The organism is Pantoea sp. Ep11b (genome assembly GCF_040783975.1).
Lineage (GTDB): Bacteria > Pseudomonadota > Gammaproteobacteria > Enterobacterales > Enterobacteriaceae > Pantoea.
This window is the reverse complement of the sequence record NZ_CP160632.1, coordinates 57,672-115,342: the sequence shown is the minus strand read 5'-3', so window position 1 is coordinate 115,342 and position 57,671 is coordinate 57,672. Positions and strand designations below refer to the sequence as shown.

The 57,671-nt window shown below is 56.6% G+C and carries 44 protein-coding genes (2 of these 44 cut by a window edge); 16 read left to right on the top strand and 28 right to left on the bottom strand.

The window, feature by feature from the left end:
• From budA to AB1748_RS18745, 6 genes are all read left to right on the top strand, one after another.
• A protein-coding gene (gene budA / locus AB1748_RS18770) for an acetolactate decarboxylase (RefSeq protein ID WP_367396374.1) crosses the window boundary here: on the top strand, nucleotides 1-596 show its 3' portion. Its footprint begins 187 nt before the window's first position; the window shows 596 of its 783 coding nt (coding positions 188-783); the start codon falls outside the window, past its left edge; the stop codon is at nucleotides 594-596.
• Nucleotides 597-610: 14 nt separating this feature from the next.
• On the top strand, nucleotides 611-2,290 hold the full coding sequence (alsS, locus tag AB1748_RS18765; RefSeq protein ID WP_367396373.1) for an acetolactate synthase AlsS: 1,680 nt from the start codon (nucleotides 611-613) through the stop codon (nucleotides 2,288-2,290).
• Nucleotides 2,291-2,314: 24 nt separating this feature from the next.
• Nucleotides 2,315-3,088 (top strand): (S)-acetoin forming diacetyl reductase, encoded by a 774-nt coding sequence (locus AB1748_RS18760; protein ID WP_367396372.1) that lies wholly within the window; start codon nucleotides 2,315-2,317, stop codon nucleotides 3,086-3,088.
• A gap of 192 nt (nucleotides 3,089-3,280) precedes the next feature.
• Nucleotides 3,281-4,732 (top strand): flagellin, encoded by a 1,452-nt coding sequence (locus AB1748_RS18755; RefSeq protein WP_367396371.1) that lies wholly within the window; start codon nucleotides 3,281-3,283, stop codon nucleotides 4,730-4,732.
• Between the two features lie 335 nt (nucleotides 4,733-5,067).
• The gene (locus AB1748_RS18750) at nucleotides 5,068-6,381 is read left to right on the top strand and encodes a CitMHS family transporter (protein ID WP_367396370.1); all 1,314 of its coding nucleotides are present in this window, start codon (nucleotides 5,068-5,070) and stop codon (nucleotides 6,379-6,381) included.
• Nucleotides 6,382-6,541: 160 nt separating this feature from the next.
• Entirely contained in the window at nucleotides 6,542-7,381 is an 840-nt protein-coding gene (locus tag AB1748_RS18745; RefSeq protein WP_111138358.1) for an MBL fold metallo-hydrolase, read from the top strand.
• Nucleotides 7,382-7,553: 172 nt separating this feature from the next.
• Here AB1748_RS18745 and AB1748_RS18740 read toward each other — a convergent pair whose 3' ends face one another.
• Together AB1748_RS18740 and AB1748_RS18735 are read right to left on the bottom strand one after the other, a co-directional pair.
• The gene (locus AB1748_RS18740) at nucleotides 7,554-10,091 is read right to left on the bottom strand and encodes an excinuclease ABC subunit A (protein ID WP_367396369.1); all 2,538 of its coding nucleotides are present in this window, start codon (nucleotides 10,089-10,091) and stop codon (nucleotides 7,554-7,556) included.
• 494 nt (nucleotides 10,092-10,585) lie between these two features.
• Nucleotides 10,586-11,155: a pyridoxamine 5'-phosphate oxidase family protein gene (locus tag AB1748_RS18735; protein WP_367396368.1), complete on the bottom strand. Its 570-nt coding sequence runs from the start codon at nucleotides 11,153-11,155 to the stop codon at nucleotides 10,586-10,588.
• 252 nt (nucleotides 11,156-11,407) lie between these two features.
• Between AB1748_RS18735 and AB1748_RS18730 the strand changes: the two genes are divergently transcribed.
• A complete protein-coding gene (locus tag AB1748_RS18730; protein ID WP_111138355.1) occupies nucleotides 11,408-11,974 on the top strand; it encodes a GNAT family N-acetyltransferase in 567 nt (188 codons plus the stop codon).
• Between the two features lie 36 nt (nucleotides 11,975-12,010).
• Here the strand turns inward: AB1748_RS18730 and AB1748_RS18725 are convergent, their stop codons facing one another.
• The 3 genes from AB1748_RS18725 to AB1748_RS18715 form a co-directional block, all read right to left on the bottom strand.
• Entirely contained in the window at nucleotides 12,011-14,137 is a 2,127-nt protein-coding gene (locus AB1748_RS18725) for an EAL domain-containing protein (RefSeq protein WP_111138354.1), read from the bottom strand.
• Nucleotides 14,138-14,561: 424 nt separating this feature from the next.
• Complete coding sequence (locus AB1748_RS18720; protein WP_111138353.1) at nucleotides 14,562-14,801, bottom strand: transcriptional regulator; 240 nt, start codon at nucleotides 14,799-14,801, stop codon at nucleotides 14,562-14,564.
• Nucleotides 14,802-15,157: 356 nt separating this feature from the next.
• Complete coding sequence (locus AB1748_RS18715; protein WP_048783329.1) at nucleotides 15,158-16,594, bottom strand: methyl-accepting chemotaxis protein; 1,437 nt, start codon at nucleotides 16,592-16,594, stop codon at nucleotides 15,158-15,160.
• 346 nt (nucleotides 16,595-16,940) lie between these two features.
• Between AB1748_RS18715 and AB1748_RS18710 the strand changes: the two genes are divergently transcribed.
• Complete coding sequence (locus AB1748_RS18710; RefSeq protein ID WP_367396367.1) at nucleotides 16,941-18,722, top strand: EAL domain-containing protein; 1,782 nt, start codon at nucleotides 16,941-16,943, stop codon at nucleotides 18,720-18,722.
• A 24-nt stretch (nucleotides 18,723-18,746) separates the two neighbouring features.
• On the opposite strand, the gene AB1748_RS18705 is transcribed toward AB1748_RS18710, so the two are convergent.
• Both AB1748_RS18705 and AB1748_RS18700 read right to left on the bottom strand, forming a co-directional pair.
• Complete coding sequence (locus AB1748_RS18705) at nucleotides 18,747-20,327, bottom strand: diguanylate cyclase (protein WP_367396366.1); 1,581 nt, start codon at nucleotides 20,325-20,327, stop codon at nucleotides 18,747-18,749.
• Between the two features lie 380 nt (nucleotides 20,328-20,707).
• Nucleotides 20,708-21,208 (bottom strand): hypothetical protein, encoded by a 501-nt coding sequence (locus AB1748_RS18700; protein ID WP_367396365.1) that lies wholly within the window; start codon nucleotides 21,206-21,208, stop codon nucleotides 20,708-20,710.
• Between the two features lie 184 nt (nucleotides 21,209-21,392).
• Between AB1748_RS18700 and AB1748_RS18695 the strand changes: the two genes are divergently transcribed.
• Nucleotides 21,393-22,304 (top strand): N-acetyltransferase, encoded by a 912-nt coding sequence (locus tag AB1748_RS18695; protein ID WP_111138350.1) that lies wholly within the window; start codon nucleotides 21,393-21,395, stop codon nucleotides 22,302-22,304.
• Between the two features lie 264 nt (nucleotides 22,305-22,568).
• The gene (locus AB1748_RS18690; RefSeq protein ID WP_111138349.1) at nucleotides 22,569-23,108 is read left to right on the top strand and encodes a chorismate mutase; all 540 of its coding nucleotides are present in this window, start codon (nucleotides 22,569-22,571) and stop codon (nucleotides 23,106-23,108) included.
• A gap of 28 nt (nucleotides 23,109-23,136) precedes the next feature.
• On the opposite strand, the gene AB1748_RS18685 is transcribed toward AB1748_RS18690, so the two are convergent.
• From AB1748_RS18685 to AB1748_RS18655, 7 genes are all read right to left on the bottom strand, one after another.
• Nucleotides 23,137-24,141, bottom strand: coding sequence for a substrate-binding domain-containing protein (locus tag AB1748_RS18685; protein WP_367396364.1), 1,005 nt, complete (start codon nucleotides 24,139-24,141; stop codon nucleotides 23,137-23,139).
• 29 nt (nucleotides 24,142-24,170) lie between these two features.
• Nucleotides 24,171-25,580 (bottom strand): sucrose-6-phosphate hydrolase, encoded by a 1,410-nt coding sequence (locus AB1748_RS18680; protein WP_111138347.1) that lies wholly within the window; start codon nucleotides 25,578-25,580, stop codon nucleotides 24,171-24,173.
• Nucleotides 25,580-26,950 carry a sucrose-specific PTS transporter subunit IIBC gene (locus AB1748_RS18675; RefSeq protein WP_367396363.1) on the bottom strand — a complete coding sequence of 457 codons (1,371 nt, stop codon included), beginning with the start codon at nucleotides 26,948-26,950 and terminating at the stop codon, nucleotides 25,580-25,582. The genes AB1748_RS18680 and AB1748_RS18675 overlap by 1 nt, the downstream gene beginning before the upstream one ends.
• A gap of 67 nt (nucleotides 26,951-27,017) precedes the next feature.
• The gene (locus AB1748_RS18670; protein ID WP_367396362.1) at nucleotides 27,018-28,532 is read right to left on the bottom strand and encodes a carbohydrate porin; all 1,515 of its coding nucleotides are present in this window, start codon (nucleotides 28,530-28,532) and stop codon (nucleotides 27,018-27,020) included.
• Between the two features lie 157 nt (nucleotides 28,533-28,689).
• Complete coding sequence (locus AB1748_RS18665; RefSeq protein WP_111138344.1) at nucleotides 28,690-29,616, bottom strand: aminoimidazole riboside kinase; 927 nt, start codon at nucleotides 29,614-29,616, stop codon at nucleotides 28,690-28,692.
• A gap of 215 nt (nucleotides 29,617-29,831) precedes the next feature.
• Complete coding sequence (locus AB1748_RS18660; RefSeq protein WP_367396361.1) at nucleotides 29,832-30,803, bottom strand: ParB family protein; 972 nt, start codon at nucleotides 30,801-30,803, stop codon at nucleotides 29,832-29,834.
• Entirely contained in the window at nucleotides 30,800-32,002 is a 1,203-nt protein-coding gene (locus AB1748_RS18655; protein WP_111138342.1) for an AAA family ATPase, read from the bottom strand. Before AB1748_RS18655 ends, AB1748_RS18660 begins: the two co-directional genes overlap by 4 nt.
• A 2,090-nt stretch (nucleotides 32,003-34,092) precedes the next feature.
• Between AB1748_RS18655 and AB1748_RS18650 the strand changes: the two genes are divergently transcribed.
• Nucleotides 34,093-35,166: a RepB family plasmid replication initiator protein gene (locus AB1748_RS18650; RefSeq protein WP_111138340.1), complete on the top strand. Its 1,074-nt coding sequence runs from the start codon at nucleotides 34,093-34,095 to the stop codon at nucleotides 35,164-35,166.
• A 1,253-nt stretch (nucleotides 35,167-36,419) separates the two neighbouring features.
• Here the strand turns inward: AB1748_RS18650 and AB1748_RS18645 are convergent.
• The 3 genes from AB1748_RS18645 to AB1748_RS18635 form a co-directional block, all read right to left on the bottom strand.
• Entirely contained in the window at nucleotides 36,420-37,607 is a 1,188-nt protein-coding gene (locus tag AB1748_RS18645; RefSeq protein ID WP_111138339.1) for a diguanylate phosphodiesterase, read from the bottom strand.
• Between the two features lie 203 nt (nucleotides 37,608-37,810).
• Nucleotides 37,811-39,595, bottom strand: coding sequence for a GGDEF domain-containing phosphodiesterase (locus tag AB1748_RS18640; protein WP_111138338.1), 1,785 nt, complete (start codon nucleotides 39,593-39,595; stop codon nucleotides 37,811-37,813).
• Nucleotides 39,596-40,113: 518 nt separating this feature from the next.
• A complete protein-coding gene (locus AB1748_RS18635; protein ID WP_111138337.1) occupies nucleotides 40,114-40,338 on the bottom strand; it encodes a DUF3606 domain-containing protein in 225 nt (74 codons plus the stop codon).
• Between the two features lie 366 nt (nucleotides 40,339-40,704).
• Between AB1748_RS18635 and AB1748_RS18630 the strand changes: the two genes are divergently transcribed.
• Both AB1748_RS18630 and AB1748_RS18625 read left to right on the top strand, forming a co-directional pair.
• Nucleotides 40,705-40,944 carry a transcriptional regulator gene (locus tag AB1748_RS18630; protein ID WP_111138336.1) on the top strand — a complete coding sequence of 80 codons (240 nt, stop codon included), beginning with the start codon at nucleotides 40,705-40,707 and terminating at the stop codon, nucleotides 40,942-40,944.
• Between the two features lie 175 nt (nucleotides 40,945-41,119).
• Entirely contained in the window at nucleotides 41,120-41,608 is a 489-nt protein-coding gene (locus AB1748_RS18625) for an Hsp20 family protein (protein ID WP_111138335.1), read from the top strand.
• Nucleotides 41,609-41,681: 73 nt separating this feature from the next.
• Here the strand turns inward: AB1748_RS18625 and AB1748_RS18620 are convergent, their stop codons facing one another.
• From AB1748_RS18620 to AB1748_RS18605, 4 genes are all read right to left on the bottom strand, one after another.
• Entirely contained in the window at nucleotides 41,682-42,446 is a 765-nt protein-coding gene (locus AB1748_RS18620; protein WP_111138334.1) for a MerR family transcriptional regulator, read from the bottom strand.
• 207 nt (nucleotides 42,447-42,653) lie between these two features.
• A complete protein-coding gene (locus AB1748_RS18615) occupies nucleotides 42,654-42,863 on the bottom strand; it encodes a CsbD family protein (protein WP_111138333.1) in 210 nt (69 codons plus the stop codon).
• A 171-nt stretch (nucleotides 42,864-43,034) separates the two neighbouring features.
• Nucleotides 43,035-44,252, bottom strand: a complete 1,218-nt coding sequence (locus AB1748_RS18610) for a diguanylate phosphodiesterase (RefSeq protein WP_367396360.1) — start codon at nucleotides 44,250-44,252, stop codon at nucleotides 43,035-43,037.
• Nucleotides 44,253-45,437: 1,185 nt separating this feature from the next.
• Nucleotides 45,438-45,722 carry a hypothetical protein gene (locus AB1748_RS18605; protein ID WP_367396359.1) on the bottom strand — a complete coding sequence of 95 codons (285 nt, stop codon included), beginning with the start codon at nucleotides 45,720-45,722 and terminating at the stop codon, nucleotides 45,438-45,440.
• Nucleotides 45,723-46,356: 634 nt separating this feature from the next.
• Here AB1748_RS18605 and AB1748_RS18600 point away from each other — a divergent pair.
• From AB1748_RS18600 to AB1748_RS18590, 3 genes are all read left to right on the top strand, one after another.
• The gene (locus tag AB1748_RS18600; RefSeq protein WP_367396358.1) at nucleotides 46,357-48,015 is read left to right on the top strand and encodes a methyl-accepting chemotaxis protein; all 1,659 of its coding nucleotides are present in this window, start codon (nucleotides 46,357-46,359) and stop codon (nucleotides 48,013-48,015) included.
• An 18-nt stretch (nucleotides 48,016-48,033) separates the two neighbouring features.
• Nucleotides 48,034-48,204, top strand: a complete 171-nt coding sequence (locus AB1748_RS18595; RefSeq protein WP_367396357.1) for a hypothetical protein — start codon at nucleotides 48,034-48,036, stop codon at nucleotides 48,202-48,204.
• A 419-nt stretch (nucleotides 48,205-48,623) separates the two neighbouring features.
• On the top strand, nucleotides 48,624-50,549 hold the full coding sequence (locus AB1748_RS18590) for a methyl-accepting chemotaxis protein (RefSeq protein WP_367396399.1): 1,926 nt from the start codon (nucleotides 48,624-48,626) through the stop codon (nucleotides 50,547-50,549).
• Nucleotides 50,550-50,603: 54 nt separating this feature from the next.
• Here the strand turns inward: AB1748_RS18590 and AB1748_RS18585 are convergent, their stop codons facing one another.
• From AB1748_RS18585 to AB1748_RS18555, 7 genes are all read right to left on the bottom strand, one after another.
• Nucleotides 50,604-51,404 (bottom strand): MBL fold metallo-hydrolase, encoded by an 801-nt coding sequence (locus tag AB1748_RS18585; RefSeq protein ID WP_367396398.1) that lies wholly within the window; start codon nucleotides 51,402-51,404, stop codon nucleotides 50,604-50,606.
• A gap of 71 nt (nucleotides 51,405-51,475) precedes the next feature.
• Nucleotides 51,476-52,594, bottom strand: coding sequence for a metallophosphoesterase (locus tag AB1748_RS18580; protein WP_111138327.1), 1,119 nt, complete (start codon nucleotides 52,592-52,594; stop codon nucleotides 51,476-51,478).
• A 209-nt stretch (nucleotides 52,595-52,803) separates the two neighbouring features.
• A complete protein-coding gene (locus tag AB1748_RS18575; RefSeq protein ID WP_367396397.1) occupies nucleotides 52,804-55,131 on the bottom strand; it encodes an FdhF/YdeP family oxidoreductase in 2,328 nt (775 codons plus the stop codon).
• A gap of 642 nt (nucleotides 55,132-55,773) precedes the next feature.
• Nucleotides 55,774-56,112, bottom strand: a complete 339-nt coding sequence (locus AB1748_RS18570) for a cupin domain-containing protein (RefSeq protein ID WP_111138325.1) — start codon at nucleotides 56,110-56,112, stop codon at nucleotides 55,774-55,776.
• A gap of 192 nt (nucleotides 56,113-56,304) precedes the next feature.
• The gene (gene yajD, locus AB1748_RS18565; RefSeq protein WP_111138324.1) at nucleotides 56,305-56,652 is read right to left on the bottom strand and encodes an HNH nuclease YajD; all 348 of its coding nucleotides are present in this window, start codon (nucleotides 56,650-56,652) and stop codon (nucleotides 56,305-56,307) included.
• Nucleotides 56,653-56,909: 257 nt separating this feature from the next.
• A complete protein-coding gene (locus AB1748_RS18560) occupies nucleotides 56,910-57,080 on the bottom strand; it encodes a hypothetical protein (protein WP_158527479.1) in 171 nt (56 codons plus the stop codon).
• A gap of 171 nt (nucleotides 57,081-57,251) precedes the next feature.
• On the bottom strand, nucleotides 57,252-57,671 hold the end of the coding sequence (locus AB1748_RS18555; RefSeq protein ID WP_111138323.1) for an alpha/beta hydrolase. It continues 606 nt past the right edge of the window; the window shows 420 of its 1,026 coding nt (coding positions 607-1,026); the start codon falls outside the window, past its right edge; the stop codon is at nucleotides 57,252-57,254.

Here is a 57,671-nt window from a genome sequence, read left to right as displayed (position 1 = left end):
CCTTTAACCGGCTGGATGGCGAGATGATCGCGTTCGACAGCAAGGTCTATCAGCTGCATGCCGACGGCAGCGCCCATCCGGCCGACCCGGCACAGAAAACCCCGTTTGCGGTGATGACCTTTTTCCGACCGCAGCACCGCTATGAGTTTGACCAGCCGCTGTCACGTGAGGCGATTCATCAGGTGATCGATCGCCAGATCACCTCTGATAACCAGTTCTGCGCGCTGCGTATCAGCGGTCATTTCAGCCGCGTCGACACCCGCACCGTGCCGTGCCAGTGCCGTCCCTATCGCTCAATGCCGGAAGTCCTGGGCGACCAGCCCACCTTTGCTTTTCGCCAGCGCGCGGGCGAGCTGATTGGTTTCCGCACGCCGCAGTATATGCAGGGGATCAACGTCGCGGGCTATCATGAACATTTCATTACCGACGACCGCCAGGGAGGGGGTCACATTCTCGACTACGCGCTGGAGCGGGGCACCCTCACCTTCGGTGCCATCAGCAAGCTGGTCGTGGATTTACCGCAGGACAGCGACTTTCTGAATGCCGACCTGAACCCCGCCAATCTTGACGCCGCGATTCGCGCGGTAGAAAGCTAATCAGAGGAAAGACGATGAAAACTCCAACCGATACCACGCTCTGGACCTGCGGCGCTGACCTGGTGGTTGCGCAGCTGGAAGCGCAGGGCGTGCAGCATGTCTTTGGTATTCCTGGCGCAAAAATCGACAAGGTTTTTGATTCGCTGCTGGACTCCTCTATCCGGACCATTCCGGTTCGCCATGAAGCTAACGCCGCGTTTATGGCCGCTGCGGTAGGCCGTCTCACCGGTAATGCGGGCGTGGCACTGGTCACTTCCGGGCCGGGCTGCTCCAACCTGATCACCGGTATGGCCACCGCCACCAGCGAAGGGGATCCGGTGGTCGCCCTCGGCGGCCAGGTCAAACGCTCCGACAGTGCCAAGCAGGTCCATCAGAGCATGGACACGGTGGCGATGTTTCGCCCGGTCACCAAATATGCCGTTGAGGTCACCGATCCCGCGGCGCTTTCTGAATGTCTGTCGAACGCCTTTCGTCACGCCGAACATGGCCGGGGCGGCGGTGCCTTTATCAGCCTGCCGCAGGATATTGTCGACCAGCCGGTGACCGGCAAGGCGCTGAGCAGCAAAGGCCGCCCGGTGCTGGGTGCCGCGCCCGATGCGATGATCGACGCGGTCAGCCGGGCGATTGCCGGGGCAAAAAATCCGGTCATCCTGCTGGGCCTGATGGCGAGTCAGCCAGAGAACAGCGAGGCGATCCACGACCTGCAGACCCGCAGTCATATTCCGGTGACCAGCACCTATCAGGCAGCAGGGGCGGTCAGACAGGAGCACTTCTCACGTTTCGCCGGACGCGTCGGCCTGTTTAACAACCAGGCGGGCGATCGGCTGCTGCAACAGGCTGACCTCGTCATCACCATCGGCTACAGCCCGGTGGAATATGAACCGGCGATGTGGAACAGCGGCAGCGCCACCCTGATCCATATCGACGTTATCCCGGCTGAGGCCGACAACCGTTATCTGCCGGATGCCGAACTGGTGGGCGACATCGCCGCCACGGTGCGCAAACTGGCGGCACGGATCACCACCCCGCTGCAGCTGACCCCGGAAGCGGCCAGCATCCTGGAGGATCGGCAGCAGCAGCGTAAATTACTGGCGATGCAGGGGGCCAGCCTCAACCAGTTCGCCCTGCATCCCCTGCGCATCGTGCGCGCCATGCAGGACATCATCAACAGCGACGTGAGCCTGACGGTCGATATGGGCAGCTTCCACATCTGGATCGCCCGCTACCTCTACAGCTTCCGTGCCCGTCAGATCATGATCTCGAACGGTCAGCAGACGATGGGCGTGGCACTGCCGTGGGCGATTGGGGCCTGGCTGGTCGATCCGCAGCGCAAGGTGGTGTCGGTCTCCGGCGACGGCGGCTTCCTGCAGTCCAGCATGGAGCTGGAAACGGCCGTGCGCCTGAAAGCCAATATTCTGCATATCGTCTGGGTGGATAACGCTTACAACATGGTGGCGATGCAGGAGGAGAAAAAGTATCAGCGCGTCTCAGGCGTCAACTTTGGCCCGATCGATTTCAAAGCCTACGCCGAAGCGTTTGGCGCGGCGGGCTTTGCCGTAACCCGGGCAGCCGAACTGGAACCGATGCTGCGTCAGGCGATGGATGTTCAGGGTCCAGCGGTCGTGGCCGTGCCGGTCGATTACGCCGACAACCCGCTCCTGATGGGTCAGCTGCATCTGAGCCAGATTCTTTAATTTTACGTGAATAAGGAAAGGACGATGAAAAACAGAGTGGCACTGGTGACTGGCGCAGGCCAGGGGATTGGCGAAGCGATCGCCCTGCGCCTGGCCAGAGATGGCCTGGCCGTGGCGGTGGCCGATTTTAACGAGGAGACCGCCCACCAGGTGGCGGAGAAGATCAACCAGCAGGGCGGCAAAGCGATCGCCCTGAAGGTGGATGTCTCGCAGCGTGATCAGGTTATGGCCGCGGTTGAAGAGGCGCGTCTCGCCCTGGGCGGGTTTGATGTTATCGTCAACAACGCCGGTATCGCCCCCTCCACGCCCATTGCGGAGATCACCGAAGCGGTGGTCGACAAAGTCTATAACGTCAATGTCAAAGGGGTGATCTGGGGTATGCAGGCGGCGATTCAGGCTTTCGCCGCAGAGGGGCACGGCGGCAAAATCATCAACGCCTGTTCCCAGGCGGGTCACGTCGGCAACCCGGATCTGGCGGTTTACAGCTCCAGTAAGTTTGCAGTACGCGGCCTGACACAGACCGCTGCCCGCGATTTGGCCCCGGCCGGTATCACGGTCAATGCCTTCTGTCCGGGTATTGTCAGAACGCCGATGTGGGAAGAGATAGACCGGCAGATCTCCGAAGCGGCCGGGAAACCGGCCGGTTATGGCACCGAGTCCTTTGCGAAACGCATTACGCTGGGTCGCCTCTCTGAGCCGGAGGATGTGGCCGCCTGCGTAGCCTATCTCGCCAGCTCCGACTCCGACTATATGACCGGTCAGTCGCTGCTGATCGACGGCGGCATGGTGTTTAACTGATGCTCATCGCCTGTTGCACCTTGACGCAACAGGCGCCCTTTCCGTTCAGGTAAACGTTAATTTTTTTTTATTTGAAAAGCGGTTAATCATCAGCGTGTTGCCCTTTTTCTGCGCATTCTGCTGCCTCAGCGATTAAAGCTGCTTATCACCCTGCCGATAAATCAGAGACTCCTCTCCCTGTCCGAAGCGACTATGTTAACCATCAATCATAACGAAGCCGCCGCTAACCTGAACAATGCGCGGTACAGCACTGAGTCGATTCTTGGACGAACGATTGAACGCTTATCATCAGGGATGCGGATTAACAGTGCAAAAGATGACGCGGCGGGTCAGGCGATTGCCAACCGCATGACGGCCAACATCAACGCCGATGCGGTGGTGGCGCGTGGCCTTAATGACGCGATCAGCTACTCCCAGACCGCCGATGGCGGCCTGAGCAGTATCGTCAATATGCTGGTCCAGGCTCGCGCACTTTCCGTTCAGGCCGCGAACGGTACACTGTCCGACGCCGACAGGCAAAGCGTCAACGACCAGTATCAGCAGATCCTGGCTGGCATCAACGACATCGCCGATCAGACCGAAATTTTTGGCCGCTACCCGCTGGCGACCAATAATCCCGATCTGCCACCCGCTAAACTGGGTAACGTCGACCCGATAAACACAAAATTCCCGGTGGCGGGCAAAAGCTACTCGTTTACCTCCGGCGTTATTCCGCTGGCCTATATTCCGGCAGGATCGACGGGCATATCCATCACCATCGACTCTCTGGGACAGGATGATGACCTTCAGCTGTTTACCCGTGATGGAAAGCATCTGGCCGGAACGCCGCTTGATGGTTCCGCGCCCGACTACACCTGGAGCAGCAAAGGCATAAACGATGCAGCAACCGCGGACGCCCGGCTGCTGACCAGCAAGAACGGTTTCACCCCCGGCGCGACCTATGACAGCTCGCAGCTGCTGGAAGGGGGGACGAGCTGGGCGCTGGCGGGCAGTAACAGCAGCAGCTACAACGGCATGAATATCACCTACAGCGGTGACGGCGATCGCTATGAAGATGTCGCCAGCGGCGATTTCAATAACGGCACCAACACCGGTACCCGGCTGGAGCGTATTTCGCTGGATACCGTCACTGAAGATCTGATTGTGGTTGTTGTGGGCAACGGCTCCTTCACCGCGAACCTGACCTGGGGAAACCTGCCGGAGCCCAAAGGCGTGCCCGGCACTCCGCCCCATGAGAGCCGCCCGCTGGAAGTTATCACCAGCGCCGATTATGGTCAGCCGGTGCAGTCGGATAGCATTCCCGCAACGCCGTCAGACACCAAAGCACTGGGGCTGAACAACACGACGCTGCTGACCAGTGGTGATATCACTGTCACGATGACGGCGCTGGATGGCGCGCTGGCGAAGGTCAGCGGCTATCAGTCCCTCTATGGCGCTAAGATCAATCGCTACGAGTCGAACCGTAACGTGTTAGCGCAGCAGGGTGTGGATACCGCCGCCGCACGCAGCCGTATTCAGGATGCCGATTATGCTGAAGAAGCAAGCCAGCTGGCGCGCAGCCAGATCATCCAGCAGGGTCAGACGGCCGTCAGTAAGATGACCAGTAAAACGCCGGAGATGATTATCCAGTTGTTAGGCAGCTAACCTTCTGAAAGGGCTGAGCATTCCGCTTCAGCCTTTTTTCCCGCACCCGCATCACCACTTCTGATCCCACGCTGTGCTGGCCCTGGAGGCCGGATAACGCTGTCGTTCCCTTTGATCCCGATCACACATTCTCGTTTAAGATTCGTTTAAGAATGATGGCGATCACCTTTTTTTGTTAAATAAATGCTAAATCCTGATAACTCTTTACTATCAGCTTTCTGTGCAGGGTTAACTAAAACAATAGCTTAATCGTTATCAGGCTAAGTAATTACCTGAATTCTCCTGCCTGAAGATAACTTTTCTATAACTTTTACACCATTGTGAGGGCTGTTACTTTGCTGACGATACTGGGTTTTTCCATGGTGGTCTGCTTCATGTACCTGATCATGACCAGGCGCATGTCCGCCCTGATTGCGCTGATCCTGATCCCCACCCTGTTTGCGCTGATAGGCGGTTTTCACGCGGGCCTGGGTGCCATGATGCTGGATGGCGTCAAAAAACTGGCCCCCACCGGCGTGATGCTGACCTTCTCCATACTCTATTTCGGTCTGATGATCGATGCCGGACTGTTTGATCCGCTGGTGCGTTTTATTCTCCGGCTGGTGCGCGGAGACCCGCTCAAAGTGCTGGTGGGAACGGCGATTTTAACCCTGCTGGTCTCGCTGGATGGTGACAGTTCGACCACCTATATGATCGCCATTGCCGCTTTCCTGCCGCTCTATCACCGGCTGGGTATGAACGTACTGATGATGACCTGCCTGGTCAATCTCGCCAGCGGTATCATGAACCTCTCACCCTGGGGCGGACCGACGGCCCGTGCTGCCGCGGCGCTGCGCATCGACGCTCTCGACATCTTTATTCCAATGCTGCCTGCCATGCTGCTGGCGTGCGCCAGTCTGGTGGCGATGGCGGTGCTGTTTGGTCTGCGTGAGCGTAAGCGTTTAGGCGTGATGAGCATGAAAGAGCATCATCTGGACAACATTGAGCTGGGGCTGGGCGACGCCGAAGAGTGCGCCGCCAACCGCCGTCCAAAGATGTTCTGGCCGAACTTCATTCTGACCACCGTGCTGCTGGTGCTGCTGGTCATCGGCTTAATGCCGATTCAGATCCTGTTTATGCTGGCGTTTGCGATTGCCGTCATGCTCAACTATCCGACGCTGGAGGAGCAGAAAGCCCGCATCAGCGCGCACGCCGGAAACGTGCTGGCAGTGACCTCGCTGATTTTTGCCGCGGGCATTTTCACCGGGATCCTCTCCGGGACCGGCATGGTCGATGCGATGGCGAAGAGCCTGCTGGCGGTGATCCCACACAGCTTCGGGCCTTACCTGGCGCTCTTTACCGCGCTGGTCAGCCTGCCTTTCACCTTCTTTATGTCGAATGACGCCTTTTACTTCGGCATTCTCCCGGTGATCGCCCAGACGGCGGCCAGCTACGGCATTACCGCAGAAGAGATCGCCCGCGCATCTATCGTCGGTCAGCCATTCCACCTGCTGAGCCCGCTGGTGCCATCCGTTTACCTGCTGGTTGGCCTGGCGAAGGTTGATATCGGTGACCACCAGCGTTTTGCCATCAAGTGGGGAATTCTGGTCAGTCTCGTCCTGATGGCGGGCGGCCTGATCACCGGCGCTTTCCCGCTGTTCCACCGTTAATCTTCCGTTTTCTGGCGGATAACCGACAATCCTGACCGGTTATCCGCTTCACCGCTCCGCCTACTGCTCCAACCCTCTCTACACTCTATAGCCAGGCTGAGATCTGTGTGCCGGACGGCACCCGCCTCGGATCATTTCCCGTTAACGCAATGGAGCTTCGATGAAAATTCACCATCTTAACTGCGGCTGTATGTGCCCGCTGGGCGGCGCGTTCTACGATGGATTCAGCAAAGGCCTCAGGGCGCATCTGGTCTGCCACTGTCTGCTAATCGAGACCGACCGCGATGGGCTGGTGCTGGTGGATACCGGATTCGGACGGCAGGATGTCCATGCGCCCGGCAGCCGTCTGTCCGGCTTTTTTCGTGCGCTGAACAATATTCAGCGACGCGACGATCTCACTGCGCTGTCCCAGATCACGGCGCGGGGATTCCGGGCGGAAGATGTACGCCATATCATCCTGACCCATCTCGATTTTGACCATGCCGGCGGGCTGACCGATTTTCCGCAGGCGCGCCTCCATCTGTTGCAGCAGGAGGTTGATACCGCCCATCGCCGTCATAGCTGGCTGTCGCGTGAACGTTACCGTCCAGGACAATGGGGCGGGATCAGCCAGTGGGAAACCTATCAGCCGCAGGGAGAAACCTGGTTTGGTTTTGAGGCCGTCAATCGCCTGCGTGACCTGCCGCCAGAGATTCTGCTGGTGCCGCTGGCAGGCCATACACCCGGTCACGCGGGTATCGCCATCCGGCAGCCCGATGGCTGGCTGTTGCACGGCGGCGATGCCTGGTTTTATCGCGGTGAGATGCGCCAGCAGACGCGCCACTGCACGCCGGGGCTGCGCTTTTACCAGTGGATGATGGGAATGGATAACCGGGCCAGGCGGCATAATCAGCAGCGACTGCGGGATCTCTCCTGCCAGCATGGAGGTGAGATTACCTTTTTCTGCAGTCATGACGTCCGCGAACTGGATGGATTGCAGGCTAATGCACCACTGCGCTGATAAAATCCCGGTCTCCACTGATCAGGGCAGCAGGATGAACGGGGCAGACAGGCCGTCAGTGCGAACGCGCTGTTAACCGCCTCCTGCCGGGATCATTACTGACGGGCTCAGAAGCTGACTTCCGGGCTCTTCTGCTACTGCCGTTTCAGCCGCGGCGTCCGGTGCTGTCAGCTTATGCCGGATCGCCCGTCCGCTTTTTCAGCTGCGCAGCCAGCCAGGGGGCGGTAAGACTCTGTTTCGCGCGGCTGACCGCCTCCGGTGACCCGGCTGAGACAACCCGCCCGCCCTTCAGCCCGGAACCGGGCCCCAGATCGATGACCCAGTCCGCCTCGGCCACAATCCGCATCGTGTGTTCCGCCATCACCACGGTATGGCCGCGCATCACCAGCTCATCCAGCACGACCAGCAGTTTATCCATGTCCGACGGATGCAGACCTGTCGAAGGCTCATCCAGCAGATAGAGCGTGGCGGTGCGCTGCACGCGCTGCAGTTCCCAGGCGAGCTTGATGCGCTGACACTCGCCACCGGAGAGTTCCGTGGCGGGCTGCCCCAGCGTCAGATAGCCCAGGCCCAGGGACGTCAGCGCCGTCAGGGAACGCTGGATCCCGTCATATTCCCGGAACAGTTCGCTGGCCTCATCGACGGTAAGATCGAGCACGTCGGCGATCGTGAGGTTATTCCATGTCACCTCAAGCGTTTCAGGATTATAACGGCGTCCCTCACAGACCGAGCAGGTTGCCGTCGCGCTCGGCATAAAGAGCAGCTCAATGGAAATCTGCCCCTGCCCTTCACACGCCGGACAGCGCCCGGCGGGCAGGTTGAATGAAAAGCGGCTGGCGCTGAACCCTCTGGCTTTCGCGGCGGGCGTGTCGGCAAAGAGCCGGCGGATGATGTCGAAAAATCCGGTGTAGGTGGCAAGATTCGAGCGTGGCGTCCGACCGATCGGACGCTGATCGATCCTGACCAGCCGGCCGATGGCATCACCGCCACTGGTTATCTGGCCTGTCACATCAGGCACCGGCTCCTCTTCCTCGCCCTCCTGACTGTCAGGTGGCGTATCAAAACGTCCGAGCAATTCCGGCAGTACGCGATTCAGCAGGGTGGATTTGCCCGATCCCGAAATCCCGGTGACAGCGGTCATTCTCGCCAGCGGGATAGCAATATCGACGCCGACGATATTGTTGCAGACGATCTGCGCCAGCCTGAGCCAGTGCTCAGCAGGCCGACGCTGACGCAGCCCGCTGTAGCTGCGGGCAAAGAGATATTCCGCGGTCGGCGAGGCGCTGACCGCTTCCAGTCCGGCTGGCACCCCGTTATAGACGATCGCGCCGCCGTGACTGCCCGGACCCGGCCCGACCTCCACCAGCCAGTCCGCCCCGGCAATCAGGTCCGTATTATGCTCGACGACAACCAGTGAGTTGCCTGCCCGGACCAGGTTTTTCAGTGAGACCTGCAGCGATCGGACATCGTCGGGATGCAGCCCCGCTGAAGGCTCATCCAGCACGTAGAGTACGCCGAACAGATGGGAAATCAGCTGGGTGGCCAGACGTACGCGCTGCAGCTCACCAGAGGAAAGCTGCGTGGTACGGCGTCCCGGCGCGAGATGTCCCAGCCCCAGCGTCTCCAGCTGACCAAGCCGCGTGCAGATATCGGCGGTCATGCGGAGCACCGCCTCGCGCAGCGCCGCTTCGGCGGGCATATCCGGCGAGACGCCCTGTGCATAGGGTTTCAGCCGCTCACGCAGTTCAGAGACCGGAAGCTCACTCAGGCTGGCGATATCCTCTCCGGCAAAAGTGACGGAGAGCGCATCCCGGTTAAGCCTTTTGCCGTGGCATTCCGGACAGGGCGCGACCGTCACAAAGCGCGCCAGCCGTTTCTTCGTGGTTTCGCTGCCACCCGCATAGCCCTGCAGCACAATTTTTGCCGCACTGGTGTAGGTGCCGGTATAGGCGGGCTCTTCGCCCGCCGCCAGCGCTTTTTCCCGCTGCGCCGCGTTCAGCCCGACAAAAATCGGCACGGAGGGTTGTTCATCGGTCAGCAGTATCCACTGCCGATCGCGGGATGAAAGCGTGTGCCAGGGCGCATCGACGTCATAGCCGAGCGTCTCCAGAATGCTGCGCAGATTCTTGTTGTGCCAGCCTCTGGGCCATGAGGCAATCGCGCCTTCGCGGATGCTGAGTGATTCATCCGGCACCATCGCTTCGGTTCTGACGGTATGCACCCGGCCAAGTCCCTGACAATGCGGACAGGCGCCTTTGGGATGGTTGGGGGAAAAATAGTCGGCCGTCATGAAGGGCACGCCCTCTGGCCTTACGCCCGCACGTGAAAACAGCAGGCGCAGCGTGACGGAAATGCGGGTCAGGCTGCCCACCGTTGAGCGTTCCTGGGCACCCGTCCGGCTCTGCTGAAGCGCCACGGCAGGCGGAAGCCCGTCGATATTGTCCACATCCGGCGCAGCGGCCTGATCGATGAGACGGCGGGCGTGAGGCGAAACCGACTCAATAAACCGGCGCTGCGCTTCCGCATAGAGGGTGTCAAAAGCGAGTGAGGACTTGCCGGAGCCGGAGACCCCGGTAAAGACCACCAGCGCATTCCGGGGGAACCGCAGCGACACATCTTTAAGATTGTGTGTTCTGGCACCCTGAACCGAGACATAAGGATCAATGTGCTCATCAGCGCGGTAAGGATCGGTGGAGCTTTTTTCTTTCATGATGTCCCTGTTTGATCATCTCTGGCAGGCTAAGGCTCGCCTGCCGGTAGTCGCTGAAAGTGGTGATGGCCGATTGGGTGTTCAGGCGATGCGGCCCGCTCCGGCCCCGGCACCCAGGCAAGGGTAGTCAGGGATCCTGGGATGTACAACGCAATGGGGAGGTATTTGATGCGGGAGGAGAGGTGCCGCATTAACCGGCTCTCATCTCAGGAGGCGGGGGGATTTCCTGAACGGACCCGGAACCGGTATTCTGGCTGGCTCTTCTTCCGCACCTGACACAAGGGGGGGCGGATCATCGGAAGCGGCAGCTCGCGCCTGTTGTTCAGCCCTTCATGAACGCAATCAGGGTGCCCGGTTGCCGGTAACAGATCTCATACGATCAGTCTCAGCTGCTCCCTGCAAATTTTAATCGCGTCTGCCGGATCGGATGTCCTGATGAGAAAAGGTTTCTGCGCATAGTGTTCGATAAGCAGAATCATCACTGTCAGCTCCCCTTACGGATTAATCCACTCGCTTGCCAGTAATGCCCCCTCAGCGGCATAGCGAAACAGCGCGCGCTGGTTGTCATTTCGCTGAAGCTGATAAGCGTCAAGCCTGCTGGTGTGAAGGATCACCACGCCGAAGCGGGATTCTCCGGCTTCCGGGTCCGTTAATTCATCTGGCTGATGCGCTGTTACCCGCACCCCGCCAGGCGCTCCACCGCTGTATGTCTGCCGGGTATGCGACGGCAGCGCACGCCAGGTATTGCGGGCGATCTCACTGCCTGCCGCATAAAGGTGAACCTGCCCGGCCAGGCGCAGTTGCAGGCGGCGCTCATGGCAATATCCCAGTACGGTGACCTGCGGGTTCGCCGCCATCTCCTGCCATTTCGGGCTGCGGACATCGGTATGAAATGTCAGCCTCCGGCGCGCATCATCGCATTCGCGCAGTACCACGATGCGCGCCTGAGGCCGCTGCGCGGTATCGGCCGTGCAGAGCGTCACATAGCGGAATCCGGCGTGCGGATCGGCGGCCGCGTCCATCAGTCCCGTCCAGGCGTCAGCTTCAAACGTTTTCAGATCCATAGGGCTACTCTCATCAGCGTCAACATTCAGCTATCGGACTAAGCGTAGCAATGAAGCGTGAAGATGACCTGCCAGCACAGTTATGAATAACTCCTGTGAGCAGTCGCCAGCAGAGGCGAATGCGAAAAACAGGAAAATATCCCGACCTTGCGTGGCGCTTCGCATCGTGACGCGATCGCCTGCCGTTCGTCTTTAATAGTGTGGTATTTTTGCTCCATCACCTCACTAATCCGATTCCCAGGAAGTGACCGCATGTCAACGGACGCGTCTGAAACCCCGCCACAGGTAATCTCGCCCCGCCTCACCTACCGTCCGCTGCGTCAGCAGGACTGGCCTTTCTATCTGGCAGTCAGTCAGGACCGATCGGTGATGCAATACATCAGCGACCCGCGCAGCGCCGAAGAGATCAGAACACACTCTTTTGATGTGCGGCTGCCCGCCTGGTACAGGGGCTGTCCGCACTGGCTGTGTCTGGTGATTGAGGAGAAAACCTCCGGGCTTCCGGTGGGCCTGTGCGGGTTTATCGATCGCGGAGACGGGATAGCTGAGGCGGGTTTTCTGCTGGCCGCAGAGGCGCAGGGTAAAGGCTACGGCAGCGAGTCGCTGCGGGCCACGATCGCCTTCTGCTTTGAGCAGCAGAATTACCGTAAAATGGTCGCCACCGTCACGGCGGGTAACGCGGCATCATGCCGGACCCTGCTGTCGGCCGGTTTTATTCAGGAAGGCACCTTACGGCAGAACTTCTTTCTCGACGGCAGATGGCAGGATGACTGGATCTTCGGCTTGCTGAAAGAGGAATACCGGCCAGCAGCACGCTGATGAGTGGCCAGCGCGCCGCCGTACAGGACGAACCGGTCAGCGTGGCGTGACGCCGTAACCGCTGACAGCAGGCAGCACAGGGGCTTCCTGATCCAGCATCGCCTCAAAGTCCTCTGGCGTCAGTGGCTGACATAACCCATTTCCCTGCATCACGTTGCATCCGGCTGTCGTGACAAAAGCGATCTGATCTTTCTCCTCCACGCCTTCTGCCGCGACCTGAATACCCAGGCTTTTCCCCAGCGCGGTCATGGCGCGAAACATCATCCGCACCCGCATACTGGAATCCAGTTCCAGCGTCAGCGACTTATCGATCTTGAAGCCCGACACAAAGCTGTAGCGCAGCAGATTAAGCGCCCCCAGCGTCCGACCGTAGTGATCGATAACAAAGGAGGCGCCCGTCCGGCGCACGGCCTCCACCTGCGCGGGCATATCCTGCACCAGCACCGCCAGCAGCGGCTCATCCACCTCCAGCTCGACGAAACCGGCATCGCCTCCGGCGCTTTCACGGATCACCGCTTCCAGCGTCTGTCCGGTCAGCTGACGCGGAAACAGGTTGATGCTGACGCGAAGCGCGGGAAAACGCACCTGCCACTGCCGGACCTGAGCCAGCGCACTGCGGATAATCCACTCCCCGAGCGTGACGGAAAGCGGACTCTTCACCAGCATACCGATGAACTCCGCGGGCAACAGCAAGCCGCGCGTCGGATGCTGCCAGCGCACCAGGGTCTCGCAGCCCACGAGTCTGCCGCTTTCCACGTCGTAGCGGGGCTGATAATAAAGCGTGAACTGCTGCTGCCGTACCGCCGTTTCCAGTTCGCGCTCAAAGCGACGACGCTGCTGTTCGGCATCCCGGAATGCGGGCATAAACAGAATGCTGCACCCTTTGCCCGAGGCCTTGGCGCGATAGAGCGCCAGGTCCGCGGCAGACATCACCGAAGAGGGATCGCGGCCATGCTCAGGATAAGAGGCGATGCCAGTGCTGGCTCCCACCACAACGGGTGAGTCGTGGTAACGGAACGGCGTCTGCACGGCCGCAATCAGTTTTTCCGCCATGATTGCCGCTTCGGCGCTGCCACCCGCCAGCAGGATCACAAATTCATCACCGCCCAGACGCGCAGCCGTTACGGCGCTGGTACAGACCGCCCGAATCTGTTCGGCGACGTGACACAGCAGCGCATCCCCGGCGGCATGTCCCAGCGTGTCATTGACCTCCTTGAAGCCATCGAGGTCGGTCATCAGTAGCGTATAGGGCACGCCCGCTTTGGTCAGCTGAGCCACCTGCTCCATAAAGGCGCTGCGGCTGGCGAGTCGCGTCAGCATATCCAGAGAGGCCAGTTCACAGAGTCGCGCTTCACTCTCATAGCGGGCCGTGACATCACGGATAATCATTCCCACCAGCCGCTCGCCCTCTTCATACCAGCCGGAAAAAGAGACCTCGGCCGGAAATTCGCGACCATTCCGGGTCACGCCCCAGATCTGTAACGAGCGCGGCAGAGAGATCGCCGCATCATCCGCGGTGATACGAGCCAGTTCGGTGCGATAATCGGTCTGGCAGCGCGCCGGAATCAGCTCGCTGACGTACTGGCCCCGCATCTCTTCGGCGGTGTAGCCAAACAGCGCCGTCGCGGCCGGATTCCAGAAGATGATGCCGCGCCGCAGGTCGGTGCAGACAATGGCGTCAGGCGAGGTCGATGAGATCGCCTGAAGCCGCTGCTGGCTGGTGTAACGCAGCAATTCCAGACGGTGCATCTCCATGCGATCCATCACCAGGGCGGCGATGTCGGCCAGATGCTGCCGATCCTCCGCCGTCAGCGGCTCACGCGGATGGCTGTCGGTCAGGCAGACGGTGCCAATGTGATGACCATCGGGGGTTGAGAGCGGGATCCCGGCGTAAAAGCGGATAAAGGGATAGCCATGCACCAGCGGACTGTCGCAAAAGCGCGGATCCTTCAGCGTATCGGGCACACAGAGGATGTCGCCTTTCGCCAGCGTATGATTGCAGAAAGCGACGTTACGCGCGGTGCCGGAGATATTCAGACCGTAGCGGGAGGCGAAGAATTGCCGCTTCTCATCAATCAGCGACACAAAGGCGACCGGCACCTTAAACAGGCGCGCGGCCAGCGTGGTGAGGCGGTCCAGCGCATCGGTCGGCGGTGTATCCATCAGATGATACTGTTTGAGTGCGTCGAGGCGAGCGGCCTCGGCATCATGATAAACGGGACGTTTCAACGTCATCTCCCCTCTGATGTTATCTGCTGTGGCCGGCATGACACAGCATAAAGAGGACACGTTCAATCAGACAGGACGGACAGATTGCGCTGCCGACCCGCTGCCGGAAGAAAGGCCCGTCAGTGAGCCCGGCAGCAACAGATTGCCGCACAGAGCCCGATAAAGCTGGTGCCGCCAGAAGCGGACGCCAGTTAACACGTTCTGCCCGGCTGAGAGGTCGCGACGCAGCAGCGCCTGTTTGCGGACCGCGCCAGCCAGAACCGGCCGGGGCATATCAGACGAGCGGGATAATGCGCTTCGTTTAGCTATATATCGGCCTGACATAACTTTACTTCAGCGAAAACAGAGGCTGACGATCCTACTTTTTCGGTTTCGGGACCAGCTCATAGTAGGGATGCTCTCCGGCCAGCAGCATCAGCAGCTCATATTCCCCCTGGCTGAGCAGCGCAGGATTTTTCGATGCTTCTTTGGTCTGCCAGACCCGCTGGCTGAGATCAAACCGCTCTGCCGCAATCTCCTGTGAGAGTCCGGCTGCCTTACGCAGTTCACGCACGTTGTGCTGCACAACGACGGGCTGCTGAAAAATCTGATTTCTCATATGAACGCTCCGCATACGGTGCCCCGATCCGATGGCCGGACAGAAGGATCTGCCTGCAGCCAACATATAAATTTGAGTTAAGTTTTAAATCCCGGGTATTTTTCGTGTCAGGAAAGCGTAAAAAATCAGCAAACGTGCTGGAATTAAGTGAAATTATATTTTCCGTTCTCATCGGACAATTCCTGCCCGGCTTGAATCATTATTTTCATTCTGAATCGCAAAAATGGCTTTGCGATGATCGGCGTCAATAACACTTAAAATAAATGACGCATTTATTCATCTTTAAAATAAGCCGGAAAGCTGGCCGCGATTAATACACGTACGGCCAGCCCGGACTTAATGAGAGGGCGTTCAGGCTAGGCCTGACTGAAGGCGGCCCAGCCACCCGGCTGCTCCACGGGCGCTGCGGGCCTGCTGACCGCAGAAGCAGGCTGTTGTGGCAGGGTAAAACGCGTAATCACGCTTCCCAGCGTTTCGGTCTGTCCACTGAGGCTGCCAGCCGTTGCAGAAACCTGCTGAACCAGCGTCGCATTCTGCTGGGTCACGCGGTCCAGTTCAGCCACGGCCACCGTCACCTGGGCAATCCCCTTACTCTGCTCATCCGATGCCAGCGCAATCTGTCCGATGCGCTCGTTAACACCGCCGACGCCACGCAGCACCGCTTCCATCGTGGTCCCTGCGCTCTCGGCCGCACGCCTGCCGTCATCGACACGCGCGACCGTTTCGGTAATCAGCTCTTCAATCTCTTTAGAGGCGGCCGCGCTGCGCTGCGCCAGTGAACGGACCTCGCTGGCAACCACCGCAAAACCGCGGCCCTGCTCACCCGCACGGGCCGCTTCGACGGCGGCGTTCAGCGCCAGGATATTGGTCTGAAACGCAATGCCGTTGATAGTGGCAGTGAACTGGCGGATTTTTTCTGAGCCCTGCGCAATGCTGGCAATAGCCGTCGCGACTGTCCGGACCAGCGCCACGCCCTCGCGGGTGGTATCCGTGGTGCTGACGGCCAGTTCCCGCGCCTCGCGGGCGTTCTGCGCGTTGTTGCGTACGGTGACGGTGATCTCCTCCATGCTGGCCGCCGTCTGCTCCAGCGCCGCAGCCTGGGTCGAAGTCCGGTCAGAGAGGTCCGCATTGCCTGCAGCAATGTCACCCGCTTCGCGATGAAGGATCGCCGCGTTATCGTGAATGGCACTGACCGTTTCCAGCAGACTGTGCTGCATCTCTTTCACCAGCGGCACCAGCTGACCAACGCAGTTGCGCCCCAGATCTTCAGGTTCACGGGTCAGATCGCCGTCCGCGATTACTTTCAGGTGCGCGCGGATCTTACCTACCGGACGCACCAGATGAACCACCAGATAGCGGTCACAGAACAGCAGCAATGCCACGGACATCAGCAGCGCGGCCAGCAGTGCGCCTTCCAGCTTACGGCGGTCAGCCCTGAGCGGAGCCTGACTTTGTGCCAGCTGCTGCGTCAGCTGATTAAGCTGTTCGCGGGCAGCGGACGGGAAGTCTGCAGGGGCGGCCAGGAGGGTTGTACGCAGACCATCCCATTCAGGGCCAGCCGGCATCGCGGCAATGAGCGCATCTTTCTCGGCCGGGCGGCCGCTCTGCATAACGAGAGCACTCTGCGCCAGCACGCTCAGCTGCTGCGACAGGAGGTCGGCGCGTTCCGTCTGGCGAAAGATATCGCGCACGACCTGGTTGCTGTAACCGCCCGCCAGCGCAATCACGCCGACGGATACGATCATCATCCACAGCACAACGCGGCGAATGGTGAAATGCCTGAGTGAATTCATGAGGGTTTCCCTGATGTTGTTTTGGTGTAGTTAAAAAAGGCAATAATGAGTTTTGTCATCTACTTTAATGCGTTATTATATAGCGCACTATTTTTATGCCTTCTATCCTGGCAGGGTATTTCAGAAATTAAAAGTTTCTGACGACAAAATAATAGAATCGTGATTAGTAAAATATTTCGTTAAAGAAAAAAGCCCTGCTATCCTGGTCAGGAGTGGCGCACAGTGAACTAAAAAAATAAACTGTCAGGGCTATTCCCTTTTTAAGAAATTGCCTGTAGTGATCACGCCATATCATTAAATTTATCTGTTTAATTTCGCTCCGTAACCAGACGGTGCGGAGGGATCCATGCTTACATGTTCAGGCGGCGACGACGATTGCCGCGCGCGCACGCTGAATGCGCTGTTGAGTTACGACGAAAGTCGTGACCAGGTTTTGCGGCAGTTTGTCCGGCTGGCCAGCCAGGCGCTCGGTATTCCGGGGAGTTTTATCTCCGTGCTGGATGATGAGATGCAGTACGTCAGGGCAGCGCATAATTTCACGCTGACGCACTCTTCCCGCCAGGATTCGCTCTGCCGTTACGCCGTAGACAGTGACAGTATCGTGGTGGTGCCTGATACGCTGCTCGACGCACGCTTTGCGGAACATCCGCTGATCCTGGGCGCGCCGTTTATTCGCTTCTATGCCGGCGTGCCGCTGAAGAGCAGCACCGGCCTCATTCTGGGAACGTTGTGCGTCACCGACGTGGCACCTCATCGCTTCGGTAGCGAGCAGGTGGCGATGCTCACCATGCTGGCGGCGCTGGTAATGTCTTTTCTGGAAGCCTGGTATTCGGCGGGCTTTGCCGATCCGGTTACGGGCCTGCCTAACCGTCAGCGTCTGATCCGCGATCTGCAGTTTCTGGCCGCCTCCGGCGACACCACGCCACGGCGGCTGGTTCTGATTGACTGCATCGATATGCCGCGCGCCTATGAGCTTGCGCGCTCAATGGGAATGGGCCCGGTTGAAAGCCTGCTGAAAGATGTTGCCACCCTGCTGCCGCTGCGTCTGCGGCCCGCGCCGGGTGAAATGCTCTACACGGTGGCAACCGGGCGTTTTGCGCTGCTGACACGTCAGGAGAGCAGGATGACGGCCAACTGGGTGGCAGATAAGCTGACGGGGATCAGCGCCGATCTCGGCGACGGACTGTCGGTAGCGCTGGTGACTCACACCGGGGAAGCCGGGTTCAACACCGGGGAACTGCCGCCGCAGGAGATCCTGCGACGTGCCGTCAGCGCCCTGCATGAGGCGATTACCCGTGACGTTCCCTCCATGCTTTTCAGCAAGGATACCGATACCCGCCATACCCAGGATTTCACCCTGATGCATGATCTGGCCGCAGCCATCCGCCAGAATAAAGGGCTATGGCTCGCCTATCAGCCTAAAATCTGTCTGCACAGCGGCAAGCCCATCGGCCTGGAAGCGCTTATCCGCTGGAAACATCCCCAGCACGGCGAACTCTCACCGGCGCAGTTTCTGCCTTTTGCCGGACAAACCGAACTGCTCAGCGAGCTGACAGCCTGGGTGACCGATCAGGCTATCACCCGCCTCGCACGGCTGCGCGACAGTTATATTCAGCTGCCGGTCACCATTAACGTCAGCAGCAGCGATTTTTCCCGCGACGGTTTTGCCGACCAACTGGAGGATCAGATGATCAGAGCGAAGCTGCCGGTTTCGCTGCTGGGCATTGAGTGTCTGGAGACCGAACGGATCCTGGAAAGCCCGGCCGCGATGCAGGGGCTTGAGATGCTGAAACTGCGTGGCTTCGGAATTTCGCTGGATGATTTCGGTACGGGCTACAGTAACATCAGCTATCTGCGACGCATGCCGCTGGACGTGATCAAGCTCGACCGCTCGCTGATCAGCGAGATTTCATCGGATACCGCTTCGCGCGTTATTGCCCGCAGCATAATCGCTATGCTCAAGGATCTGGATTACACAGTGCTGGCCGAAGGCGTGGAGAGTGCGGAAACCGAAACGGCACTGACCGAGTTTGGCTGCGATCAGGCGCAGGGCTTTTTCTATGCCCGACCGTTGCCGGAAATGGCGCTGGATGAGTGGCTCGGCTGGCGACTTCGCAGCAAGTGCTGAGCCCCCTCATCCCCTGAAGCGTTATCAGGCCGGGGCAAAGGCGATGAACCCTTCAGGCCTCGCCATTATCACCCTGTTACGTCCGGCGGCTTTGGCCTTGTAGAGTGCTTCATCGGCACGCCGTATCAGAGACTCACGGTCACTCCCCTCCTCTGTCAGCGAGGCGACCCCAGCAGAGATCGTCATCGTGCCGGCAAACGGAAAGGTCGTGGCGCTGACGGTTTCACGGATACGCTCCGCGATACCGGCGGCGTCAGCCAGGGTGGTGTGTGGCAGCAAAAGAATAAACTCCTCGCCGCCGAACCGGCTGACAACATCGCCTGTGCGACAGGCCTGACGCAGTAACGAAGCCAGCCTGACCAGTGCCGCATCGCCGGCATCATGCCCGTAGAGATCGTTAATCTTTTTAAAATGGTCAATATCAATCGCGATCACGCACTGCTCATGCTGGCTGTCTGAGGCTGTCGCCAGCGCCGTAAAACCGCGCCGGTTGCACAAGCCCGTCAGCGGATCGGTCATCGCCTCGTTATTCAGCGCCGCCAGACGCCGGGCAACGATATAGCGGTACTCCTGCGCGGCCTCTTTCAGCCGATCGGCCTCGTAATACCAGGTTTTCACCGCCGAAAGAGATCCGCTCTGCGGGTCGTTGCCCTCGTTGCGAACCTGGTCCGCCAGCTTTTCGAGGGGCGAGGCGATTCGCCCGGCCAGTGACGCAATAATCGCTGCTGTCAGGGCGATGATGATCAGAATGAACCAGAGGGCATTCTCGGCTGACTTGATCTGAATCGTTCTGACCGTTTCAAAGGAGCCGGTGACAAAGATGTTCCAGCCCGTGCTGCGCAGCGTTCCGTAACCGGTCAGAAAGTCCCGTCCGTCTCGTTCCAGCGTGAAATGGCCGTTCTCGGTCGATGCGAGCTGCTTCTGAAGCGCCGGGCTGAGGGGCATCTTTGTGCCCACGCGCGCCGGATCGTGACTGAAAATAACCAGCCCGTCATTGCTGACCACGCTGACTGTCGACCCTTTGGTATAGAAATGCTGGCTCAGGATGTCACTCAGTATGCTGTGTTTTTTGAGGTAGATCGTCCCGCCCACATAGCCGAGATAATGCCCTTCCGGGCTGAAGAGCGGCTGAGACAGGAACACCACATAATTTCCGGAGGCCGAGGTAAAAGGATTAGAGATAAAGGGCTTTTGCGTCGTAATGGCCTGCTGACTGGCGGGTGAGTCGAGTCTGACCCCCTTCAGATTCAGGCTTTCGGGGGAGATGGCGGTCACGATGGCATGACTGTTAACCACCAGCACCGAGTTGAAAATGCCCGACTGCATCCGCAGCCGCTCGGTTTCCGCTTTCAGCAGTTGCGTGTCGCTGAGCCCCGTGATCTGGGTGGCGCTCCACGCCAGTTCACGCTGTGCTGTCGCCAGATAGCGATCGGTGGTGTCTGCCAGTTTACTGGCATACGCAATGTTGCCTTCCAGCAGGCTCTCTTCGATGTTGGCCTTCTGAAACAGCAGCAGCGCGCCCAGCAGCAGACCCGAGGTCAGTATAACCCCGCCAATTGAAAGTAAAGTCAGCAGTGAGCGAAGACGGATTTTTTCTTGATGCATCAGAGTCGGGGTCCGCATTGAGATTAATCTGAGTGTATCAGCCGCAACCCGATTCAAAGAAGGGAACAGAAGACGATTTACCCCTGATAACGATTTATTGCCCGGTGTTGTCTGCAACCCCGCAGTCCGGCTGAATCAATGGATGACAATGTGCTGAACGCGATAAAACTTAGCCGTGAATAATGAGGGCGAGTTGCGGCGGAATCCGTGGCCTTGTCCACCGCTATTATCAGGGGTACCGATGACAGTACCGGTTTAAGGGGAAAATAGCGGGGCAGCGTTTGCCCCGCTGAACAGACCAGATGAATCAGCTTCAGGAGAGTAAAAGCAGAGATCGCGATAAACGTTCAGATGAGCCTCTGCTAAATACATTACGATAATTAACGCCAGAATGATCGGATATAAGATCGGCTGCTGAGTCTTTTAATAAAATGATAGGGGCAGGTAAATCTTTGTCCATCCCACTCCAGATTAAACCACTGAAACTCATCATCTTTAATTGTATCCAACAGTGTCATTGCCTGCATGGGCGTCTGAAAAGCATAAGCTTTCATTACGCCCTCTTTGGTACATAAATCAATATGAACCATATAACCCCCGGGTGGTAAAAGAACTGAATATTTTATAATTATCTGACGACCCCTAAAGCATAAGCTATTTATTGCCGGCTGATTATCTGATTCCGTCATATTTTCGTAAAAGTTATGCTGACCCGGCATTCTTAATATTTTTGTGCAACTATGCCTTATATCATCAATTAATTTGACCATGCGGAAATAATCCGGCCTGAATCTCAGGAAATAAATCCTGAGTTTATGATCAGCACCATCATCGGGGAGGACTAATCCGCGCGCAGAGCGATATGCTGCCGGGATTTTCATCAGGGCCTGACAGATCGTGCGTCACCGGCACGGGCACGGGCATGAAAGACGCTACCGATGCGTTAGTGATGGTCATAAAGCGCGCACTTCGTTTACACTCTCAGCAGCCACATCTGCCTCTCTGCGCTCCGGCAGAGCCACAGAGAAGCGGGCGATCGCTGACGGCGGCCAAATAAGGACTCGTATGCTGAATTATATGGTGTCGCTTTATCGTACCGTTCCGGTCTCTTCTGCCTGCCTCAGCGACTGGCTGACCCGCTGGCTGGCACAGGAGGCGTTAAGATGTCACGATCATCATTTCTCGGCCGCTTTTCCCTGGCGTGAAACCGGCCTGCCTCAGCACACCTTTCTGCAGCGTGAACTGACGATCAACGGTCAGCGTTATCTCACCGGTCCCCGTTATCTGGGTGGCGACCTCGCCCAGCCTTTTATTGAAGTCGTGGCGCGGGACGGAGAGCTGGATCATACCGTTGCCAGCGCCATCATGCAGGCCTGGCAGCCGCTGAAGCCTCTGAAACTGCGTATTCTGTTACCTGCTTCCATGCCTGATATCGGCATCACAGACCAGCTGATCTTCGGCAGCGAGCCGGCATCATCCTGCGCACCCGGCGATCCGGCACTTTCGCTGGTCAGAGCCAGCCACAGGGATTATCCCGTTTGTATGACGGCGATTAACCGCGCCTACCGCGCCAGCTGGCAGACATTGCCCCATCTGCGCGGACAGCTGCTGGCTACCAGCAGTCAGGAGCTGCGTGACGATATCGCCGGGGGGCATGTCTGTCTGATCGTCTGGCAGGGTAGCGTGGCCGGGCTGATAATCTGTGTGCCGCGGCGGCTGGCATTTATGGAGGGATTCCAGATTATGGATGAGGTGATTACGCCTGCGTATCAGGGCCGCGGGCTGGCCGCGCGTGCTCAGCGCTGCCTGCAGCAGCAGCTTAATCAGTGCTATGACCCGGCGGCACTGCTGACCGGTACGATTCTGCCGGGTAATACCCCTTCTCTGCGCAGCGCGCAGAATGCCGGGCGGCGCTGCCTGCTGAAATATCACTTTTTTACGCCCGCCGATCTGCGCACCGCCCGGCGCGCAATTTAATTGCACGGCGCTTCTGCCCGTGACAGATCAGACGGCCCGGAAAGCCCCTCCGGCAGAATCGGATATGGCATCGGGTTACGCTGGAAACAGCCTGCCAGCATGGCATTCAGAGATGAATTTTTTATGAAAAAACGCAATCTGATTAACGATATAGTGCGATCGTCTGCATCAACGCACTCATTCACATTTTGAAAACAAAATAATCACACTAAGTTATTTTTTCATGCATAAATCAGTGCCAGTTTTCATTAACGGAGCAGGCAGATGACACAATTTGTGGCTGTTTTTCTCTCTTCACTGTTTTTATGCAGCAACGCTTTCGCGGGATCGGTTTCATCCGACGCCATCTCAGCAGCACTGAATGAACGCATGCAGATTATGAAAGCCGTTGCCGGTTATAAAGCCCGGCACCATTTGCCTGTAGAAGATCTGCCTCGTGAGCAGGTTGTGCTGGATAAGATGCTGAGCAACGCGCAGCAGACAGGGCTTGAACCGCAGTCGGTGGCCCCCTTTATTCATGCCCTGATGAACGCCGGTAAAGCGATACAGTACCGCTATCTGGCAGACTGGCTCTCCACGCCTGAAAACGCCCGCGCACCCGCAGACCTGGCGGAAACACGGCAACAGATAGAACGGCTGGATAGAGAACTGCTTAATGCGATCAGCCAGCGTCTGAAGGCGGGCCCGCTGACGGAGCCGGATCGACGCGGGCTGATGGCGGCGCTTGCAGCGCCTCATCTCAGTGAGGCCGATAAAACCAGCCTTGTGACCTCTCTTTCGCGCATCCGGCGCAAAACGGAGTGACGCCATTGACCGGAAAAGCATCTGCCTGCTATCCGCGCAGTCGCAGCGTGGCGGGCAGGACCAGCTGACGCCGGAGGGGTTCCTCACCCGCAATCATCGTGGTCAGCAGAGAAAAACTGGCCTGCGCCAGCTCAGGGACATTCTGCTCTACCGTATCAATCGGGATCGAGAGCGAATCATAGAGATAGTGATCGTCAAAACTGGCAATACGGATGTCGCTGTTCAGCAGGTTATGCTCGCTCATGTAGCGCAGCACCCCCTCAAGCAGGCCACAGGCGGCGGTGAACATCGCTTTCGGCGGGCGTCCCAGCTGGCTGCAGAGCGTGGCAAACATCTCATAGCCGCTGCCGGGATGATAGTTACCCTGGATTATCCACTCCGGCTGCGCTGTCACCCCTGCCCGCGCCAGACCCTGCCTGAATCCGGCCAGACGATCCTGTGTCGGCGAGAGTGCGGACTGACCGCCCAGAAAGTAGATCTCTTCCGGGCAGGCACGAGCCAGCTTTTCAACCAGTTCAGCCGTTGGCGTAACCGAGTCGGTAATGACCCAGGGCAGCTTCGTATTGTTCATATGGCGGTCAAACAGCAGCACCGGCAGCTGTTCGCTGAGGCTGAGATAGTCGCTGTCGCTCAGCATACTGGAGGCGACGATCAGCCCATCAACCTGACGCGACACCAGGTTACTGACCACAACGCGCTCCTGGATGGCATTTTCGTCGGTACAGGCGATCAGCAGCTGCAGGCCCGCCGCGCGGCAGAGATTTTCCAGCGCGTGAGAAAAAGCGGCGAAACCGTGGTTCGTGATCTCCGGCACGACCAGCCCCAGCGTATGACTGCGGGCATCATGCAGCATCCGGGCGTGAATGCTGGGCTGATAGTGATGCTCCCTGGCCAGAGCCAGAACCCGTTCGCGCGTCTCCTTCGCGACCCGTAACTCTTCACCACGGCCGTTGAGCACCAGGCTGGCCGTGGCTTTTGAAACCCCGGCCAGTCCGGCGATGTCACTGATGGTAACGCGTTTTGTTTTTCTCACGACAAGGCATCGGTTAATGAAACAGGCGCTTATTCTACCATGCAGCGACGTAACGACCAGTAGCGCACCTGCAGTTCTGCGTCTCCGTGCAGGGTCAGCCTCGCCGGATGCTCAGGGAAATAGCGGCTGCTCATCACCCCTTCGCCATCATTGATGAAGATCTCAACGCTGGAGTGGTCGCACAGGATCTGCAACCGGCGGGCGGCTCCGGTCCAGTAACGGGTCATCCACTCTCCCGTCACCAGGCTGCGGCGCGTCAGCCGCAGTTCCTCCTGCTGCCACGTCAGGATCAACGTATCCGCGAAGCGGAGTTCGATGCCGCCCTCGCTCTCCAGCATCAGCTCCAGTCGCCGCGCGGCGATCGCGGGCGCGTCACTGGCACGGCCCAGATAGTGCTGCTCCTTTTCCCGCAGCGCCTGCAGCTCGGCGATCGGTTGCTGGCAGAGCCGGCCGTTACGCGAACTCAGCTCGCGTATACAGGTCATCTGATGGATCCACCCCTGCGCAATCGTGGGCTGGGCCATCTCTTCACCATCCGGCGTGCCCATCCAGCCCACCAGCAGACGCCGGCCGTCCGCCGTCAGCGTGGTCTGCGGGGCATAAAATTCAAACCCGGCATCCATCTCATTCAGCGATCCATGCACAAAGGCTGGCTGCGCATAATCCAGCGATCCGCTCAGCCAGGCGCAGGCGTGGCTGTTCAGATAGCGCTTCTCTTCGCGCGCCACGCCCTGCGGGCAGCAGATCAGATAGGTGCTGTCGCCCAGCCTGAACATATCAGGACACTCCCACATGTAGCCCGCGGCTGCCAGCCCGCCCCGTTCGCTGCCCGCAATCTCACCGAGATTCTGCCACGTTCGCAAATCGTCAGAACGCAGCAGCAGCACCCTGCCCTGTCGCTCTGTCGTCTGCGCGGCCAGCACCATGTACCAGCGATCTTCATGCCGCCACACTTTGGGATCGCGAACGTGGCCGGTGTAGCCCTCGGGCACCGCGATGACCGGCCCTAGCTTATCAAAGCCGCCTGCGCTGTTCTGCTGCGCCAGGCACTGCCACGCGGTACGCGAGCCATCCTCAAATTTCACATTACCGGTGTAGATCAGCGTCAGGACACCTTCATCCTCCACTGCGCTGCCGGAGTAGCAGCCGCTGCGGTCATACGCCTCATCCGGCATCAGGGCAAGGGGCTGATGCACCCAGTGCAGCAGATCGGCTGATCGCCAGTGTCCCCAGCATTTGTGCTGATGGGCGCAGCCCAGCGCATTCCACTGGTAAAAGAGATGATACTCACCCCCGGACTGGATAAAGCCATTGGGATCGTTCAGCAGGCCCGTAACCGGTGCCAGATGCCAGCCGGGATAGTGGCTGTCGCTGAGCGCCTTTGGCATCCCCTGCATGACCGCCTGCAGAATGGCGGCCAGACGTGTTGATGAAACCATTATTCTGCATCCGTTTTGTATTTAAGCAGATAAGAGATCACGAACGCGGCCGTGAACGCGATGACGATACCGATAATATAGTTCAGCAGCGATCCGGCCTGGACAATCGCCATACCCGGCAGACCGGTCAGCCCTACCGCCGTCATATAAACATGCACCGAGACGACCCAGGCACCGCCCAGCGCACCGCCCACTAATCCGGCGATAAAGGGTTTCATAAAGCGCAGGTTGATACCAAAAATGGCTGCCTCGGTGATCCCCAGCAGCGCGGAAAATGCCGAGGGCAGTGAGATCGCTTTAATTTTTGCATCGCGGGTTTTAAACCAGACCGCCAGACAGGCACCGCCCTGCGCGACGTTCGCCATCGCCCAGATGGGCAGCAGGAAATTCACCCCAATTGAAGGGTTGCCCAGCAGTCCTGCTTCGATAGCGTGAAAGCTGTGATGCACACCGGTAATCACAATTACCGAGTAAAGTCCGCCAAACACCAGTCCGGCCAGCCAGCCAGCATGCGCAATCAGCGTGCTGAGGACAAACGAGATCCCATCGCCCAGCATCCGGCCGGCCGGGCCGATAATCAGCAGCGCGATAAAGCCGGAGATGATGACCGTCAGGAACGGCGTGAGGATCAGATCCAGCGCATCCGGGATAATCCGGCGCAGCTGCTTTTCCAGCAGGCTCATAAACCACACTGCCAGCAGCACCGGGAACACCGTGCCCTGATAGCCAATCATCGCCACTTCGATGCCGAAGAAGTTCATGGTGTGGAAACCGGCGGCGACACCCCAGGCGTTGGTCAGTGCCGGATGCGTGAGGATCCCGCCCAGGGTCGCGCCCAGAAACGGATTGCCGCCAAACTCACGGGCAGCCGTGAAGCCAATCAGGATCGGCAGGATGATAAAGGCCGCCGAACTGCACATGTCCAGCATGATGTAGAGCGCATTTTCTGGATTGACCCAGCCGTAGGTTTTGACCATTCCCAGCAGGCCCATCAGCAGACCTGACGCCACAATCGCCGGGATAATGGGCACGAAAATATTGGATAACAGGCGGGCGATGCGCTGGAAAGGGTTGAGCTTGCGGGCGGCAATGTCGGCGGCTTCAGATTTGCTCGACTCACTGATGCCTGCCTCGGCAATAAAGGCCGCGTAGACTTTGTTCACCACGCCGGTGCCGAAGATCACCTGCAGCTGTCCGGCGTTGCGGAAACAGCCTTTAACGCCCTCAACGCGGCCAATGGCGGCAGTGTCCGCTTTCTCATCGTCTGCCAGCACCAGCCGCAGGCGCGTGGCACAGTGGGCGGCGCTGGCGATGTTCTCTTTGCCTCCCATCAGCGGCAGGAGTGCCCGGGCGATTTTTACGTAATCCATAGATACCTCAGTCTTGTTATGTTTTTATCCGCATGGCGTAATGGCCCCGGCTGCCGGGGCCGCCTGTTCAGAACCAGGTTTCCATCTGTACGCCGAAGTTCCATTCGCCGCCGGCATCGAAGCCTTTGCTGCCGAATGCATCGTCACTGGCGTAGTTATCCAGCCGGTGATCCCAGTCCATCCAGGTGGCGAAGAGACGGATTTCCGGCCGTTTAAGGAAGTCACCGACATCCCCGGCTTTCAGGGTCGGGGCGACGGTCAGTTTGGTAAAGCTGCCGCTGACCGCGTTGCGGTTGTTGTAACCGGCCGGACGCAGATCCATGTACTGATATGAACCCTCATACTGCATCTCAAAGTTCTGCGTGATCTCCTGAATCAGGCGCAGGTTGACTGTTGCCCAGTCATAACTGTCACCTTTGACATAACGATCGTCACTGCGCTGTGCCAGCAGCGCAGGCGCAATGTGCCAGCCGCCACCCAGCGGCGTGATGCCATAACTCGCCAGACGCCAGGTGTTTGCCTCCGGCAGCAGCGCCCCGTCGGAGCCAATGGATTTCACTTCCGCACCCAGTCCGTGACCATAAAGCAGCGCGGTTTTTGCGGTACCTTCTGTCAGCCCGTAAAAGCTGTCGTTGTGGAGCCCCAGCAGAGCATGGACGCCGGTTTCTGCCGCGTCGCTTTTCACCCTAAGACCGTCAATGTCGCGGCGATCGTCATTATCTTTCGCCCGCATGCCGCTGACCATCAGCTGCACCGGCCCGACAAAGTTATTCAGCGACAGGATGTAGTTCTGCGCGGTGTTCTCATTGTTCTCAATATCACCGAAGGTACGGCCATACAGCGAGAGGTTACTTCGCGCCTGCTCGCCCCATTTCATGTCGTAAATACCGGCGCCGGTTCCGGCCAGGAACACGACATCGGAGTCAATCCAGTGGATATCGAAGTTATCCCGGTCAAAACGCTTACCGGCCCAGACTGTGGCGTTATCGAACGCGCCGCTGAAGGTAGGAAGCTGACCGAGTTCGACAAACGCCTGGCGCAGATTGAGATCGCTGCTGGCAGCGGTCCAGTCATTGTAGGTGCGCTGCCCGTCCGCCAGCATCGCTTTGAAGCGGGTAGTCGCTCCATTGTCCAGCGTCTGTTTATGCTCCAGGTTAAGTTCAACGTAGGTGTCCGGTTCGTTACCCAGCCGTCCTACATGACCGCCGGTTTCCCCGGCAGGGGTAACGGTTGGCCCGCCCTGTGTCCGGGCAGCCGAGCTGTTCATCAGCAGACCAGAACGGGCATAGCCGTGAAATTCGAAGCCCCCGTTATCCGCAGGCGTCGGTTCCGGTTTCGCGCTGTTCTTTGCGACCTGAGCGGCAGCCGCCTGATTCTGCTGCTGTACTGCCGCCAGCTGCTGAGCCTGCTTTTCAGCATTCTCAGCACGGGTTTCTGCGGCACTCGCCCGCTGCTCGGCAGCCTGGAGTCGCTGCTCCATGGCCGCCAGGCGAGCTTCAATGCTGCTCATGCTGGGATCGGCCCAGACAGATGTGGAAAGGAGAAGGGCAGAGAGGGTCACTGCCAGCGTGCTTTTTTTCATTTTTATGTCCCCGAGGAGAGTGGCTATCATCACCAGCTTTTGCTAAACCGGTTTAGGCGCAAATCATAGCCACGGGTAATTTCCCTTCGCAACGAAAATAGCTAAACCGGTTTAGTGATTGTGAGACAGCTCGCAAAACAGGGGCAATAAATGACCGTCAGCCAGCCAGATCGTCCAATTGGTGAAGCCAGGGAAGCGCCGTCATCGCCCCTTTAGCCGTGGTCGCCAGGGCACCACAGTGCTGTGCGCTGGCAAGACAGCGCGCTAACTGCGATTCGTCGGCTGGCAGCCCGTGCTGCGCCAGCTTCCAGAGCAGCCCCGCGACAAAAGCATCCCCAGCACCTGTGGTATCAACGCTGGTAACCGGCGAAGTCGTGTAATGCTTTATCTGGTCCTGAAAACAGGCGATGACCCCTTCCCTGCCCCGGGTGACCAGCAGCAATTTAAGGCCAAACTGCGCCGCCAGCTGCGGCATGCTGACTGACGGCTCCCGATCCGGGCAGAGAAACGCCAGCTCATCGTCCGACAGCTTCACGACGTCGGCAAAGCTCAGCGCCTCACTGACCACCGCACGCAGCTGCGCCGGATCGGGCCAGAGATCCTGGCGCAGATTTAAATCGAAGCTGACATGACCGCCTGCTGACCGGATCTGCTGCATCGCCGTCAGGGTTGTGCTGCGCGAAGGCTCAGCGGCCAGGGCGATCGAACAGCAGTGCAGCCACTCGCCGGAACGGAAAGCAGGCAAATCCGCAGCCGCGAGGAACAGATCGGCACTGGGCCGGACCATAAAGGTAAAGGAGCGTTCACCCTGCTCATCCAGACCGACCACGACCGTTGAGGTACGGTGCTCCGGATCGGCCACCATATAGCGGGTATCGACCTGCTCTTCACGGAGCGTCTGCCGCATGAACTCACCAAAGGGATCGGCCCCTACCCGGCCGATGAAACCGCTGTTTCCCTGAAGACGGGCGATCCCCACCGCCACATTGGCGGGCGCACCGCCCGGACACTGCATCAGGCGACCCGGCGTTTCGGGCAGTAAATCCACCACGGCATCACCGAGGCACCATACGCGAACGGACATAACACACTCCTCTGATTAAACCTGAAAGCTAAACCGTTTTAGCTATAGCGTCAAACGGCGGTAACTTCAAGTTAAACCCCACTGATCTGGAGCCTGGTTAACAGAGTTTTGCAGGAATAATAAGGGAGAAGGCAGACGCGGGATGGCCGGAATGATTTGCCGGAAATAAAAAACCGGCGCAGGGCCGGTTCTGTTATCCGTGAGCTGATATGAGATTATTTGACAGTGGAGAGTATCTGTCTGATCGAGGCATCGATCTGCTCGGCTATCTCTTTTGGCAGGCGGCTGAATTCATACTGTATGGTGCGCTTTTCGTCATTGGTTTTGCGACGCGCATAGGTATTGGCCGTGCTGAACGTGGCCAGTTTTTCCGTCACCGTTTTGCTGGCGGGAGCCGGCTTCTTTAACTGACGGCGGGCCGTTTTGAATCCGTTCAGAATAACGCCTTTCTTCTCATCCAGACTGGCCCTTTGCAGGGCCGCATCATCATCCAGCCTGTGACGGATCTGATCGACCAGTTCGCTGATGTCCATCGCCTCCGCTTTCGCCTCTTCCGATACGTCAAGCAGCAGCTGATAGTCCTGCAGGGTCAGTTCAGAGACGACCGGGAACAGCTCAATAAATTCGGCGGGAACGGCGGCGGCCTGGAACGCGCGGGAAACTTTGGCATTGGAGATCCCCTCTGCTTTGGCGATCTCGCTTTTGCTCATGCCATTATCGTACATCAGCTTGAAGCGCAGCCCCAGCTCGCGCAGGTTGTGCTCTTTTGCCGTCTGAATATCAGCGGCCAGCTGACGCGCATCGCTGAGACTCAGCGCATCCGCCGTCACCAGCACTTCCAGACTGGCGCCGGAAAGCATACAGGCGGCGCGGCGGCGTGAGCCATCCATGATCTCAATCTGGTTTCCGTTGACGCGACCGATAGCCGGGAAAAACTGCTGCAGCGTAATGGTACGGGTGATCTCCTGCAGCGACTCTGGCGTCAGCGTGCGCTGGTCGCGTCCGTTGATACCGGGATCAACGCTGGTTCGGGTGGCAATATCATCATGCGGGATCAGCTGACGGACAAAGGTCGCTTTGGCACCCGACTTCAGCGTAAAGGTGCGTGACTGGCTGCTGCTGTCTATCATGCTGGCGATAGCCGAGTCCCCGAATTTACGGCCGATACGCTGTATAGGTTTGCTCACAGGGTACTCCTGATATATTCGATTCGGTCAAAAACAGCCCTGGAGAACTGCTCGGCTTCATGTTTGGCTTTGCGCAGCGCGTCTGCACTGCCCGGATACGAGGCCGGGTTAGCGCTGATGACGGTATCAAAAGACTCGCCACAGCGCTCGAATCCATCCAGGCGCGGTAAACCGCAGTCCAGCATCGATTTGGTAAAGACCTCACGCGCATAGCTCTGGGAAGTCAGATGATCGTGCTTGGAGGTCATCTTGGACATGAAGCCGATATTTGCCTTGAGGCGTGGTTCGACGCCTTCAGATTCGATCCGCTCCAGCATCTCCGGCAGGCGGGTCAGATACTTCATAGTGGAATGGAAATCGACCTGCGCCGGGGGCGTTGGTGTCAGCAGGACGTCACTGGCTGCAATTGCATTCAGCATAAAAGAGTCGAGGTGGGGGCCGGTGTCCAGGAAGATGAAGTCATAGTCACCCGCCAGACGGTCGATTACGTTGCGGCGTAATACCTCTGAAGGTGCCACGCCAGGCAGATGTTCAGCAACCAGCTCTTCCCAGTCGCTTGCCACAAAACCGTCGTCAATCGAAGCCGGGATCACATCCACGCCAGGCATCACGGTCGGCTTGATAAACTGCTCACGCAGCTGATCGGCATCCAGGTCGTTCAGCATCGCCTGCGCGGCGGTTTCGAGTACGGAACCGACGCTGTTGGTGTGGCTCAGAAACATGGTGCTGGACGCCTGAGGATCGAGGTCGATAACCAGGATGCGCAGGTCGTTGTGCAGCATAGAAGGGTGGGCGCGCATGCCGTGCGCAAGGGTAACCGTACTGACGGTTTTAGACACGCCACCTTTAAGGCTGACCACAAACACGACAAAAGGACCATCGTGACGGTCACGATATTTAGGGACTTTACGATGCTGATAGATGTCGACCACGTTCTGAATGGTCAATGCATATTGTGACGTGCTGCCGGTCTGTTTTTTACCGAACTGATAGCCTGCGGCTTCCATATCGCTGATCGCAGCAACTACGGCATGCTTGCTCAGCAGTGGCATATTGGCGACCGCGTTGCGGGAAAAGGTCTGATAAAAGCCGGTCTGGTTAAACTCCTGACGCTGCTGCTCAATATGATCGCTGAGTCCATGCAACATGGAGTTGGCACGGGTTGCCATCTCCAGCACTCCGCCATAATCACGCTTCATAAGCCCCTCTTTCTTAATGTTTTTGGCATACTACACAAAAAGCAGCGACCTGCCAATTTTTTAGAAAAAAGCTAAAAACCTGGATTTTTTATCACAGAGTGAAGCGGATTACCTGAAGGATTAGAGAAGAGTAACTGGGTACATGCATTGTCTATGCTTTAAAAACATAAACAGTAATAACTGCAAAGCGATGACTGTGCAGATGGCGGAACTGATTTTACGCAGAAAGAGGTATTATGCCCGGTGAGCTTCCTGCCTGTATCATACAGGTTTTTCTGATGGTGTTTTCAGCATGAAAATTTCATAAAAAACCAATAAAATCAGTACATTGAAAGAGAAAAGGGCTGGTGAAAAATCTGTCTGAAATTATCGGGTCACAGGCGTCAGTTTAATTATTCCGTTAGCATGGATAGGGTGTCTGAGTCTTATCTGCATCTGCCGTTCAAAATACCGGATTAAATACTGTCAGCAGACGTGGACAATCTATTTTACAGAGGTATCACGACAAGCCTGGTCAGATGAGCGCGTAAAAAGCCTGAGGCTTACAGAGATTGTTATCGTAATCTGCTCCTGCTCCCACCTCAGCAATACTTCCCTGTTCAGAACGCACAGAACTGCCTCTCCGACAAGAATCATGGTGCCACTCAGCCAGACCCGTATTCACTATGGTGATAGTCGTTAAATTCAATCAATCGATTTAAAGGCAGGGAAGGGAATGTTTGCACAAAACTTCTTTGTGCATGAAAAAGGGTCAGTTCACTTCCTGCTGGCATTCAGTGCAACGATTCGATTTAAGCACTACTCAGATTGATGACGATACTTTCAGCGCAAGTGTTATTTTTCAGGTGGCCAGATTGTGGTGTCAGCGGCTTTTCAGAGAGGCGGTGTCTGAGACTTACAAATCTGGACCGTCATACTTTTCTGATAGTGCGATGCTCGTCTGTGCTCAATTCTGTGAATTTCTGCTGATGCTCAGATGGGTTGCCATGGTTAATCCCGCTATGGAGCGTTCTGAATTATTAACAGCCATCACTGATTTACCTGTTCGAAACGCGGCTATGCTCTGCACCCGGATAAATACTGGCAATCGTATCTTCTGTTACTTTCTGATATCTCTGATCTTTTGCAGGGATAAAAGCACCATCCCTTGTGCATTTCTGATTTTTGTTCATTAACCGTTACAAACAGAGGCAGAAATAACGTTTCCCGAGGGTGTTTTCATCATGAAAATATATAATTTTAATTATTAAAATCAATTAGTTATGAAATTATTTTCATGGTGGAAAAAATGAAAACGCGCACGATTTCTGTTTAACGCCCTGTTTCTGTTTAGTGAGAATACTGTGGCAGATGCCTGGCACACTCATCGTTATCAACTGTTTTAGCCTCTTTACAAAATTACCCGTTTCTCTCCTGTCAGACTGTTTTCTGCAGGCCCTGTGAGAGGGGTTGCTTCTGTGGTTCATTTTTAACGTCTGGTTTTTATCCCCGTTATCCACAGGCCAGATCCAATTGTTCGATCCTTAATAGATCAAACTGAGATCCTAAACAGATCCCCGCAGTGTCCCAGGCCTTGTCACATCACGCCTGAGAGGGGATCCGTAACCACTATAGCGAGAAGAAAAACCACTGTAGCGAGTGTAACAACCACTGTAGCGAGAAAAGCAACCGCGCTGGCGAGTGACGGATAACCACTGTAGCGAGTAAATGGCCTTTCAGCGTGTGGAAAAGCTTCTGTCAGGGGCTGTGTGGGTACTTTCAGAGGGCCGTTCAGGAGAACGGCTATTGACAGAACCTGGCGTGTCAGAAAGATGCGCAGTTTTCAGCCAAATATGTCGGGTTATCCACTGAATCGATCCAATCATCGATCCTCATAAGATCCCTGAAAGTTCCTGAGAGATCCCCGGCAGCCGCGAGGCACTGGTATGCCTGCCTTCGGGACATGTGACTAACCACTATAGCGAGCAAAACATCCACTGTAGCGAGACAATTAACCACTATGGCAAGTAGATTAACCGCTATAGTGAGTGATAGTATCCACTGTATCGAGTAGCGGCGGCTTTTGTCTGTTCACATCACGGATCTTCCCCATGCCAAGAAAAGAACCAGATATCCTGAACATAGCGGATGCGTTTAGCGAAACTGATAAACGCACGGGGGAGGTTGTTACGCTGACTCCCAACAGTAATAACACCGTGCAGCCGGTTGCATTGATGCGACTCGGCCTGTTTGTTCCTACGCTTAAATCCACCGCTCGCAGTCAGAAAAACCAGATGAACGCCATGGACGTGACCCAGGATCTGAAACAGTTATCCCTGGTCAGGTCTGAAGGCTATGACAACATCAAGATTCTGGGTGCGCGGCTGGATATGGATAACGACTTTAAAACCTGGGTGGGGATCATTCGGGCATTTGCCACGCATGAGTGTCTGGGAGACACGGTAACGCTCTCATTCGTTGAGTTTGCCAAACTCTGCGGTATACCCTCTGCGCGGCTCTCCTCGAAGCTCAGGAGCCGTCTGGATGCGTCGCTGACGCGCATCGCCTCCAATACCCTGACGTTTACCAGCAAAGGCGGCGAAAACTACACCACGCACCTGGTGCAGTCGGCCAAATACAGCATTAAAAAGGATACGGTCACGCTGCAGGCCGATCCCAAGATCTTTGAACTCTATCAGTTCGACAGAAAGGTTCTGCTGCAGCTGAAAGCCATCAATGAGCTGGCACGCAAAGAGTCTGCTCAGGCGCTCTACACCTTTATCGAAAGCCTGCCGCCAAAACCGGCGCCGATCTCCATGGCGCGTCTGCGCGCCCGGCTTAATCTGACCTCGCGCGTGATCACCCAGAATGCCACCGTCAGAAAGGCCATGGAGCAGTTAAAAGAGATTGGTTATCTCGACTACACCGAAACGCGTCGCGGCTCGTCAGTTTACTTCTGGGTCCACTATCGCCATCCAAAGCTGCGCCCGGCCGAACTGCCGCTCAGCAAGTCGGGCCTGATCGATGATGAGATGGATGAGTTTGACGATCTGGATATCGATCCCGACGTGATTGACGTCAGCCTGCCTGAACCGCTGCTCGCAGAGGAAAGCAGTGAGCTGGTTATGGTTTCGCGCGAGGAAATAGAGTTACTGAACAAGATCCGTAAGCAAAAGAAGCTGTAATGGCTATGCCCGGCAGGCGGCAGATCTTCCGTTATCTTTCTGCAACCACTGTAGCGAGTCAGGTTACTCGCCACAGTGGTTACCTCTGAAGCGTTGTCTCCTGAGCTTACTGTCGTCGATCTCTGTATCCCCGTCACACTGCGGCTCATCCGTTATCCTGATCGACAGGATGGGGCGAGAATTTTACTCGCTACAGTGGTTACTCACGGCTATCTGCAGGGTTGACGGTCTGGAAACCTCTGCTGTTTACTCGCTACAGTGGTTATTTTCTCTTTTCATGGGATTGCGGCGAGGCTGATGCGGTGCGTTTTGCGGTCCACAGGGGCACAAAGGAGCCTGTGCTCGTCCGGATAAACTCGCTATAGTGGTTATCTGCTCTGTCAGAGCATCTGAAGCCCTCATTCCTGTCCCATGATTAACTCGCTATAGTGGTTACCCGCTCACTTTTCCGACCAATCGCCTGTTTACTGCACGGATTATCGTGCTGGCAGAGTAAACGTTCTCGCTACAGTGGTTATCAGATGAGAACAGAAAAGCGCAGTTTACTCACCATAGTGGTTGTTATCATGCGATCGCTGTGATTGCAGCAGCCTCTTACCTATAAATGTAAGCACTTACTATCATTTCAGGGCCTGTGTCATCGTTTTTTCACAGACTGTCACCTTCTTTTGCTGATATAGCACTACTCGCTACAGTGGTTAACCGTAACGGGTCTGATGCCAGTCCGGATAATGCCGGACACCCGGAGTGGCTCCGTAATACACGCTTTAATCGCCCGCCGAGGGGACGATGTGCCCGTTACCGCCGCATGTGCCGGTCGTTTCCGGTGTTCTCGCTATAGTGGTTATCAAAACGAGAAGCTTAGCTGACGATCAGTCCTCAGGCTGCCAGAACCGATGCACAGAGGCTGACACGCTGTCGCTCGGTGCTGATATTACGCAATACCTTCCACATGCAGGCTCATATAAAAGGGCACTCGCTACAGTAAATATCTGGTGCATTATGATACCGGCGTCGATGAAAAGGCCCTCGGGGATCCCTTACGCCGCCGGACTGGACTACTCGCTACAGTGGTTATCTACAGGCATTAAGCCGCAGGGTGGATCCAGCATCAACGGGATCTCGTGACATGGTCACGCAGGAAAAAAGAGGGTGACATCGCAGTGCAGGTGGTGGGCGTGATGCAGTCTCTGGCTGCGGCTAAAAAAAGCGGCACTCTGATGTGCCGCTTTTCATGATGCGCAGAGCGAAGGTTACATCGCTTCCCGGTATTCCGGCCAGGCGACAGACTGCGCCTCGTAGCGACCCGCAGCCGCAAACAGTGTGCCCTGGAAGTTGATAACCCCAGCCGCTTCCAGCCACATCCACTCTTCAGCCTGAACGATGCCCGCCGCGATAACGGTGATCTCCAGCGCTGAACAGCATTTGATAATGGCCTGTACCACTGCCTGTTTAGGTCCGCTGCGATGAACGTCGCGGGTGATCCCGGCATCGATACGGATGCGATCAGGCTGAATATGGGTGAGCAGGGATAATCCTGCTGAACCGTCACCGAAATTGTCGATCGACAGGCTGATGCCGACGGCTTTCAGGGCGCGGACGGCGTCAGAGAAGGCCTCCAGCTGCGAAATCACGGCGGTTTCACTGACGCCGATCACAACCTGTTCAGGCACAAGTCCTGCCTGCTCAATCGCAGCCAGGATCTGCGTGACGGCATCGGGGATAATTACCAGCGTCATCGGCAGCAGACTGACGTAGAGCGTCATATCATCAGGACAGACTCTGCCGGCATGGCTGAAGGTCTGTTTGAGGGTTTCCAGGTCTTCGGCGTAAAGCGCATCGCCAGCGATCTCCCCGGACGTTGCCGGACGAACCGTGGTTGCTTCAATCGCCGTCACCCGACGCGCCAGCGGATCGACGACCGGGCGGAAGGTGACGCCTTCTGTTTCCGGACTCGACGCGGGCGCCTCATCGTGTTCGGAAATAAATTCCCAGTAACCCGGCGGGAGAACCTCGTAATAGTTCTCTTTTTCGCGGGACTCGACGAAGGTACGCAGGAATTGCAGTGCCCGATCATCATAGGTCAGCTGATATTTTGACGTCCCCTTATCCAGAACCGCCTGAAGCAGAGATGAGCGATCATGTTCGCGCAGGTCGAACAGCGACATGCCTGCATTACCGAAGCGGCGGTATGGCGCATAGTCACGCATCAGTTCTACGACATTATGGTGCCGGCGGTCAGCACAGATTCGCTCATAAACTGCGAGAATGCCCGCTTCCGGGCCTTCAAGCAGCTGGAAGAAGTGCGTGCCGTTGAAAAGCAGAATGCCGGTCACGCCGTGAGACGTATTGATTTTACTGGCATTATCGACCATCTCTGGCAGGGTTCTGACCGGAAAATCATCTGAAATATGGCTGCGATAAATTATAGTAGTTAACATGTGCAGCTCCTGTTCATATGGTTGTTGCGCACACGCTAACATTGTTCAAAAAATGTTTCATCCTTCTTTGCCGGATCCCGCACAGTGTGCACCACATAAGGCGGCGGTAAGCAAAGCGGCAAAAAAGGCGAGCCGGAGGAGCAGCAGGCACTATCCGTAACGCTACAAAACGATGCAACCGCAATCCTACGCGCCGTGTTGCATTAAATACACTCCCCCCGCAGCTTCCAGTGAAGCCACTGATCCAGCGCCTCCTCGTCTAACGGTTTCGAATAGAAGAAGCCCTGAGCCTGATCGCAGCCATATTCGGTCAGGGAGGCCACCGTATCCGTACACTCAACCCCCTCTGCCACGACGGTATAGTCCAGCTCTTTCAGCATGGCGATGATGCTGCGGGCGATGATGCGTGAAGCCGTATCGGAGGAAAGCTCACTGATCAGGGAACGGTCCAGCTTGATCACATCCAGCGGCATACGACGCAGATAGCTGATGTTGCTATAGCCGGCACCAAAATCATCGAGTGAAATCGTGAATCCCCGCTCTCTGAGCATCTCCAGCCCGCGCAGGGCGGTCGGGCTTTCCAGAATACGCTCTGTCTCAAGGCATTCGATGCCCAGCAGAGAAGTCGGCAGCTTAGCCTTCTGCATTTTACTTTCCAGCCCGGCGGCAAACCCTTCGCGGGCAAAGTCGCGTACGCTGACGTTAATCGTCAGTGGCAACTGAATGCAGTGATTCCGCAGGCGGCTGAGACGTTCAATGGCTTTATCGATAATCCACTCGGTCAGCACAGAGAGCAGGTCTGTCTGCTCAGCCAGCGGGATAAATGCGCCGGGTGAAAGTTCGCCCCGGCAGGGGTGTTTCCAGCGGATTAACGCCTCCAGTCCGACCGGCTTACCCTTCAGCAAACAGATTTTCGGCTGATAGACCATATAAAGCCCGATATTCTGACGCAGCGCGGTTTTAAGATCGGTCATCAGCAGGAAATCTTCTGAGCGCTGCGTTTCCGCCTCTTCATCAAAGCGCTGAGAGGGTAGCCCGCGGCCTACCGCTTCATTCAGCGCTGTGCTGGCCCGGCGCAGCACGTCAGACGCTGACATGCTGCCTGCCACAAAGCCCGCTTCTCCGGTATGCGGCGTAAGAGCAACAGAGAGCCCCTCATCAATGTCTGCGCTGATCCCTTCCAGACGACCGGCGACCCAGGCTGCGCTGAGCCGGCTATCCGCTCGCGTCAGAATGGCAAACCGGCCCGTTGCCACGGTGTAAATCATCTCGCCCACTGCCGGCCGCAGGCGCAGCGGCAGCAGGGTCGCCATATCTTTCAGCAGGCTCTCAACCGGACTCATGCCCATGGTGCGGGCCATCTCATAAGCGCGCGACATATCAATACAGTCGATCAGAACCAGGCGGCGCGGCGTGATATCCCCGGCAACGGCCATATACTGCAAATCACGGATCAGGCGCTGACGGTTAGGCAATCCGGTGACCGGATCGGTAAACCCTGCCGAATGCCAGGCTTCCAGAAAGGACATCACCAGGGTTGAGAGCAGCGTCAGTGTGGTGACCTGATCGCAGGCAAAGGCATGCGGTTCGGTGTCGGTCACGCAGAGTGTGCCAAGAATCATACCGTCGCGGGTTTTCAGAGGCACACCCGCGTAAAAGCGTATAAAAGGCGCACCGGTGATCAGCGGATGGGTAACAAAACGCGCATCGTGATAGGTATCGGGGACAATCACCGCGCTGTCGCTGTCAACCACATGGCGGCAGAGAGAGTCCGCCCGCGTTGAACGCTGCAGATCAAAATTATGAGATGCGCGGATGGTCTGAAACTCATCATCCAGCACAGAGATAAAGCTGCCCGGGATCCCCAGGGCCTGACTGGCCAGCCTGACAAATTTGCGTAATACGTCATCGCGACTCTCGTCGGGATCACGCAGCGCCTGTAAGGCACGGCTTCGGCGCTCACTGTCGCCGTGTAAATGGTTGAGCATGTGTGTAAAACCCCCGCACCGTCTGATTACGGAGCGAAAAAGAAAACTGCCCGGAGCGAAATTTCATTCGGGCGGCAGGAAATAGTGCGTATTTTTTATTTTCATCAGGATGATAGGTGAGTGCGCGGCGGGTGTCTCTTATTATTTTCTTTAACGCAGAAAAGGGGGATTTACGATTCGAAAATTTAATCGAAGCAGGGTGATACGAATGACCGATGGTGATTTTATATTTGCAGGCTGAGTCTTCAGAAGTGTGAATATCTATTTCCTGTGTATGAACATTTCACATCCGGGCAGGTTAACAATAGCATTAACCCGGTTCCGACAGTAAAAATCCGGCCAGGTCAGACTGAGAATAGCAGGCCATAGGGGGCAGAAAAGGTAACCTGTTAAAACAGCAGGTAAAAGCCGGGAAAGCACTAAGGCCCGCTGAGCGTTTTGCTCCGCGTAAACCCGGCAGAGAGCGGGGCATCCACTCTGAGGCTGGCGTTAACACAGCGTGTCAGTCAGCAGACAGTTTAGCGTTTGATGCCATTCAGCGGCTGGGCCGGACGGCGACGTGGCGGATTCTGCGCCAGCCACGCACGTACCTGTTCTATCTGTGGCCCGTTTTCGCGGATTGCACGCGTCAGCCTCTCCTGTGTCGTGCCCAGTTCCTGTGTCCAGTAGGTGATTTGCCACTGTTCACGAATGTCGACCTGTGACAGATCGTCGGGTGAGCGACGCTGGATAGCGTGTTTCATTTATTTTCCTCCTCGGGTTGCAATGATTCGCCTGAAAAGAGGCTTCAGACGAAGCGCCCATCCTGATGAAGAAAGAAGCAGTGAGATAGCGGATTAATCCCTGAAAAGCGTTCCGGGCGAACAACAGGATAATTCCTGGCCCGCAAATTAAGACACTCAAACAAAATAGAAAAGTCCTCTTTAAGTCAAAATATACCGCTTCGCTTGTGACAGGATGTGGTGAAAATGGCTGACCTGAAATTTGACATTTATTTAAAATAGTCAATTATTCACTGGTCTTTTCTCTGACCGCTTTCGGATCGCTTCGCTTTACGTGATAACGCTGCTGTGATCGCTGGCGGTTCCACCCTATTGAAGGAGCGTTGTTTGGTTAATCGTCCCCCCCAGCCGCCTGTGGTTGTCCAGAGTAATGTGCGTGAACTTCGGCTGGCCGCCGGACTTTCCCAGCAGAGTGCGGCAGAACGTTTCGATCTCAGCCTGCGTGTCTGGCAAACCAAAGAAGCCGCAGTCAATCCGGCCTTGTTGAGTCAGGGCGAATATGAACTGTTGCTGTTGCTGGCCGGGCGTCATCCGCATTACGTTCTGGCACCGCAGAATAAAAAATAGGGGCTGCGTGAAGCTCTGATATTCACGCTCAGGATCAATCTCCGTCGGCAGGCGATAAAAAAAGTGCGCTTTGCCGACTTGAAAGCTGACCGCTTATCCCTATTCAGGGAGATGACCGGGAGAGTTAAACCGGTCAGATGAACTTTTGGATGAACCTGTTCAGGAGATTATCACTATGTCATTACAACCCTTCTCAGCATTCCCTTCACTGGCGGATTCTGTGTTTTCAGATCGCTTCAACCGCATCGATAAATTATTCAGTCAGCTGACAGGCGACAGTCCCGTTTCTGCAGCGCCCGCTTATGACCTGCAGCGTTTTGAGCATCATCGTTATGCGCTGACCGTGAGCGTACCGGGCTGGAAAGAGCAGGAGCTGGAGATCGAGCATCGTGGCGGACGGCTTTCCGTGGCGGGTCACAGAGAAAAAGACAGTCAGGAAACGTCCGGCGAACCCCGTCAGGAGGAGGGCGGCTGGATCCATCGCGGCATCGCCCGACACGATTTTCAGCTGAGCTTTTCGATTCCCGAGCACATGAAGGTCACGGGCGCCACGCTGGCGGAAGGCTTACTGAAGATCGACCTGTATCAGGAAATTCCGGAGAGCGAAAAACCGCGCCGCATCCCGATTGCGACCGACGGTCCGCGCACGCTTGAACATCAGTAATGCTATCCCGGGCGGAAACGGCTGAGGCTGTTCCGCCTTTTTTGATTTATGAGAAGAAAGAGGCGAGTTGTGGTCAGGTGCTGGTGGCTTTTGGCTTAACCGGCGACCGCAGCGCAGTATCGGTGCCCGTAAGCATGACGGGTTCACCTGCCTCAAGACTGGCGTGAAAAGCCGCTTTCATCTGGGCGCAGATACCATCGCCGCACCACATGAGGTGATGCTCAAAACGTTGTTGTGCCACGGCAGGAACGCCGGATGCTTCCGCAGCCACTTCCACCCGGAATCCCTGGCCGTTCAGCCGGATCGCTTCCATCCAGATTTCCGTTTCATCCGTGACGCTGACCGCCTCAAGAAACAGCGGCACGGTACTGCGTCGAAGAGCGCCCCGTGCCAGCTGTTCCCACTGCCTGAGCACCGCTGTATGAAAGCGCATCTGACGCTGCGCCGCACCTTCACTGAGATCACTACGCAGCCAGAGATTGAGCGGCCGGAGATAGCGATTAACGTAGTCATCGCTACAGTAGTCTGTGCTCATCATCTGCAGTTCACGTTCAATATCGGCGTCCGGATAGGAGGCCAGCAGCTGCAGCATATCCTCTTCGCGGCAGGCCCAGCCGCCAGGCAGCGTCACGCCGGGCCAGTTAAGCGCAGCGTGGATATCAAAAAGCGTATGGCCGCCTGACGTCATTTCGCGAACGCATAGCGCGCGCGTAAGCTGCTGGTCGGAATAGCCCGTTGCTCCAGGTGGTGTTATCAGTCCGGCCCGGCGCCAGCGGCGCAGAGTTTCGGGCAGAACACCGACAAGGCCACAGACGGTGTCGGTAGAGTGATGGGGCATAGTGGATATCCGAAAACTTAACGATCCCCGATTCAGGGAAGATGAGCAGATTATGCGCGACGGGATTGAATAAAGAAACCATCACTTCCAAATTATTTGTCTTATTTTAAGACAGGACACAACATGACATTCAGCAGGCAGACAGAGAGGGAGAGCGGCGGGCAGGACAGGTGCCGGGCATAGCAATGCCCGGCGGCAGGTAACGCGTTACCACTGGTACTTATTAGAATCTTCCCAGTCTTTGACTTCTTTTTCGGCACGATCTTTTTCGTAGCCGTAGCGTTCCTGAATTTTGCCGACCAGCTGGTCGCGCTTCCCTTCAACAACGGTCATGTCGTCATCCGTGAGATCGCCCCATTTTTCCTTCACCTTACCTTTGAACTGCTTCCAGTTACCGCCAATGCGATCTTCGTTCATGGTGATTCTCCTGATTACGGTTTTTGTCCAGGGACCTGGTGGATATCTGTATTGCCTGATGGCTGTCAGATGGATCAAGCATGGCACAGCTTTTGCTTTTTGCAGCGAAGCGGTGTGAGCGGCATCAAACTCTGAGTAAAAGGGCGACGGACGGGAGAGGCTCTGACGCGATCAGACAGGACGACGGGCTGGCCAGTGCACTTCGGGCAGGGCGTTCAACGCCGGGCGGGCAAACAGAAAGCCCTGATAGTAGCGAACGCCGGCACTTTCGAGCCAGAGCCACTCTTCTATTTTTTCAACGCCTTCCGCGATGACGGTAATCTCCAGCGCCTGGCAGCATTTCAGGATCGCCAGCACAATGGCCTGACGCGGGCCGCTGCGATGGATATCGGTGATGAGCTTACGATCGATTTTTACTTTGTCAGGCTGAAAATCAGCTAACAGAGATAAACCGGCAAAACCCGCGCCAAAATCGTCGAGCGCCAGACTGATCCCGGCGGCTTTGAGTTGCTTAACCGCCAGATGAAAGGCATCGAAGCGGGAAATAATCTCATCTTCCGTCACTTCAACCACGATCTGCTCCGGCCGCAGGCCCTGCTGCCTGATCTGAGCGATCAGGTACGCTACGGCATCCTCGATCATCACCAGTGACATAGGCAGCAGATTGACGGACAGGGTCTGATCCTGCAGTCCCAGATGCCGCGCCAGCTGGAAAGCGTAGGTTTTGGAGTCGAGATCGGCCTGATAACGCTCATCTTCAGGCAGCCGGGAAAAATAGTCGGCGGGCGAAGATCCGCGCTGACCGCGAATCAACGCCTCGCAGGAAACAATCTGGCGGTTTGCAGTATCCACAATGGGCTGTAGGGCAAATTCGCAGTGCTGATCCGCTGCCGGCTGAAAGGCGGGTTGTGCCGGGGTGAGAGAGGGCGCGATCAGCGTCCATTCGCTGGCAGGATCGATTTCGATAAACGTCTCTTTGTCCCGCCCTTCAACGAAAGACCGCAGGAACTTCACGACTCTGTCATGCCTGATCCGCTCATCACTCAGCGTGACCCGTTTTAGCAGGGCATCAACTACGTCGTGTTTCGGATAATCGCGTAGATCGAACAGCGCCATTCCGGTATCACCAAAGCGACGGGCAGGCGCGTAGTCCCGCATCAGTTCAATCAGGTTAAAATGGCGATCGTCCGAACTGATGCGCTGGTAAACCCTGTTGACATTATCAACGCTGCCTTCCAGTACCTGAAAAAAATGCTGACCGTTATAGAGCAGGATCCCGGTGACATTCGCCTCGGCATTTTTAACGCTGGCGCGCTCTACCAGTGCTTTTAACCGCTCTGGCGAGACAGAACCCGCAAGCTGGCTACGGTAGATCAGGGTGGAGAGCATAAGCGGACTCACATGGCAGATAGCGACCGACTAAACATATCACAGAACTATCGCGTCTTAAGGGCAGAGCTGTGGCCATTGTGCGATTCTGCCTGCCGTATCAACAGAAGCGAACAGGCAGGTGATCTGTCAGTCCGGTGTAAAACAGCAGATAAAAAGGTCAGGCAGGGAGAAAAGCCCCTGCAAAAGCGGGGGCAAACAGCGGTAAAATCACATTATTATTACGTCACGGCATCCCTGGTGAGGCGCCGGTCAATCGGGCAGGGCCTGATTATGACCCACTTTCTGTTCCCCGCACCATGCTGTTCTGGCTGGCTTTTACAGCCGGTAACGTTCAGTTTTCCGGCAGATTCGGGAAATTCATTGCAATTCAAATAATTACTGACCGGGCGGGACGACGCTGGTTCAGCCTGTGAATCATCAGGTTACAAATCAACCACTTTTCCAAATGGCAACTCAACCTAACCCACCGGGCAGGGATGGCGACCTGGCGCATTCAGGAGAATTCCTCACCGTAATCGGAAAAAGTGCCCCCTGTTCAGAGGGGGCAAGGGTAGGAGTCAGAACACGCTGTAAAAAATGTGGATTTCTTTACAGCGCCATTTAAAGATAGGGCAAAACCGCCTGAGATGCCGCTGCGGTTAGCCCTTTTTTTCATGAGCGTGCAAATCGTTCAAAATTTAACCATGGTTAAAGTATTTCAAAATCAGTAAGTTAATCTGTTCTGAAAACGATTTCTAAGATTTGGATTAAAGTCTGCCTGACACTGCCGCTTCGGCTATCGCTGGCCACAATCTGCCTTCATTTCCGCATCCATTACCGGTTAAGCGTACAGACCTGATCCCTTCCACTGTTTCTCAGCACAGTGACTTCCTGCTTAGAGGATGCCCCTACCCAGGTGTAAGTTTCGGGATCATGAGATCCAGACCGCATTCAGGGAAGCGATACGGCGTGATGACGTGGGCGCGCTGTTCTGTCACTCCCCGCGACTTTGCGACAGCACAACGCGCGTGGCAAATCAGTGAACCCTGTCTCTGCTTTCCGTGACATCTCCGTTGAGGCGGGGAAGTGCCGTCTGTGTCAGGTTGCCGCGATGCGCCTTTCAACGCGCCGCAGCACCAGAACAAAGATAAAGGCAGGCATCCCAGGGCCGGCCGCCGCTGAAAACGCTGGCCTGTTCTCCAGTCAGGGTCTGGAGGCAGACTGACGCTGTGCAGCCCGATCCTGATAGTTTGCACTGGTAACAGCGCTTTTCTCACAGGCGATGCTGGCCCGCTTCATCGCGATTTTGCGTTTTTTGAGCTTTATCTTCGGTAACCCTTCTTTAAACTGCGCTGTCAGCGAGGCGGCCTGCTGCTCATTTGCAACGCGACAGATGAACAGCTTGCTTTTGGTCTGGCGGCTGACATCGATGGCGTAGATCTCCACGCCTCTGCTGCACACTTCATATTCAACGTCCGTAAATTGCATGTGTGGCCAAAGACCGGTTCTGGTTTCAAATTGAGCTAAATTCATGACAACGACCTTTTTTATTGTACGCGTTATTGATTCCTGACAGGCTTAAGCCTGGTCGGGCCAGTGAGCATAGACCAGAATCAGCATTCCGCCAGCCGATTCACTGATTTAATCTGGCCCTGCCACAAATGGCTAAAATCTCAGCCTGTCGCGGTCAGCAGGCTGACCGCTGAGTTCGCTGTTAAGTTAAACAACCGCAGGGCAGCCTATTCGCGTCTCTTCTCTTTATGTCTGATCAGGCAGATTACCTGAACGTGCCTGAACCCGGAGGGCCATCTTATAGGTGACGATCCGATCGCCGGCAGCGTATCACTCCGGCAGGGAGACCAGAGCAGGGGCGAAAGGGTGTCGGATGCGCAGGGCTATACAGCAGAGAGAGGTAGCCCGGCATGGCCGGTGGCGTTGCCACCAATACCGCTAACAGTCGCACGCAGCCTGCAAGCGTCGGGCTCTTACTTAGTTCATTTTTTGACAGTCGCAAGATAAAAATAACGGCGCTGTGATCCGTTAAAGCCCCGCACACGGCCGCCGATAAGAATGATCGGCATGTTGGCCATTTTTAGTTTTATCTTCTACCGGGGATCTCTTCATGACTATTACACAGCGTCTTATGCTAATCTTCTCACTGCTTGCAATGTCGCTGATTGCATTGGTGATTATTTCTTTATCTGTCATTTCGGGCTTTCAGTCGCGTTTCGAATATGTGCAGACAAATGCGGTGCCCAGCATTCGCGACCTGAACAAATCGATCAGCGTCACCAATCAGTTGGGCATCGCGCTTTATCGCCATCACAGCACCCGCGATGCGGAAAAATTTCCGGCTGCGGAAGAGCGTATCGAGAATCTGCTGCAGCAGATTAAGGCGTTGAATGCCTATTACATGGCGAACGACATCTCGAATGAAGAAGACAGGGCATTAACTGAGCAGGCTGAAAAAGACCTGGATGCCGTGCGCAGCGCATTACCCGCCTTTCTGGCCGCATCGCGCGCCCATGATGACAACGTCACGTTGCCACTGCTACAGGGCGAGAATGGTATAGGTGCCGCAGCCCGCAAGCTGGAGTCCGATTACACCCGTCAGATTCAGTTGAATATCGACATTGGCGAACAGCTCCGCGCTGAGAACAAGCGCATCTACGCCCGGACCCTGTGGGGAATGTCGGGCGGCTCACTGCTGTTGATCCTGATACTGGCTGCCTTCTCCACCAGGGTTATCCTGGGCATCAGAAAAAGTCTGACTGGCATGGTCAATACCATGACGCAGGTGAGTCATACCCTTGACCTGACCCAGACGGCTGAGGTTCGCGGAAAGGATGAAATCAGCAAAACGGCGTCAGCCTTCAACCAGCTGCTGGCCCGGGTATCCGGCACGCTGCTCTCTGTCAGTCACGCAGCACAATCGGTCAGCACCGGTTCGACGCAGATCGCAGCGGGCAATGAAGATCTTTCGGCGCGTACCGAAGAGCAGGCGGCTTCGCTGGAGCAGACGTCCGCCAGTATGGCGACGCTGAGCGAAACGGTGCGGCAGAACGCAGAAGGCGCAAATCAGGCCAGCACACTGGCCAATAGCGCCAATCAGATGTCAATCCAGAATGGCACAGCCGTGAAGCAGATGCTGACAACGATGGATGATATCCGCGCCAGCTCGGCCAAAATCTCTGAAATCACCGGGCTGATCGAGGGTATCGCGTTTCAGACCAATATTCTGGCACTGAATGCGGCGGTTGAAGCGGCGCGTGCCGGTGAACATGGCCGCGGCTTTGCGGTGGTCGCCTCCGAAGTGCGTAACCTTGCACAGCGCTCCTCTTCTGCCGCACGCGAGATTAAGGATCTGATTTCAACGTCCGTTTCACAGGTTGAACAGGGCTTAGAGCAGGCAGGCGGAGTCGGTTCAAACAGTGAAAATGTCCGGCAGGCAATTCAGCAGGTCGCCGATCTGGTCAATGAGATTGCAGCGGCAACGTCTGAGCAGAGCAAAGGCATTGAGCAGGTTCATCAGGCGATTGGCCAGATGGATGAGGTGACACAGCAGAACGCCTCGCTGGTGGAAGAAGCGTCATCCGCCTCGAAATCGCTACAGGAGCAGGCGGAGACGCTGTCAGGCCTGGTCGCCAGCTTTACGCTGGAGAGTAACAGACGTGCCGCGCCGCAGCCGCAGGCGGCGTCTTTGCGTCGACCGGCTTTTCAGCCGCCCTGGCCTGAGCGCCAGCGCATCGATGTGGCGCAGGCAAACTGGGAAAGCTTCTGATTGCTGATGCGTCATATCATGGCCTCCACACTATGGGGGCTTTTTTTATTCCTGCGAAAAGTAAAACAGACGCCTGTGTTAAAAATGGATGAAAACGATTTCATAATAAAAAAGGAAAGAACAGATTACCTCTTCAGAGGTACAGGCGGTGGCGGCGCTATTTCAGTTGAAAGAGGGGATAGTGGTTAATAGCGGAATGATAATTGATAAGACAGACCGCGAAGCGCAGTTATCGGCGACGACCTGTTTATCTTGAATTTATTTTTTTTCATCGCACCCATGCTGAAGTCAGGCTAACGGCTAAAATGATTTAATGCAGTACTATTGATTTATCTCTCTGTTTTATATGTATATTATCGGGTTTGGCTTAAGCGAAAGTTGCAGTAAATATCGTCATTTTATCCACTGTAAAATAACAGAACGCAACCTATACTCCTTTCCGTTGTGATATGTATTTCTGAACGTTTAAAGGAATCCCCTTTGTTCATAGCATTATTTCGCCAGACAGGGCGCGTATGGCTATGGCACAAAAAAGGTAAAAATAAAATTACATCACACATTTTGTGCATGGCTCCCCTGCACACCTCACACACATCAGAGCGGAAATAATGAAGAAAATACTCGACCGGATTAATTTACCTGCGAAGTTCCTGTTACTGGGTTCATTTGCGTTAATACTGTTTATTCTCCCTACCTTCCTGTTTATGCAGACGGGCAATGAACTTATTGAAACTAAAAATGTTGAGCTATCGGGTATACCGGTTGAGAAAAAAGTCCTGAAACTTCTCAACCTGTTGCAGCGCCATCGTGCAGAGAGCGCTATCGCCATCTCCCTGAATAAGGCAGATAACGCACCCCGTATGGAACTGGTAACACAAATCAACACGTTAATCCGGACGATTGAGGACGATCTGCGCAAGGATGATGAACAGGCGCCTCCGCTGAAGTTGCTGCAGCGGGTTACTCAGGAGTGGGATCAGTTGCAGAATGATATCAATGCGGGCCAGCTGACGCTGGCAACCAGCCTGACACGCCACGCGCATCTGATTCAGGGTCTGCTTGATACGAATCAGGATGTGCTGGATTTCTATCAGCTCTCGCTGGATGCAGATTTAAATACCTATCAGCTGATCGTCAGTATTTACAGCCGCCTGCCGCTGCTGACTGAAACCCTGGGTCAGATCCGCGCCAATGGCACCTCGCTGATTGCGTCCGGTAACATCTCAGATACCGATCGCAGTCGTCTGGCGTTTCAAATCGACAACGGCAGAACGGCGCTGACGCAGTTCAGCAAAAACATGGACAAAGTTTTTTCCATTGAACCGGCGCTGAAAAGTGCCTTTTCCGGGCTGGCTCAGGAAGCCGGTCAGCAGGCACAGGATGCGCTGCAGCTGGCGGATAGCCTTTTTGTCAGCGGGCACGCCAGCGTGGCACCGGTTGAATATGTCCGGGTCTTCACGCAGGCGATCAACCGTTACGCCGAACTGGGCAACCAGAGCAGCATCCGGCTGGAGCAGATGATGGAGGTTCAGATCGAACAGAAACGCCAGTCACAGTATCTGCTGCTGGCAGGCCTGCTGACGGTGGCGCTGCTGGCCATTATTGTGGCTGTCATGATCACCCGCTCGGTAACGCGTCCGGTCAAAGAGGCGGTAGAAGTGGCCAGCCGTGTGGCAGCAGGCGACCTGACGGCACTGATGACCGTTTCCGGCAGCAACGAAATGGCGGAATTGCTGAATGCACTGCTGCGCATGCAGCAGCGTCTTTCCCAGCTGGTGTCCGATATCAAAACCAACGCTGCCACGATTGCAAATTCATCGGAAGAGATCGCGCGCGGCAATGGTGACCTGTCGTCACGCACCGAGGAGCAGGCGGCTTCACTGGCGGAAACGGCGGCCAGTATGGAGCAGCTGGCCGCCATCATTCAGCAGAATGCGGATAACACCCGCTTTGCCTCGGATCGCGCCGAGTCCGCGACCCAGGCGGCACTCTCCAGTGGGGCCGCCATGGATTCCGTGATGGAAACCATGCATAAAATCCGTGGCAGCTCGGGTAAAATTGAAGAGATTACCTCGGTCATCGACAGCATCGCCTTCCAGACCAATATTCTGGCGCTGAATGCGGCGGTGGAAGCGGCGCGTGCCGGTGAGCAGGGCAAAGGGTTTGCGGTGGTGGCCTCCGAAGTCCGGGCGCTGGCACAACGTTCGGCCAGTGCAGCAAAAGAGATCAAGGGCCTGATCGAGCAGTCAGTGGGTCATGCGCAGGAAGGCATTGCGATGGCGCAGAACGCCAGCGACAAGGTGAAGCAGAGCGTCAGCGCCATTGAACAGACCTCTCAGCTGATGCGTGATATCTCCTCCTCATCGGAAGAGCAGAGCAGCGGCATCCTGCAGGTCAATATTGCGGTGAACCAGATGGATCAGGTAACGCAGCAGAACGCCGTGCTGGTGGAAGAGTCAGCCTCGTCAGCCGATGAGCTGGCCGCGCGGGCAGGGCAGCTTCGCACGATGGTGGCCGTGTTCCAGACGGCATAACGGCGCCAGACAGCCACCTGCGGGTGGCTGTCTGCTTTCAGGCATTCCATCCCGCTATGCCTGATGATCCCGCAGACAGGCCAGATAGCGTTTTCCCGACCGCATCACCTTCTCTTTAGCCTGGTAAGGCATATCCTGACCGTCAAAAGCACCATAGAGCCGATCAAACGTCACGCCGGAAAGCCGGTGCAGAATATCGCCTGCCGTTGCGGCCGACAGCGGTAGCATATTGGGATAGCTCCACATAAAGGACGCGCCATGCGCACCCGGCGTAACCTGAATAATGTCACCCGCCAGCACGACGCCGCCATGCTCATCCCAGTGCAGCACGTTGCCGCCGGGAAAATGTCCGCCCAGTCGTATCAGCGTAATGGAGGGCATCAGCGTCAGTGATTCCCCCTCCCAGAAGCGGATATGCGGACTCTCCCGCACAATCCACTGCCGATCGCGGGCGTGCAGATGAATGGGCGCGTCAAAGGCTTCGGCCCACTCCTGCATGGTGGTGTAGTAATGCGGATGCGAAATCGCAATCGCATCAATGCCGCCCAGCGCCGTGATCAGAGTGCAGGTGGCGTTATCCAGATTGGCAATGCAGTCCCAGAGCACATTGCCGTGCGGGGTGCGCAGCAGAAAGGCGCGCTGATTAATGGCAAAGGCCGGCACGGTTTTGATACTCAGCAGCCTGTCGCTGTGCGCCTTCCACTGATTGGCATGGGTCGCGCGCAGCGCGTCCAGCGCGATCCAGTGCTGACCGTCGGCCGGAACAAACTGGCGCTCATCCTCACAGATTTTGCAGTGCGGATAGGTGGCCTGAAGAGGGTAACCGGTGCCGCAGGCGGTACATAACATCGTCATAGTGATCTCCTTTATCTCACTCAAGCTTATGCCGTCCGGCGAAATCCGCCCACTCATCGGCTGGCGAGAGGCTACTGCGGCTGACGACGCAGGGTGATCCGCGTCAGTTCCGAGGGGCGGCCCAGCCGGACCGCCATGCCCGGCCAGAGCGCCGTGCCGTTATTCACATAGAGCTGCATCCCATCGACCTGATAAAGCCCGGAGACGAAGCCAGCGTTGGGCTTCGCAAACAGCCGATCCAGCCCGATAATCAGGCCGCCATGCGTATGACCGGAGAGCTGCACATCCACGCCCCGTGCCGCGTTCTGACGGGCATTGCGGGGCTGATGATCCAGCAGGATCACGGGCGCGTCGTCTGGTGCCTGGTCCAGCGCGCGCGCCAGATCGGGTCCGGTCGCGTTTCTGCCGGGCGCGGAGGCATCCGGCAGACCGGCGATCACCAGCTTCGCGTTGCCGCGCCGGATGACGGTATGACTGTTAAGTAGCGGCTGCAGCCCGAGCGACGCCAGATGGGCTGTCCAGATCGCCTGATGAAAGAAATATTCGTGGTTGCCGGTAATTGCCCAGACGCCGTCAGGAGCGGCAAGCCCGCTCAGCGGCGCAACATCATGCCGCCGGTGCGCCAGGCTGCCATCAATGACATCGCCCGTCACTACGATCAGATCGGCGTTCAGGGACATCGCCCGTTCCACCATCGCGCGGGTCCAGGCGGCATTAAACAGCCGGGTAATGTGCAGGTCCGTCAGTTGCAGAAGCTGATAACCCTCGAACTCCGCGGGCAGGTTGGGTAACACCAGCGTCACCTCTTTCACCGGCGGAACCCGGATAGCCTGCTGCACCCCGACCACCGCCAGCCCCATCGCCAGGCAAACGGCCAGGTAGCGCACGCCGGGAACCAGCTCCAGCGGATGACGCAGCAGCAGGGCGAGCAGCATCACGGCATCCATCAGCATCTGTAACAGCGCCAGCAGCAGAACCGTGCTGTAAGCCCAGTTGAACAGAATGATGATGAGGCGGGGCATTTCAGCGGAGAAGAGGCCGCCCGACGTGAAGCGACTCACCAGCAGATACTGTGAGGCCAGCAGCACCAGAGCGGAGAGCAGGAGCTTAAGGGCCAGAGGCAGAGACAAAGGAATAATAACGCGCGCAATGACATACCAGCTGGGTAAGCTGAAAATCAGGTGAAACATGGCAATTTTCCGGTAGGGCGCTGACCGTCAGCGCAGGCAGTAAAGAGATGGTCGTTCATGAAAGCGGTATACCGCTTTGTAGTGTATACGATGCCGCAACAGATGATGCTTCACGCGCTGTGCTTAACGGGGAAAACCGGCAAGGAAGAGGGGAGAAGCTGAGGAAAACAGCGTGACCAGGCGTCCGGTCACGCTGACAGAACAGGAGGTTAACGTAACATGCCCGAGGTGGTTTCGGTTTCGTCAGTGACACGCGTCATGGCGATGGGGATGCTCTTGTACGCCGGAATGCCGCTTTTGGTATCGTGACTGTCGAGCGGAACCATCACGTTGGCTTCCGGGTAGTAAGCGCCAACTGAACCTGGTGCCATATCGATAATCACGATGGTCAGGTTCTTCATCTGGCGCGACGTGGGATTACCCGCCGGATCCAGCGCCACCAGATCAACACGGTCACCGCTCCGCACCTGCCGTCTTTCCGCCTCTTCGCCGTTGATAAACAGCACATCGCGACGGCCCGTCACGCCACGATAGCGGTCATTAAGCCCGTAGAGGGTGGTGTTGTACTGGTCATGACTGCGCAGCGTGGTCAGCACCAGATCATGGCACTTGAGCGAGCGGGGATCTTCATTGATGCCCTGCATCACCTTAAACTGCGCACGGCCAGAAGGGGTCAGCCAGACGCGCTCTGACGCCGCGTTGTAGAGCCGGAAGCCGCCGGGATGTCTGATACGCTGGTTAAAGTTTTCAAACGCCGGGAAAACCGCCTCGATGGCGTCACGGATGCGGCTGTAGTCGGCAACCATGGCTGACCAGTCCACCACGCTGTCTGGCAGTGTTGCTTTGGCCAGCGAAGCGACCAGCGCCGGTTCAGATTTCAGATGCGGCGACGCCGGATCCAGTGAGCCGCGCGAGGCATGCACCATCGACATTGAATCTTCCACGGTCACGCTCTGTGCGCCGGTTGCCTGCATATCGGTTTCAGTACGGCCCAGCACCGGCAGCAGATAGTTGTGCTTACCCAGTAGCAGATGTGAACGGTTCAGCTTGGTTGCCATATGCACGACCAGATCGAGGTTGCGCATTGCCGGGAAGGTCACCTGAGGATCGGAAATCGCCTCCGCCAGGTTGCCGCCGAGGCAGAGCAGGGCTTTCGCTTTGCCATCGCGCATTGCCTTAATCGCCTCAATCGCGCCATGACCATGCTTCTGTGGCGGACGAAAACCAAACACTTTCTCCAGGTTATCCAGCAGCGATTGCGGCGGGATCTCGGTGATACCCACCGTGCGGTCGCCCTGCACGTTAGAGTGACCGCGTAACGGACAGATGCCCGCACCGGGCTTACCGATATTGCCGCGCATCAGAAGCAGGTTCGCGATTTGCTGAACGTTCTGGGTGCCATACTGATGCTGGGTGATCCCCATGCCGTAACAGATGATGGTGCGTTCGGCGCTGGCGTAAAGACGGGCGATATGCTGGATCTCTTCACGCGCCATGCCGGAGACTTTCAGGATATGCGCCCAGTCGGTGCTCTCCAGGTCCGCTTTCAGCGTCTCAAAGCCTTCTGTGTGTTCACGAATAAACGCTTCATCGATCACGCCGGGTTTGCCCGTGCTCAGCGCCTCTTCATGCATGCTAATCAGGATCTTCATCACTCCTTTCAGCATCGCCGCATCACCGCCAACCCGTACTTTGTAGTAGGTCGAAGCCAGCTCGGTCGAACTCATGGAGAGCATCTCGATCGGGCTCTGCGGCGAGGTGAATCGCTCCAGGCCGCGTTCCCGCAGCGGATTAATTGCGACGATCGTCGCCCCGCGTTTAGAGACTTCCCGCAGCGTGCCCAGCATGCGCGGATGGTTGGTGCCGGGGTTGTGGCCGATGCAGAGCACCAGATCGCAGTGATCGAAATCTTCCAGTTCGACCGTACCCTTTCCGACGCCAATCGACTCCGGCAGTCCGACGCTGGTCGGCTCATGGCACATGTTCGAACAGTCGGGGAAATTGTTGGTGCCATACTCGCGGGCGAAGAGCTGCCACAGAAACGCCGCTTCATTGGAGGCGCGGCCCGAGGTGTAGAACTCCACACTATCCGGGTCATTATAGCTGCGCAGATGCTCACCGATTTCGCGGAAGGCCGTCTCCCATTCGATGGGCTGATAGGTATCGGTTGCGGCATCATATTTCATCGGATGGGTCAGGCGGCCTTCTCCCTCCAGATGCAGGGCACTGCGCTCCCACAACTCGCTTACCTTGTGTGCGGCAAAAAACTCTGGTGTGGTGCGTTTGCTGGTGGCTTCCCATGAAACAGCTTTTGCACCATTTTCACAGAACTCAAAAGAGGACGCGTGCTGCGGATCGGGCCAGGCGCAGCCAGGGCAGTCAAAACCCTGTGGCTGATTGACTTTGAAAAGGGCGATCACATCCTGTTTTACCGCCATCTGGCCGCGGATCGCGTCTGCAACGGCCTTTAAAGCCCCCCAGCCGCCAGCCGCTCCGCTATAGGGTGCGATGCCCTTTGTGCGATTTTGCTCTTTCATAATGCTCCACATTGTCTCTATTTTGTTATGGGTTAATTCTGGTACAGAAAAGCGCATAGCGATGTGGGTTCCGGCTATTATTTACCGAAAATCTTTCTCAAAATGTTTCGATAGACCGCTGCTGGCATAACAGACGCACGAAATAAGAAAAATCGCTTACGGGATTAACGGGGAAATAACCGGAACGGCCTGCCGGAAATAGTTCAAGACGTGGTGAAGGATTATGCTAAGCAACAGGCGGATTAAAGCTAATTGCCTGTTTTAAAAGAGTCATTCCGGGGGCCACTTATTTATGGTACGGAAATGCCTTTCTGCCAGGCTTCTGTTATGTGCGCATCGGCGTAAATCGGCGGCCCGGAAAGCGTTATTAGCGTAACGAAGGCAGGATAGTGCAGAAGTTTATGGGTAAATAACGGCGGGTTATTACCGCACGTTCTGTTCAGTGCATTATTTAACTGCAGATGACATACCCGGCTTCGGTTTATTGTTATCCGCGTCAGGGAGGCAAATAACGCTCTGGCCGATCGGCCATACCCGGTGGCGCTGACCGCCGGGTCAAGCGTTACTGATAAACCGGCCTGAACAGGCAGAAGGCGGGGCGGATGCTGCCGTCATGGCCTGAGCCGTTGTCCGGCTCACCTGTCAGGGAACATCGGTGCGATCTCCCCGCGTAGTAGGATGGGAGATCACCATAAACTCTACCGGTTCATCGCGGTTATTGCGGGCCTGGTGCTTCGACTGTGGCGGGATCTCGATACCCTGCTGCGCAGCGATATCGTGGAGGGTGCCGTCCAGTTCCATTGTCAGCACACCCTGAAGGACAAAAAAGAACTGCCTGGATGAAGCATGAAAATGTCTTTGCTCACAGGTGCCGGGCGGCATTCTCTCGTGAATAATTAACATATCCGGACGGTTCATCAGGTACCAGCCATCGCAACCGTCGCCCCAGTTATAGTGCTCTGCGTTCTCTTTAGCGATCATGCTTCTGCTCCTCGTTTACTTTCGAATAGTAAGTCTGTTATCTCCTGACTGTTCATCCTGTCAGGTGCGCAGACCGCACAAATTTTATGGAACAGCGACACCGCCCCGGGAGAAGTGCGGGATCGCATGTTCAGGACGGAAATGTTCCTGTCAGACCAGACTGACGCGTCTGACAGGCAGCAGGAGCGGATCTTACTTCTTGCTGTTCAGCATCGACTTCAGGTCGGCGAACGGGTTGTAGGTCGCCTCACCCACATCTTTCTGAGCATCTTCGCCAGCCACCACGCGGGTACCATACTGATCGGCCTCGGTGTACTTCGAGTGCTCGTGGTCATGACAATAAAGACAGAGTAACTCCCAGTTACTGCCATCTTCCGGGTTGTTCGTATGGTCGTGATCGATGTGATGTACCGTCAGTTCACGCAGATTAGAGTAGACGAACTCGCGTGAGCAGCGTCCACAGACCCACGGATAGATTTTAAGGGCTTTCTCACGGTAGCCACTTTCCAGCCGCGAATAGTTTTTTGGGATCAGAGCCATTGCCGATGTTACCTGTTATCCAGAGATGTTCACGATAGTGCTGCCACTATATCGCACAAGACCGCCCGGGGAGAACTTCTGCTGCCGTGCGGCAACCGGAAAGATTTTAGCGGCCGCTATTCACCTTCCGTGGCGCAGAGAGCGGATGTCGTCAGGGCAGGGGCCGGATAACGTTAAATCCCAGATTTCCGGACCTGATTTATCATCACGATAGCGCTGATAGGGGCGAGTTTTCCCGCTTTGCCGGTCATCCTGCCCTAAATGTAATTCAGAACGCCATAAACCGCCCAGAAGATGGCGTTAGCCCCCAGATAAGTCCAGCAGCCCCAGTAGGCAATAGGTTCGCGCCGGGTGCGAAGTTTGGGCAGAAACACCAGCAAATAGAGCGCAGAGGCGATAAGCGAAACGAAGTAGAAAAATTTCATCATTCTCTCCTGATAGTCATCCTTTCTTTCAGGATAGTCAGGGATCCCAGTTTTGCGTGCCCGGTACGGGAAGTTTCCTTCAGTCTGGCATCGCTGAATGGGAGCGGGGCGATGCTGTCAGCGGTAATGCCCGCCCGCAGATAACCGCAGGCGGGCGTGAAGAAGAGGGCAGCACTACAGATGTTGTTTAAAGAAGCGGGTCAGTTTGTCGAACGGGATCAGGTCAGTGCGATCATAGAGGTCGACATGGCCCGCATCAGGCACGATGTATAACTCTTTGGGCTCTGCCGCACGCTGATAGGCCTCTTCGCTGAACTCGCGTGAATGCGCCTGATCACCGGTAATAAAGAGCACTGGTCGCGGAGAGAGGGTGTCGATGTCATCGAACGGATAGAAGTTCATGAACTTCACGTTGCTGGTAAGCGTCGGATGCGTGGTCAGCGCAGCGGAACTGCCTTTCGGCGTGAACTCCCCACGCGGCGTGCGGTAAAAGTCATAAAACTCTTTTTCGACGGGTGAGGACGCCGCATCGATTTTATGCGGCGTGCCGCCGGTGTACGCCGTTTTACCGCCGGTAAACTCTGCGTAACGCTG

Coding starts and splice junctions, on each gene's coding strand:
- alsS (WP_367396373.1), top strand. CDS start 611: ATGAAAACTCCAACCGATACCACGCTCTGGACCTGCGGCGCTGACCTG.
- AB1748_RS18760 (WP_367396372.1), top strand. CDS start 2,315: ATGAAAAACAGAGTGGCACTGGTGACTGGCGCAGGCCAGGGGATTGGC.
- AB1748_RS18755 (WP_367396371.1), top strand. CDS start 3,281: ATGTTAACCATCAATCATAACGAAGCCGCCGCTAACCTGAACAATGCG.
- AB1748_RS18745 (WP_111138358.1), top strand. CDS start 6,542: ATGAAAATTCACCATCTTAACTGCGGCTGTATGTGCCCGCTGGGCGGC.
- AB1748_RS18740 (WP_367396369.1), bottom strand. CDS start 10,091: ATGAAAGAAAAAAGCTCCACCGATCCTTACCGCGCTGATGAGCACATT.
- AB1748_RS18735 (WP_367396368.1), bottom strand. CDS start 11,155: ATGGATCTGAAAACGTTTGAAGCTGACGCCTGGACGGGACTGATGGAC.
- AB1748_RS18730 (WP_111138355.1), top strand. CDS start 11,408: ATGTCAACGGACGCGTCTGAAACCCCGCCACAGGTAATCTCGCCCCGC.
- AB1748_RS18725 (WP_111138354.1), bottom strand. CDS start 14,137: ATGGATACACCGCCGACCGATGCGCTGGACCGCCTCACCACGCTGGCC.
- AB1748_RS18720 (WP_111138353.1), bottom strand. CDS start 14,801: ATGAGAAATCAGATTTTTCAGCAGCCCGTCGTTGTGCAGCACAACGTG.
- AB1748_RS18715 (WP_048783329.1), bottom strand. CDS start 16,594: ATGAATTCACTCAGGCATTTCACCATTCGCCGCGTTGTGCTGTGGATG.
- AB1748_RS18710 (WP_367396367.1), top strand. CDS start 16,941: ATGCTTACATGTTCAGGCGGCGACGACGATTGCCGCGCGCGCACGCTG.
- AB1748_RS18705 (WP_367396366.1), bottom strand. CDS start 20,327: ATGCATCAAGAAAAAATCCGTCTTCGCTCACTGCTGACTTTACTTTCA.
- AB1748_RS18700 (WP_367396365.1), bottom strand. CDS start 21,208: ATGAAAATCCCGGCAGCATATCGCTCTGCGCGCGGATTAGTCCTCCCC.
- AB1748_RS18695 (WP_111138350.1), top strand. CDS start 21,393: ATGCTGAATTATATGGTGTCGCTTTATCGTACCGTTCCGGTCTCTTCT.
- AB1748_RS18690 (WP_111138349.1), top strand. CDS start 22,569: ATGACACAATTTGTGGCTGTTTTTCTCTCTTCACTGTTTTTATGCAGC.
- AB1748_RS18680 (WP_111138347.1), bottom strand. CDS start 25,580: ATGGTTTCATCAACACGTCTGGCCGCCATTCTGCAGGCGGTCATGCAG.
- AB1748_RS18675 (WP_367396363.1), bottom strand. CDS start 26,950: ATGGATTACGTAAAAATCGCCCGGGCACTCCTGCCGCTGATGGGAGGC.
- AB1748_RS18670 (WP_367396362.1), bottom strand. CDS start 28,532: ATGAAAAAAAGCACGCTGGCAGTGACCCTCTCTGCCCTTCTCCTTTCC.
- AB1748_RS18665 (WP_111138344.1), bottom strand. CDS start 29,616: ATGTCCGTTCGCGTATGGTGCCTCGGTGATGCCGTGGTGGATTTACTG.
- AB1748_RS18655 (WP_111138342.1), bottom strand. CDS start 32,002: ATGAAGCGTGATTATGGCGGAGTGCTGGAGATGGCAACCCGTGCCAAC.
- AB1748_RS18650 (WP_111138340.1), top strand. CDS start 34,093: ATGCCAAGAAAAGAACCAGATATCCTGAACATAGCGGATGCGTTTAGC.
- AB1748_RS18645 (WP_111138339.1), bottom strand. CDS start 37,607: ATGTTAACTACTATAATTTATCGCAGCCATATTTCAGATGATTTTCCG.
- AB1748_RS18640 (WP_111138338.1), bottom strand. CDS start 39,595: ATGCTCAACCATTTACACGGCGACAGTGAGCGCCGAAGCCGTGCCTTA.
- AB1748_RS18635 (WP_111138337.1), bottom strand. CDS start 40,338: ATGAAACACGCTATCCAGCGTCGCTCACCCGACGATCTGTCACAGGTC.
- AB1748_RS18625 (WP_111138335.1), top strand. CDS start 41,120: ATGTCATTACAACCCTTCTCAGCATTCCCTTCACTGGCGGATTCTGTG.
- AB1748_RS18620 (WP_111138334.1), bottom strand. CDS start 42,446: ATGCCCCATCACTCTACCGACACCGTCTGTGGCCTTGTCGGTGTTCTG.
- AB1748_RS18615 (WP_111138333.1), bottom strand. CDS start 42,863: ATGAACGAAGATCGCATTGGCGGTAACTGGAAGCAGTTCAAAGGTAAG.
- AB1748_RS18610 (WP_367396360.1), bottom strand. CDS start 44,252: ATGCTCTCCACCCTGATCTACCGTAGCCAGCTTGCGGGTTCTGTCTCG.
- AB1748_RS18605 (WP_367396359.1), bottom strand. CDS start 45,722: ATGCAATTTACGGACGTTGAATATGAAGTGTGCAGCAGAGGCGTGGAG.
- AB1748_RS18600 (WP_367396358.1), top strand. CDS start 46,357: ATGACTATTACACAGCGTCTTATGCTAATCTTCTCACTGCTTGCAATG.
- AB1748_RS18595 (WP_367396357.1), top strand. CDS start 48,034: ATGGCCTCCACACTATGGGGGCTTTTTTTATTCCTGCGAAAAGTAAAA.
- AB1748_RS18590 (WP_367396399.1), top strand. CDS start 48,624: ATGAAGAAAATACTCGACCGGATTAATTTACCTGCGAAGTTCCTGTTA.
- AB1748_RS18585 (WP_367396398.1), bottom strand. CDS start 51,404: ATGACGATGTTATGTACCGCCTGCGGCACCGGTTACCCTCTTCAGGCC.
- AB1748_RS18580 (WP_111138327.1), bottom strand. CDS start 52,594: ATGTTTCACCTGATTTTCAGCTTACCCAGCTGGTATGTCATTGCGCGC.
- AB1748_RS18575 (WP_367396397.1), bottom strand. CDS start 55,131: ATGAAAGAGCAAAATCGCACAAAGGGCATCGCACCCTATAGCGGAGCG.
- AB1748_RS18570 (WP_111138325.1), bottom strand. CDS start 56,112: ATGATCGCTAAAGAGAACGCAGAGCACTATAACTGGGGCGACGGTTGC.
- yajD (WP_111138324.1), bottom strand. CDS start 56,652: ATGGCTCTGATCCCAAAAAACTATTCGCGGCTGGAAAGTGGCTACCGT.
- AB1748_RS18560 (WP_158527479.1), bottom strand. CDS start 57,080: ATGATGAAATTTTTCTACTTCGTTTCGCTTATCGCCTCTGCGCTCTAT.